Below are 57,671 nucleotides of genomic sequence, written 5' to 3' on the forward strand. Positions count from 1 at the left end.
CCAGCTTTAATAACCATGGTGCGATAGTTGAACTTTGTTTAGGTTTATTTAGCAGCACAGAGATTCGATTCACCACATCTAAAAAGCGATGATCAACACCCGCAAGAATGTAGTTATGGCCAACTTGCCCTTTAGTGACTGCAGCAATATGGGCTTTAGCCACTTCATCTACATGGCAGTAAGAACCCTCTCCCGACGGCACACCTGGCAATGCATCATCATTAATCATGGTAAATAGCTGTGACCAATTATGTTTATCAAACCGACCCATGATGGCACAAGGATTTAAAATAACAGCGGGTAGGTTTTGCTTTAACTCAGCTTGCTTCACAACTTGTTCGCCAAGGTATTTAGTTTTTAAGTAATTAACATTGGAAGTCATGGCTAAAGACTCAGAGCTTTCATTAATCACACCAGAATGAAAGCCATAAGCCGATATAGAAGAAGTATGAATAAAACGCTTAACGTTTCGTTTTAGTGCAGCATCTACAACATATTGAGTGGCTGTGACGTTCAATTCATGCTGTGTTTCATTATTTTTTGTCCACAAATTAGTGTCACCAGCAATATGAAAAACAACGTCAATATCATTGTCCATGCAAATTTCTATGTCATCTTTATTGGTCATTAACCCAGTTCGCCAATCTACTGGCACATCAGCCAACAAACTCGTATCTGAACCGGGTCGGCATATTGCGGTAACACTCCAACCTAAATCGTCTAATTGACGAATCAAATTAATACCTAAAAAACCCGTTCCACCAGTAACAAATGCCTTCACGTTTAATCCTTATTTAAGATATGAAAAAGCCGCTGATAAAAGCGGCTTTACTAAACTCAATGTAAGCTAATGAATCTGATATTAAATAATATCAAGGTAAGTACTTTTTAAATTATTCTTTAAAAGTTTACCTTAAAATAAATACATTAATATGCCCTGCAATAAAATGTTACTTTTAGCTATCAAAACCAATAGAGACAAATTCAATGAGCCTCCTAAGTAAAAAATATGGCAATGTCGCAATATTTGTAGATGTACAAAATATTTATTACACCACTAAACAAACCTTTAACCGTTCCTTTGACTACCGCTTGTTTTGGAAAGAGATGTCTGAACAGGGCAACATAGTTACCGCCATTGCTTATGCTATAGATAGTAATAACGATGGCCAACGAAAGTTTCAAGATGCGCTAAGACACATAGGCTTTGATGTAAAACTAAAACCTTATATTCAAAGGGCAGATGGCAGTGCTAAAGGAGATTGGGATGTGGGGATTACTATTGATGTGCTAGATAATGCACCAAACGTAGACACAGTCGTATTGATGTCGGGCGATGGTGATTTTGAGCTGCTATTAAGAACCATTAAAAAACGAAATAAATGTAAAACTCAAGTTGTTGGAGTTGAGAAATTAACAGCAAATTTACTCATTGATGCGGCTGATATTTATACACCAATAAATCCGACTTGGTTGAAATAAAGGTTTTGAGTGATGGTCATTTTTTCTAAATATTTAATTTAAAACATATCTGTAACAAGACGTTAACAATACTATGCATTAATCGCCACCAAATCAAACAACTTCAACTAAGATGAGCCAAAAAGAAGAAAAAAATACCCAAAACCCTGCTTACTATAAAACATTTTGCTCTACGGTTGTTTTCTAACCTACTTAATGAACCGGCTTATATAGCCTTTACAAGGTTTTCGAGGCTATCTTTTACAAGCTTATTGTGTTAATAATCGTATCGCTTATGTCTAGCTATCTTCATGAGCATATAATAAATTAAAAAATATAAATCTAGGGACATATAATGATGAACTTTAAAAATAGTTTAACTGCTTTTGCAGTTGCTGCAGCGCTGGGTCTTTCTAGCTCTGTAATGGCTGCCGAGACCGGCGGTCTAAAAATCAAAGTTACTGATAAAAACGGTAACCCAATTGCAGGTGCAACAGTATTAGTAAAAGCACCAGACAGCCTAGTTAGCAAAAATGCAGTGTCAGATGCCGATGGTTTTGTTTCTCTGCGCGGACTAGACGCTTCAAACCAATACACCGTAAGTATCAACGGTAACCAAATTCAAGCTTTTGAAGCAAACAATGTACGTGTTATCACGGGCAAAAGTTTGAACCTAAGCTATGCAGTTAGCAATGCGTCTAGCAACATGGAAACAATTGTTGTATCTGGACGTGCGGTATCTGCTATTGATACAACGTCTGCAACAACAGGTATGGACATTACATTGGATATGACTGAGTCATTACCAACGGGTCGTTCTTACCAAAGCTACCTACAACTTACTCCTGGTGTAAAACCAAGTAGTGGTGGTAACCCATCTTCAAAATCTGGTGTTAACTACTCAGATGCTGGTGGTGCCGTAGGTACTTCTTCAGACAATGTTTACTACATTGACGGCGTAAACGTAACGGATAACGTAACGGGTACATTTGGTGGCAACATCAACTCTGAAATCATTCAGGAACAACAAGTTATTACTGGTGCAATCCCAGCTAAATACGCAGGTGGTTCTGGCCTTGTTTCACGTGTTGTTACAAAGTCTGGTAGTAATGAATTCCACGGTTCAGTTAACTACTACTTCCAGAACGACAGCCTAGTTGGTGACTATGACAGCCCAACTAAATCGCAAAGTGGTTTCTCTACTTTTGATACAGCGGTAACACTTGGTGGTCCAATCATTCAAGACGAATTATGGTTTTTTGCTTCATACCAGCTTAAAAACCGTAAAGATGACGTAGCCGATCCAGAAACTGGTGCAATTGCTCGTTCTGTTGAAAACGAAAGCACATTAGGTTTTGGTAAATTAACTTGGCAGGCAACTAACGATGACCGTTTAGTATTTACTTACTTTAACGATCCTACTGACGTTTCTGGAAGCAGCGCGTTTGACACTTTATCAAACCGAGATCGTTCACGTAAGCAAGGCGGCGACAACTACAAGATTGACTACACGCACTCTTGGGACGACGTAGTTCTTAATGCTGGTTTCATGAGCCATGAGTCAGAACTTTCTGATATCGCTAAAGATAAAAGCACTCGTAACGACGTTGCTTACTTCGCTGACGCTTCAACTACTACACAGTCAGATACTGACCTTGGTGGTTTAGGTTCAGACACGCTACGTGAGCGTAATAAAGAAAGCTACTATGTTAATGCTGAATACTATTTAGATACTAACGACTTTGGTTATCACACTATTGAAGTTGGTTACTCAGCAGAAACGAATGAAAACATCACAAACTCTGTTTACACAGGTGACTCTGCACAATATACCTCTATTGGCGCGGCGGATGCTGGTACAACATATGACCAGTATGCAAATGCTGATGGTTGGATTGGTAACAGAGATTTATCTGACGATGATGCAGCTCGAATTGCAGCAGCAACTGGCATTGCCGAAGCTGATGTAGCAAATATTGTATTTAATAGCACTGCTGGTAACCCTACAGGAGATGTGAACGTTTACCGTATCATTCAAACACAACAAGCTGAGTCTAAACTTGAAACTAAAGGTCAATCTTTTTACATTCAAGATAGTATCAACATTGAAGACCTAACATTAAATGTAGGTTTACGTGCTGAAAAATGGTCTCACTATGCTTCAACAGGCGAAAAGATCTTCTCGTTTGATTGGGATATTGCACATCGTTTAAGTGCTGTTTATGACATTAATGGTGACGGTGATTCTAAAGTTTGGGCATTCCACGGCCGTTACTACGATCCGGTACGTACTGACATGACATCATTTGCTGGTAATCTAACTGGTTCAGTTCGTGAAGAGCAAGTGTTTGTAGATGGTTCATGGCAGACATTCCGTACGCGTGGTGGTGTAGCTACACAAGATGCATTCTTCTCGCCTACAACTAAAACGCCTTACACTGATGAATTTTTAGTAGGTTACTCAACTAACCTTACTGAAGATACAAACATCTCTGTAACGTATACAAACCGTAAAACTCGAGACATTCTTGAAGATTACGACTTAGGTGTTTATTCAGAAGGCGGCCAATTAGATGGTTCATCTTTAGCATTACCTCTGTCTTACTTTGGTTACACAGAAAACCCTGGTTCAAACTATGTTCTAGCTACGCTAGAAGGTGGTAAACGTGATTACCAAGGTGTTGAAATTACATTCAAGAAGCTTCGTACTGATAACTGGAATCTATTAGCGTCTTATACTTATAACGATGCGGAAGGTAACACTAACTCAGATGGTAACGCGGATTTACAAGGTGATTTCTACTACCTAGATCCACGTGCTCCTAACATGTACGGCAAACAGCCTGGTAACATTGATCACCAGTTCAAAATCTTAGGTACATATTATTTTGATAATGGTTTTGAAGTAGGTGCGGTTTATAACTGGAACTCTGGTACAGCATATAACCGAGCTTCAAACGTTTATGGTCGTTATTTACCACTACGTGAAGAAACTACATATGACTTTGGCGGTTACGACGGACGTTGGATTGCTCCTGGTAACCTTGCAAGCCAAGAAACTCCAGCATTTGGTACGCTAGATGTGCGATTCAAGTATGTTCATGACTTTGGTGATTATGAAACTGAGTTCTTCTTAGATGTATTTAACATCCTCGATGACCAAGCGGTTACTGAAGAAGAGCAACTTGTAGCTGGTAGTGGTTCATTTGAATTTGGTGAAGCAAAAGACTGGGTTGCACCTCGTCGCTTCTACCTAGGTGCTAAAGTTGAATTCTAAGCACATATAATGATTGATCGCGATAGTTCACTATCGCACCTTTAATCTGTTAGTAAAAGCCATCGAGAGATGGCTTTTTTACACCTGAAATTTACCAACAGATGCGTCCACGCCCCTCAAATAATGTGTAAAAACTCCAGTACTTGCTCTTACTCAAATAACGACAAATACCTTTAAGACCCCTAGCATGGTCTGTGTGCTATGTGCTAAATATTAGGCGCTAGGTGCTACCTAAAAACAATTGGTGTAAGTAATAGATCTGAGGTATGGGTAAAGCGATGTTAGGTTTTCGGTGTTAACTGCAGGTTCTGGGTAAAGTAGCAAATATAGACAGGCGTTATAGTGTTGGCTAACCAATAAAAAGCCCCTTGCTTTTCGCAAGGGGCTTTTAACGTTATAGCTTATATAGTTATTATATTAACGCTTTGTGCGTCTTCTAAGCATTGCTAATGGCAATAACAATAGAGACATCCAGCCGAAGCTACCACTGCTTGATTTCTTCTCTGGAGCAACAGGCTCTGGTACATCCTGAACCGTTACGTTGCTTGAACCCATTATTGAAGACTTACCATCTGAAACAGTTACTGCGAACTTCAGATCTGTATCAAACGCAACAGTAGGTGCAGTAAACGACATAGATGCAGCATCTGCTCCTGACATCGCTACTTCTGGTCCGCTAGTTTGAGTCCAAGTGTAAGTAAGAGTATCTGCAGTATCTCTATCAAAGCCTTCCGCTTCAAGAGCAACAGCATCACCTTCTTCTACAGTCATATCATCAGAAATAGAAACTAGGCGAGGTACTGAGTTATCACACGACTCAACAACACCACTAACCACTTCAGAGAACATTGGTGATTCAACGTTAGTAAATTGAACGTTATCTACGAACCAACCAAACACACTCGCTGCGCTATCGGTTGCAATTCTGAAACGGAACTTGACAGTGCTACCGTTTAAGGCTTCTCCAAAGTTAATCGTTTCTTGAGAGTTTGTCGGGAAGTCTACACTATCTCGCATGTCACCAGAGAATACCGGACGACCAGCTAATGGTTGGTCTGGAGTAACTGCAGGAAGCACTTCGCTATAACCAGCATTCATGAACTGACCACCAAAGTAAGTAACATCTTGCCATTCACTGCCGTTTAAGCTTAGCTCAACAACACCGCCATCATAACCAGTCTCTAACAAGTAAACGTGCCAGAATGAAACAGTGAAATCACCAGCATAGCCTACTTCGATTTCACCTGTTTCATAACCTACATCTGAAATTTCAGATATATCAGCCATAAATAACGTACTGCCACCTAAGTTAGCGCCTGTAATCCCTCCCCAATAGGCAGTATAAATATTGTTTAGTTCCGCTAAGCCAGACGCACTTTCGCCGCCATCCATTATATTTACTGACCAATCAACAAAGGTAGATATATCTTCCATGTCTTCAAGTGTCGTTAGATTTACTGGATCTACTTTTTCGAAGTCATAGTTGATAGTAACTGGTAACGTGATATCTTCAGCCTCAACAACTTCATCACCTTCAACCGCTTCAGGGAAGGTTACTACAAACGAAATATCATCCGCAGTAGAAGCGTCATTGATAACAACATCTAAAGATGAGCTCGTTGATTTAGAAAATGGTGATAATGAGTCAAAAGTAACTAGACCATCATTAGCAATAGTTACATCCGCGTCACCTTCAACACTGATTTGCGCTGTAACACCTTCAAGTACTTCGCTACCTGTATTAGTAATAGTTACCGATATTTGACCAGTTTCACCTTTATCTAAAACGCCATCCGCTGTACAGAAGCCAGACGTTGTTCCGTCATAGTCAGCCATTAGGTCAACAGAAACCGCATTGAACGCCGCTAACTCAGTCGCATTACTTTCTACAACACCTGAAAGATCTGTTGACGTTCTAGCAGGAGATACCGCTCCAAGGCCCATACCACGTTTTGCAAATGCTGCAATCGCCATGTCAAAGTCTTTTGAGTCACTAGCTATAGCTGCAGCTAAGATAGCATCTCTAGCTTCAGTGTAGGTTGGTGAAATAGGAGTTAATTTATAACCTTCAACTACATAACGAGACATTCTGTCTTTTGCATCAGCAAAACCATGTTCGTTAATCATAGCGACATAGAATTCCCATAATGCTACGGCCCAAATTTCACCGGCACCATGTGGAGACGCATTTGAAGTTGTAGGGAACCCATCTGGGCCCGCGCCTGTTGTAATGTGACCAAATGTATACGGATTAACGTCCATATCAGTTGTATACGGAGCACGACGAATACCAGTAAAGAAGTCAGTTACGTATGTACCAACACCGTATCCTAAACCGAACTCAGAGTTACCTTCAAGTTCAAGATCTGACTCTTTTGTTACGAAAAGCATGGCGTGAATATCAGCCCAACCTTCACCCATTGCTCTACCTTGGAAGTTATTCAAACCAGAACCATTGCCAATTAGGCGGTTTTGGATGTAGTGACCAAATTCGTGAGCGATTACCGCATTATCAAACGTTGAGTCTTTTAATGGGAATGTGCTTGTCATTTCCACTTCAACAGTGCCGTCTGCATCAATTATTTCATAAATAGATGCACCGTCCGCAAAGCTTAGACCTTGAGGGGCAATTGTAATTGTATCGTCGTCGCCACCCATTGAAGCAGGCGTGCCGTCGTCAACGTTATTAACAATTATTGCGCCTATCGCACCAGCATCTTGTGCATTACCTACTTTAATATCAAAGTCACACTCGCCACGGTCTATTATCGCGATATTACCTTCAAGCGCTGCGGCATTAACTGCTGGCTCACAACCATCAGTTAATGTGTCAGTACCGTCATCAATACGTACAACTGAACCTGTTACTGAGTATTGCTGAGGACCAAAAGACGCTAATTGGCTTGAACTTAAAATACCTAAGGTATCAGAGTTAGTAACTTCAATACCCCAATCTTCACCCACAACAGCATCTTTGTCAGTCCACAAGAATTGTTGCATTCTTGGGCTGCCACCGTCTGCAGGTGTCGACATGTTTGCGTTGTTTAAACCAGAGTTATCTTGAGCTTCTAGAAGTAGTGGATCGCCTTCTACACCGCCACGCTCATAGTTTGATAACTGTGCATTACCTGACGCTTCATCAAATCCATAATCGTAATAGTAATCATGTAAGAAGTTAGTCATGTAGAACAAGTTAACAATCGCCGCTTTTCTGTTGCCCATTGTATTAGCTCGTGCTTCTGGGTCTAGCGGATAATCAAAGGTTTGGGCACTTGTTGTTTCTGCCGTGAAATCACCTGGACTAAAGCCACCTGGTGCAATTACATCAGCATAAGCAAATGCATTATTACCTGAAGTAGTCGTTGCAGTTTCTTCTAACCACGCATCTTGAGTGCTTAAGAACGGCATAGTTGATACTGAAACTAACGGCGCTTCTAAAATAACATCTGTGTCATTACCAGGGTCTAACGAAGGTACAACGTCACCGTGAGGACCTTGCATTGGTGTCAGGTCATCTTTTGCATACGCACGATAATGGAATGTTGAGTCATCAACCGTTAGGCTGTTTTTAGATAAAACCTTGCCATTTGTAGCATCAACAACATAGCTGAATAATTCTGTGTTTACTGAATCAGCAGCTGAGACTTCAACTTCTAAATAATAAGAAGGAACCAAACCTTTGCTACCGTCAAAGTATACTTTTTTAGCACGCGTTTCAGCGCCAACAGATACTCCATTTGGCGTACTTTTAACTCTGAAATGAGAGTATTTACCTTTTTCTTCAGATGCTACTAATGAAACATCAACACGACCATTTGTCGCGTCTTTTACTGCGCTTAAGATTGCTGGTTCAGCTTCACCAAAATCAAACGATGGGGCGAATTGGCCAACCGGCAACTGATTTTTAGCTAAGTAGCCCGATGAGGCAACTAAGTTAAATTCAGAATCCATCATAATGTTAAATTCACGATTAAATACTTCTACACCCATGACTTCTTGAGTGTATTTAGCAATACGGGTGCCTCTGCCTTCGTCATGCATATTTGCTAATTTAACAACTTGTGTTAGACCACCTTTTGATGTTGATACACCTAATAATGCGTTTAAATAGTGGTCGCTGGCTGCTGCTGCTCTGTTTTCTGTAGCAACCCCAGATAAATTTGGTGCCTTAATTGAGCTAGGTGCCCATACAAAAGTCGCTTTACCAAGATTGTCGTCGTAATGGCTCTTAAGGCCAGATACTGTAGGCTTTGAAGCAAGAGCTTGTTGTGTAGCAGCATCGAAGCTGCCTTGTGCTTGTGCAAACTTGCTGTTTTTTACTGAATTTACTAACTGGTCACTTGGAGCTGCATTAGCACCAGCACTGGTTAGAACTAGAGCGACCGCTGCGGACACTCCAGTAATTTTAAAATCTATCATGTTTATTCCTTGTATTTCGATTATAAAACGAACGTGTTCCCTCTTCGTAACGAGAGGTCGCTGTAAAGATTATTGTTTTTATATTTATTTACAGTTGTGAATAAAGTAATCGTAAACCTGTCCTTATTGCAACCGTTTGATACAGAGTAAAATCACCACCATAACCAACCAAATTTAAACCATTGTTTTAAAAGCAATTATAAGAATCGTGTCAAAAATACAAACAATTTGTTACAAATTCAATAAACTTCAACTCTAAAAATACCAATTTAATCTGGTCTAATAATTCTAATAAATTAATTTAGGGGACAATAATGAAGAAAAGAAACGGACACTTGCTTATCGCACTTTCAGTGAGTATTGCACTTGCAGCATGTAATAATGATCAATCAAAAGAAAAACAAGACGCACCATCAGTGCCAAACGCAATGCAAGACAAAAATGTTGTTGCCGAGGACATGAAGTCAGTGTCATCACAAGTTCAAGAAATCAAGCAACCAATGGCGCTAGAACAAGCGCTGAGCAAAGGGTTTGTTAAAGTTAATAATACTATTTTGGAAGCGCCTTCTTTGCCTTTAATAGCTGGTAAAGAAGTGTTTGATAAGTCAGTTAATCAAAAAGCTAGAGTCACTGGTAATATTATTGTTGTAGTTGCAGATGGTGCAGGTACAAGCCAATGGTTGAGTGAGTTTGATATGGTAGAAATGGCGTCAAACACATACTCATTAACACCTAAAAACCCAACGGACTTGGTATTGGACTATAAAACGTTAAAAAGAAACAAGTCTGTGAAACAAGTTGAACTTCAACTCGATTACACACCTAAATCTGACAAAGAAACAATGTAAACTGCTATGCACAGTGGGCGATCTTAATCATACAAGTAACGAGTATTAGAGATCGCTCAATGTGTTAATTACAGGCAGCTACAACAGCCTTTATTTAACAAATTTACCCTTCCAAACTTTGCTAATGAACAACCACCTTATTCCCGTTATTGCCAGCATTAGCGTTAACAAAGCAAACACTTTTGAAAAGATATTGTTAAACCCGCCGGTATTAAAGTAGTCCATAAAATGGAGCTGAAACATAAGGTTCTTTAACCGTTTATGATCATCAACATGCGCTATTACTTTACGAGAAACGTCAGATATATAGATGGTTGTATTGTCGGTGTTATTTAAAGCCACAGCCCAAATTGCATTGCGCTCACTAGGAATGTCTTTTGTGCCCGTTGAAATCAAATTTATTTTAGCGTTTTCCATCAGCTTGGCTTTTTCTGTGTGTTTTAAAGACTGCTGTGCTACCTCAGTAACATAATTCTCATTAATAACCGAAAGCGCTCCCGTTTCCGCGTCAAACCACTTAACGCTTTGTTTTTGATAACCGTGAGCGGTTTCTTGAAAAAATGCCAAGTAATAAGGTTTATCTAATCGCCACACTAGCGATACTCTTTTTACGTCAGTAAGCTCAGAGCTCAACTTTTCTAGTGCTACTAAGGTTGGCGTCTGCAGACCTTCACTTTTATGCTCAACCTTTTGCCTAAACTGATTGCCGCTTGCTTTAGGGTCATCTGCTAGGCCAAAATAAAGGCCTGTACCAAGCCAAATTACCAATTGAATCGAGACAATAGTGGCGAGCCATTTATGCAGTACTGCGTGTGAAACAACTATTATAAGCATCACAAAAAACTCAAAAGACATGTTAAATTATGAATTAGATCGCCACAATCACTTTAATTTTTAAAAGCCCTAGAGTTATCTATATAATACATCAAGTGACTTAACACTGCGCTTCGAGTTCCGCAAGCGTTTGCTCTGACATGCAAGCAAGGGTTGCAGCTGTAAAAAACGTCGCTGTCAACATAGGGCTTTCAGTAGGCAATTCGCTAAAGAAGCGATAGACACTGAATCCAAGTGAATCCATCCAAAAGAACGACAATATTCCATCGAAGAACTCTCCTACCGCCACAAACCAAGACTGAACTAAGCAGGTTATGACAAAAAGCCAAATTAACCACAGATAGCCTATAATCATAAGTTACACCTCTTTATTTATTTGTTTATTGATTTATTTGTTTATTTGAATTGCGGAAGTTGATTTTACAATTTAGTTACGCGACTTGTAAAAAAGCCGAGGGCTCGTCCTTTAAAAGAGCAGTAATTTGGTGTTGACTCAGTGTTTTTTTCGCTATTAGTTGGTTAGCGAGTAACACTACTTGTGACCAGTTTTGCTTTAGAATGTTTGTCGCAGTCTGATCTCCAACTTCTAACCACTTAATGCACTCCTGCCTAAGACCATCGTTCACCTGTGTGAACTGTGATTGATCAACCAGGCCATTTAAATCCCCAAAGCCATATTGCTCTATCGCCTGCTTAGCTAGTGTTGTAGCTTTTCGTAAATCCCCTGAAGCACCCGTTGATAATAGCTCTCGGTCTTCATACCTAAGTAACTCCGCAGCGCGCCCGGCTAGGCAAACAGCAATGTTGTGCTTTATATTTCTAACAGTGATTTGAGAAATAGTATCGTTTGAACTTGAAATAACACACCCCAGAGACCCTTTGCGAGGTGTCACGTCAACGCAAGAAATACTCTCACTCCCAAATAGTTTCATAATCACCAAGGCATGACCGGCTTCATGATAGGCAGTTTGTTCTAACGCTTTCGGGCAGAAGCTTTTTTGCAAAGGCTTGCCAATGTGCTCATCGAGCAGCGCCGGATACATCTGCTCGGTAAATGAAACCTTTGATGATTTTGCAACTCTATTGGCATTATTTATTGCCCTATCAATACTTAATATTGATAAACCACTCGCTAACTTTGCCAGGGTACTTTTATGCGACGCGGGCAAATGGCGATTATATTTTTTAGCCATCAATGGAAGTAACTCCAGCCACTTAGTTGCTGTTGGGTGAGACATATTGATATGTGTTCCCAAACGCCCATTTCTCAGTAATGCTGGATCAATGCAGGCAATATTATTAGTTGAGCCAATCACTAAAAACTTTGCATGGTCTGTCCCAAACCCATCTAGACAGGTTAGAAACGAATTAGTCACTAGAGCAGTAGCATGACTCGATTCCGAGCGTATTGGCGCTATGCTATCTATTTCATCAAATGCGACAACACAAGGGCCATATTTTTGAGCGGTACTAAATACTCTCTTCAAGTTTTCAACAGGATTACCAACTAGAATCTCAGGTGAATTGACTAAGATGATTGGCATACCAGCCTCATTAGCAATCGCTTTCATCGTCATGGTTTTACCAGAACCAGGCTCGCCTGCTAAAGTAATTCCATTCTTCTGTACCTCTCCAAGTTTGAGTTTATGGCATGACTCTAGAATAACGTTTTTAACATTTTCATGACCCATTACTTCGTCTATGTTCACGTTCGTTTTTAAAAGTATCTTCATAAACGGAATTTGCGTATCTTCTTTGCTAACGCGGATCTCAGGACGCAACAATGTTACATTTATGAAAAGCACGCCGTCAGTCAACGTATTCGAATATTCATACTTTTGTGACCATTGCACCCCTTGATAAGTCTCCGAAAAAGCATGAGTAACATCGCTTGAAATATTGGCTAACGAATTATAAAAGTCTCTCGGTACTTCAAATCTAATTTTTACGTTATCTGCTATTTGCGCTTCATTAAACCGAATACCATCAATTTCGGTATCTAGCTTATTTGCTGCACTATTAATTTTTGATGGAGTTAAACCCTCAGATAGCATTGCAATCGCTAGTAAAGGTGAAACAGCCGTATGTGTCGTCGATGTACTTGCCGATTTTTTGATGGACTCATCATTATCAATAGGTAACTTGTTAGCCACCATATTTAGATGCTGTTGCATCTCAGCCGAAGTCAACTTATCTACAAATAAGTGCACACCGGCTTGCAAAAATTGCATTACCTCAGAGTCTAAACCGTCACCCAATAAACTCGGTAAATCTAAGTTTTCAACTTCTAAAGACGTCCCGTCTGTAATGCATTTATCAATAGAGCTACTAAAAATGATAATAGACTGTGATAGGTCAATTGGCTGCTCTGCAAATTTTTCCATTATTTTCTCGCCTTTTAGGGCAGGAATAATAACGCTTTGGGCACTAGTAGAAGCCTTTTCAAAATTCTTTAGAATAATGATCTGTTTTGAATATGGTATCGAAGGACCTGTCAGCAAACCTAAGTTCGCATCTCTATAAAACAGGTCCGTCCCTAAAAGGGCGCAATTACTGTACCTGTCGTTAAAAGTAGCCATATTGATAGTATTGACAAAGTAATTATTATTATTAGCCTTATTAATACTATTCACGAATGATGTGATAACCTCTTCTGATTCAACATCCGCATGCGACAAACAAGTTAACACCTGTGGCTTACTACCACGTGGAGATTTACCCATTTGGTTAAAAAGCTGCACCATCTGATTTTTAGTCGATTCGTGACCAGTAATACTACCGATGCCCTCGATAAATCTCTTTTTAGATTGTGCTCTTCGTTTGTCACTTGAACTATTTAACTCAATTAACAAAGTTAAAACCGGAAGTTGCACTACCTTATTTTCTGCATTTCTAACAACTCCTTCATCCCGAATAGAGGTTATGAGTTCTTTAAACATAGTTAAATCAAGCGAAACACTATTACCCTCTTGATGGATTACGCTTTTCATTAGAAATGTAGAATTTTGATTAATATTAAAGAAACTTCGAGTGCGAGTATGTTTATGTATAAAGGTTATGCCATGAGTTCTTGCACGGTCTTCATACTTAAATTTATCAGTCCTAGCCCAAACCTTCGCCTGAAAATCAACTATAGAAGTTGGTAGCAGCAAATCTGAGGTACAACCAAGCTCATCGGCAAAGGCATCTCGAATTTTTTCATTTCGAAGCAATCCTGCCAGAAGCGATATTTCATCGATGGAAGGTGAGTCGTCATCACTGTCTACCAAAGCCGACGCATAAAACCTAATAGCAGATGCAACCTCACTGAAGCTACCGTCAATGCAATTAATACAGTCTTGCGTATTAACATTCTGATTTATTGACTGCATATCTAGTTCTCCTGGGCGGCTTTCATTATCTTCTATATTTTCGTTGTCATCTGTAATATCTAAATCTTCGAAAAAACTCGCGAAGTCTGAAGAGCTAGATAAACCGATAGTGTCATCTTCTTCCAATGCAGGAAAACCGTGCTCTTCTATCAAATGTTTATCGATAGCATCTGACTCAGGATTTAGTACTTCCTTTGGATCAAAACAATGCTTATAAGTTATTTTGTTACTGGTCCCATTTTTAATAACAAATGACCAACCCTCTATATAAATAGGCTTTTTCGTATTCAAACGAGGTAACAACCCAAAGCACTTAAAAAGAAATTCAGTATTAGTAATTAAATCGCCATCGTTATAGTTGGCTTTAATATAGTCATTAGCTTGTTTCATCAGCAGAGTAATTGTCTCTGGTGAGTAACCATCTGTTGGGTCAAACCAGCTTGCAAAAAAGTTGAAAAAATCGTTACCGGCCTTAGCAAACTGTCGGTGCAATAATGGTTTTTGATGTTTGTGATCAAAGTCTGACACAACTTCTTCAACGCAAATACCAAGAGATGCACTATAGTCAGCACGAAGCCTGAAACTAATAAAGCCTACTTTCTCTTCATTATAGTTTGTGATGATATCCATCAATGACACGACCAACCACCCCTTAGGATCTGTAAATAGTGCCTGTAACGTAGTTTGTTGTGCATCGGCAAAAATTTTAGTTTGCTTTTGCTTTTGAGGAACATATGCAGATAAAACTTGCTGTATTGATTGGCTCATAACTTACCCCGTTGTGCTGAAGAAGAGAGGCAATAGTAAGGCTACAAATGGAAAGTTGCTTTCCATTCGATAAAAAAGTGACAAAAAAAACAAAATAGTATTGACAAAAAACAAAAAGAATGAAACAGCTTGACATTGGGCTCAGGTTAGTGTAGTATCGCCCCCGCTTCGAGCAATATAGGGAAAGCATAACAGGATGTTAAATTCTTCATTTAATCAAACACTTTTATACTTATTAAAAGACATCGAACCTGAAAATTAAAACTTATGATTGCCAACTAGGCATCAACACACGAAACATTTAATTAATTTTTAAAGAAACCAAATCTGATCTATATCGTTTTTAATTCATTAATTTGTTTAAGGGGTTTGTATGTCAAAATTACAGAAAGTGAGCATCAAAGAAGTTGCTCTAAAATTGCCTCGTTCGGCTAGAGACGCAATGTCTGCAAAAGAAATGGTAACTTCATTTCCAAGCCTAACGAATTCAGAAACCAGCTTCGACTCTCGCCTGAGAACAATGAAGAATCGGTTAATGCAGTGTGTTGAGCATGGCTCAGCAATGGTCGTTAATGGCAGGCCAATGCGCTTTTATTGTGCAACCGATGTGCAAAAGAAGTTAAAAAAAATAAGCGCTATTGACGCTGATATAACGCGCAAAGAAGGTGGTAGTCGTTCAATCAATAGCGAGCTCTCCTATGGCGAACTCAAAGCAAGAGTGATTGGATTCAGCAAATCAACGCCTTTTACTAACATCATTCAACCTAAGTTTGATTTGTTGCGTTCGGCCATTAAATATAAGCGAAAAGTAACGCTTGAGTATGCTGAAAGCCTTCAACTAGGCAGCAGTACAAAACGCAAAGGTCAGTTAATAACCATTGAACCAGTTGGTTTAGTCAAAAACAGACGAGTTGCTTATTTGATTGCACTATCATCGTGTGGTTCACAAGTTGCGTTACAGCTAAGTAAAATCACTGACTGTGAGTTAGTCCACAACACACCGCTTTTTAATAAGCTTACTCAAGACGAAGCTATTGCGATTTTAAATAGCGGTATTGAAGAAGGCTTTTTGGAAAGTGAAGTTGAGTCAATAACGATGGAAGTCTCGAATGAGGCCTTGGACTTATTCTTAAATGAACATCCTCATGGGTCGTCAGAGTGGGATTTTCATTTTATTTGTGAGCACCAAACTAAGGCGATGATTTCATTTAAAAAACGTATCACACAAGCATTTGTTGATGAGCTGATACAACTTGGCGATGATATTAATGTTATAGAGTCAGCTTCTCTACTAAAGTATTTAACAAACGGTCAATCAGCGCCTGCTGAAATTGGTATACACAAGTGCGACAACCTAAATAATTTGCAAAGTGTGAACATTATTGATTTCAATTTAAATACCCCGCTTTATACAAATGACTATTTAACTAGCCTGTCTTGGGCTAGTTAACATAGCCTCAATAATCTCTTTCGTTTCTAATTTATCCAATAGCTCCTCAGGTATTTTTGATTCTTGGTTCGATACGCTAAATAAACTACTGGCTAAGCTACAAGTTGAGTCTGAGTCTCCATCATGGATAGCACTCATGTTTAAAAGCTCTTCGTAACTGTTAGCGTTTAAGGCGCAATATACCGCTATAGAAAATGTTTCTGATGCAACCCACCCCTCTCCAAATCGTTTACTAAACTTATGTGGGCTATGAGGTTCATTACAGCCATTAAGTTTTGCGTACGCATCAATATTAAGCAGACCTAACAACTCATCTATTTCTTTATTTGTTATGTCATAAGCTAGTGCTTTAATCTGTTCACGAGATTCCGCTACTAATAACTCAGTAAGCATTAGGGAGTTAGCTAGACTATTTTTGCCTGATAGATCGCTAACTTGAGCCACTGATGATAAACCCAAAAACTGAATCGTTGCGATTGCACCTGCCACCAGCTTAGCCATCGGATGGCCGTGAGTTAGTTGCGCTACCTTAAAACCTAATTCAAATGCTGCAAAACGTAAGTAAGAATTGTCAGTATTTTTAGCTTCAGCGTTTGCCTGCATCATTTGATATAACATTGCTATGGGTAAGTTTTTTGTTGTACAGCCAGAGCCCTGGCTATAGTTAAACGCTACTTGGCCGCTGTACTCCATATCTTTTAAGGCAGAAATAAGTGTCATTCCTGGATTTACTGATTCATTCAGCTCTGGGATCATTACTAGGCCTGAGTTGTCCCCTGCACATTCCTGAAATATGCTACTTTCATCCTGCGTCATCAGCCAGCGTTGATAAGCTTTCGCAACAGACTTAGTCACTTTATTATTCATCGATGAAGCTGCTTCAAAACTATCTATTTTAAAGTTTGATTGTTCTGACAAAAAATCATTAATACCTTCTAAGGTAAATAGTGTTAACTGAGTGTCGTCTGTTATCTTGCCTTTGTAATCACACAACAGCGCCCCCGTTTGATATATAGGAAGTTGGTTGCCTGTTTTGAACTCTATTGGCTCACCATAAGCATCACCCACCGCGACACTCAATAACGCTTGATAATTTCGGCTATTCTTATCAACAAGTAACCTGTTATCCAATTGTGTATGAGGTAGAAAGCCTCGTGAATTGATTGAGTCTATATTTATTTGCATATTTGTTTGCATATCTACCCCTTAAGGCGGTGTTGTTCTGAGGGCTTCAATAATAAGAACTACTTTAGAATCTGTCTTTCCAGTTAACTCGTTTTTAATGGAAAGACAGTTTCCATTCCAAGCATTAAAGTACTCCGCATCAGTCGAATGAGGAGTGTTTATGACAAAACAAATAACTATATTATTACTATCGGTTTTACTTTTTGTTAGTGTTAAAAGTAGCGCTGATAGCTACCCCGTTAGAGAAAGTAAGCTTCCATCTGCTAAGGTATCCACGCAAAGTCATACCGGTAGTTTGAATGCAGGCTTTACATATCCTGAAATCACGCACACTGAAGGAGACATCATCTATCATGAAGTTGTTTTTTATTATACTGATGACATGCTGGACTATTTTAATAATGATGTTGAGCTTCTATTACAATTCATTGAAAACAGTATTGAGTTAAATAATACCGCCTTTGAACGACAAGACATTCCGCTTCGCCGAGAGATTGCAGGGGTTATTCGTATACCAGATGATCTCGATTATGACGATACTTACACAGGCATACAAAGATTAAACGCACTTAAAAAGCTTCACAACGAAGATAAATACAATTTTAACCTATTTTATAATGTGGCATATGTTGTGGCGCTAAATAGATACCATACGGAAGTTACATCTAATACGGGCTCTGCATGGCTAGGCGACAAATACTCTTGGGTATCACCATATAGAAACCAAATGGTGACTCGTACTCTGGCACATGAACTAGGACATAATGATGGTCTAACTCACGATGGGGAAGCCGCTGATGAAACTCATGGACAAGGTACAATTAGAGATACACTAATACGATATTTTGCTATCGGAGCATTTTGTGATGGTTATTCCAGTATTATGAAGAATGGCCAAGGAGACCGAAGTGAAGCATTCTTTTCATCACCTCTAGTTACCGCCGCTAATGGTGAGGAATGTGGTACTGAAGGCGAAATGGACAGCGCCAGAGCATATAAAGAAGCCATTGTATTCGAAATCCCAAACCGTACTGCGACGTTTAGAAACAATCGCCCAAGCAAAGCAAAAACAGGCCATGTTTCTATAACAACAAATACCCTAAATATAAAGGAAGGTGACACCTTTCGAATCAACATAAATTGGCAAGACGCTGAACTAGGTGACTCTGTTCAGTTAATAACGAGAAAATCTTCAGCTGACTTCAACGATATCACCCCAAAATTGCGTCGTGTTTACTTTAATGGCAAAGACGAGGTTAACTCAATACTTATCAACACTCTTGATGATGACGATTATGAATTAGATGAAGAATTCTCCGTTGAACTCTTATACGGCCATGGTATCAACATTGATGACACTATGGATAAAGTATCTATTACGGTCATATCAGATGACATAGGTAACCCTGGCCAAGTTTCATTTGGCGCAACCGAAGTCAACCTTAGTGAAGGAGAAACCAAATCGATTAAATTGCAACGAGATAATGGCGTTGACGGCATTCTTCGAATAAGGGTGTCTTTAAATACAGTCAATGGTCTTAGTGACGATCTAGAGTTATCAAATACAGATATCACTTTTGATAATGGCCAGACAGAAGCTTCTATTACAATTTCGGCAACTGATGACCAATCCGTTGAAAACAGCGAAACTGTTCAACTTGTTTTAAATGCTGAAGAGGATGCTTACCTGGGACAAAGTTCGTTAAATATCACCATAGAGGATAATGACGAGCCACCGCAGCTAAAAAGCGATAGTGCCGGTGGATCTATGTCTTTTTTGTGGCTTATGTTTGGGATCGTTATATTAAAGTTGAAAAACCATAGTTTTATCCTGAGTAAACAACTTTAAATTTTGGTAACCTAATCATGCTACGAAAGAATCATAACACCCTCTAATTAGGTGGCCAAAATCACTATGCCGCTGCAATAAGACTAGATAACCAAAGGAATAAAAATGAAAAAAGTTAATGGAAAACTCATATTTAGTCCAAGTGATCTGACTGAGTACTTAGACTCTCCTTTTGCTTCATGGATGAATCGATTTAAGTTGGAGTTTCCCAAGCAAGCTCCAGAAAAAGACAAAGACGACGCATTGACAAAATCAATGCAGCAGCGTGGATATACTCATGAAAATAACCTAATCAAAGGGTTTGAAGATCAGGGCAAAAAAGTTGTTACATTAGAGTTCAAATCTACAGATATTTGGTATGAAGAAACAGTTAAGACCATGCAGCAAGGGCCTGATGTTATCGTTCAAGCCCTGCTTAAAAAAGACGATTTTTATGGCTTTGCTGATTTTCTAATTAAAGTGCCAGGCAATAGTGACTTAGGAAACTATCACTATGAAGTTTGGGATACGAAACTATCTAGCAAATCTAAGCCTTCACACGTAATTCAACTTTGCTGTTATGCCGAAATGATAGCTGAAATTCAAGGGTGCCGGCCTAAAAACATCACCATTGCCCTAGGCAATGGTGATGTTGTTGAGTTATTGCTATTGGACTACTACGCTTATTATCAAAACCTCAAAGAACGATTTCTCAACGAACAATCTACTTTTGAACTAAAACTACAGCCAAGTCCTTCGGAGTCTAAATCATGGGGACGCTGGTCAAAATATGCTGAGCAATTGTTGTTAGAACAAGATCATTTATTTCAAGTGGCCACTATTACCAAGGGGCAAATAAAGAAGTTGAATACAGCTGACATATTCACCATGACTGGTCTTGCCGAATCACACATTGATAAAGTTGCTGGTATGAATCCCATTGTATTTTCTAAGCTTAAAAAACAGGCCCGAATACAGTGTTTATCAAAAGGTTCTGAAATACCAAAATTTGAAGTGATTAAACCAAGCCCGCAAAGTAAACAAGGTTTGGCGCTATTACCACCAGCGTCACCATTGGACGTGTTTTTTGATATTGAGGGTTATCCATTAGATGAAGGCGGTTTGGAATACCTATGGGGCAATACTTATTTTGATGAAAATGGCGACAAACAGTTTATTGATTTTTGGGCACATAATGCAGAACAAGAAAAGCAGTGTTTCGTTGATTTTATAACTTGGGTATTTGGCCGGTGGCAGCAAGATTCTAGTATGCACATTTACCACTATGCGAACTATGAAATTGCAGCATGTCGCAAGTTAATGAGTCGTTATGGTGTTTGCGAGTATGAAGTAGATCAGTTGCTAAGAAATGAGGTGTTTGTAGACCTATATAAAGTTGTAAAAAGCGGCTTTTATATTGGTGAGCCTCGATATTCAATTAAAAATGTAGAACATTTATATAGAGGTAATCGTGAAACGGAAGTCGGCAATGGCGGCGACTCTATCGTTGTATACGAACAATGGCGTGAACTTAATCAGCAGGGGCTTGAAGGAGACACCTGGCAAACATCAAAAATATTAAATGATATTCGTGATTATAATATTGATGATTGTGATTCGACACAGGAACTGGTGGATTGGCTTAGAATTCAACAAGAAGAGCATCAAATTAAATTTATTGGTAAAACTGAAGTTGAAGAACCTGAAGTAAAAGAGGAAGTGTCTGAACGCACAAAGTTAAGAGACAAGTTGTTAATTCAAGCTGAACAGGAGAAAGAAACGGACCCTGCAAAATCAAAGTTAACTGAAAATTTAGCTTGGATGTTGGAGTTTCATCGACGCGAAGCCAAGCCTATTTTTTGGAAACTCTTTGATAGATTAGGCCAAGACCCAGAAGCGTTATTAGACGACTTAGACTGCTTGGCCTTTTGCGTTAGAACAGAAAGGGAGCCATTTAAACCCACTACTCGTTCAAGAAGTCTGGCATATGAATACCATTTTGATACGAGCCAAGAGTTTAAAGCTACACAACGAAGCTTTTATATATTGGGAGAAGAGACACCTGAAGGCAAATCGAAAAAAGTGACTTTTGCTCCAAATCTATCAGACCTTAGCAGCGGATTAATCGTTGTTACTTCAGGAAACGAACCTTCTTCATTAATCAACCTTGTTCCAGATGAGTATGTAAACCCAAAACCTATTCCAGATGCGTTAACTGAATTTATTAAACAATATTCAAAAGGAATATTCGACACAACACCAAATGCTGTAATTGACTTTCTGTTGCGCGCTAAGCCGAGAATAAAAACGCATCTCCCTAACGATTCAATAGTCTCAGCGACGAGTTCGGAGGAAAAGTTAGAGCAAATCACCCATGTAGTTTTAAACCTTAAAAATAGCTACCTTCCAATTCAAGGTCCGCCAGGCGCTGGCAAATCATTTACAGGCAAACATGTTATAACAGAACTTTTGAGACAAGGTAAAAGTGTCGGCATAGCAAGCAATAGTCACAAGGCAATAAATAACTTATTACTTAGTACTGCGAAGCACTGTAAACAACTGGGTGTGACAGCCAGCTTTGCTTGTACTAAAGAAACAGAGCCTGATTTATTAGAAAACAATGTAGATGTTATAAAAAACAAAGACTTATCTTCCCGGACTATTGGAGCTTCTCTGGTGGGAACAACCGCATGGGGTTATGCTCGAGATGATATGGAAAACCAATTAGATTACTTGTTTATAGACGAAGCGGGCCAAGTAAGTGTTGCTAATTTAATCGCAATGGGAATGAGTACTAAGAATATTGTATTAATGGGAGACCAAATGCAATTAGGACAACCTTCACAAGGTACTCACCCTATGGAAAGTGGTTTATCTATTTTGGACTACTTGTTACATGAACAAGCGACAATACCAGATAATATGGGCGTATTCCTTGATACAACCTATCGGATGCATTCAAAAGTTAATCAATTTGTTAGTGACTATGTTTATGAAAGTAAGTTAGCTTCCCATATCAGCAATGACAAAAGGTACATTACCATTCCGGATAATTATGTTGGCAAGTTGACAAAAAAAGCTGGCTTACAATTTGTACCTGTTGAGCACTTTAGCAACAGCCAAGCCTCCGAAGAGGAAGTTGATGAAATTCAAAGCCTAGTTAAACAGCTAATTGGCAGAACTTTTCACACCGGCGAAAAAGACCAGCCTACTCGTTTGATTACATTGAATGATATTCTTTTCGTATCGCCTTATAACCATCAGGTTACTAAGTTAAAAGAAGCGCTGGGTCCAAATGCTAGCGTCGGTAGTGTAGATAAATTCCAAGGACAAGAGGCGCCAATTGTCATATTAAGTATGTGTGCAAGCGATGCAAATGAGTCTCCTAGAGGTTTAGACTTCCTGTTTAATAAAAATCGATTAAATGTCGCGATTTCAAGAGCACAATGCCTAGCAATTGTCGTTGGGAACCCTGAGTTGGCTAATACCTCCGTAAGTAAAGTGAATCAGATCCCTTTGGTGAATTTGTTAGCTGGATTGGTAAATATAAACAGTGATCTGCTCTAATTGGATGGCAAAAATCACTTTGCTACTCGACTCAAAGGTTGAATCTAATTGCGTAGTAATCTACTAAACCGCATGGTAAATTAGTTTAATAAGTATTCATTTTAATATTTAAGTTGTCATTATAATGATCCTTAGTTAATAGCTACAATCAAGTGTATGTCGGCGAGCCTTTTGGGCGAATTAAAAGTAATAGAATAACAGTAAAGCACAACTTTTTTGACTGTAATATATAATTGCTTTTAAACTCACTGAATAGCTAGTTTACCGACATACTTTTAATAAATTATAAGAACTTTTTGCATTAAGGTAGGGGATATTTGAAAGACTATAAAATAGAAAGTGGAGGATTTAACCACCTCGAAAAGGGTAGCTACTTTTCTTTCAAAATCAAGCGTTGAAAATTTATGCCTACCACCAAGAGCTACAAAAGCACTTAACCTATTAAATATTAATAATGCATTGGATGCAGTTCGAATCGTTAATAGTGACTTTTGTGCCTACAACAATGTAGGTGTAAAAACAGTAAATGAGTCTTGGATTACAATTAGAAGGTTATTATTAAGACTTGAGAAAATGAAAGGAAAGGAGCTAGAGGAAGCTTTTGAAAGAAGAGAAGATATATTTCCAAAATTTCAAGGTGATTTTGTAAAAGAAATAGTTGACTTAATAGAGCAATACTTCAAGTACAAAAAGGGAAGGTTTAGATTAAGGGATCGAAACATATTTTTTTATAGACTAGGTATCTATGGTAAAGATATCTACACTCTTAGCCGACTGTCTAAAAAGTTTCAATTATCTAGAGAAAGGATTAGGGTTATTGTCAATAATGACACTAACCAATTACTTGAATTGCTGACTGGCAAAAGTAAAAACAAACGAATAAGGCTTAACCAAGCTGTAATCAATGCATTTGCGAAACTAGTTAAACAATATACAGCTAATGAAAACAGTAACAACACCAAAAGCAGTGCCCAAATAAAGCCAATTTCTTATGGGCGACTACCAAACCATGAACTTCAAATAACTCTTTTTTTTATCGAAACATTAACTAGCTAAACTGCTGCATTTACTCTATAGATTGGTGACACATAACAGCCCTAAACTTATAGATTCATTTATTATTTGAAATTTAAACACCTTAAAACATTAGCCGACACTGTAATAATGTATCAAGGCTCGTAATTTGTAATAAGTACCTCTATTGAGCCTGACCTATTAGTATTATAACTACTATTTTTATAATTATAATTTAAGAAAGTGATGTTATATTTTTCGGCCCATTCGATAAGAGCATGGTTTTTTATACCCTTATGCTCAAATACATTTGATAAGGCAAACTTAATACCTTTATCATTCAACATATCAAGAATACCGTACAAAGCTTTTTCTTCCAGCGCAGTCCAATCTTTAAAGCCCCTGTTTCCATCATTATAACTTCCTGTAGTTATCAAGTACGGGGGATCACAATAGACCATATCACCATCATTTAAATCTAAACTTTTAATAAAATCCTGAAAACAAAGACTACTTAGGTTAATGTTTCTATTAGCAATTCTTTCATTAAATTTAATCAATTTCTTTTTGAGTGTTTCTGAAAATTGGCTTCTGTCTTTTCCAAAAGGGTTGTTATATTTTAAGCTGTTATTAAAACGAAATTGATAATTAAATGAATAACAAACTAAAACGTACAATAAAATAGGGCTAGGTTTATTATTGTAATCTTCTCTTAACTTTAAAAATCCATCTTTGTTTTGATTTGATAAGTTGTATCTATTAATAATTAAATAAATATTGGATAACAATTCATCTATCGGTGTATCTTTAATTAATTGTAAGACACCAATCATTCGATCATTCAAATCATTTGCATAAACATTTTTTGCATTGGTATTAGCGGCTACATTTAAGCCACCACAAAACATATCAACAAAGTTATTTATTTCTTTGGGAAATAAAGGAAGTATCTGAGGTAATAATTTAAATTTCCCTCCGATATAATTCAAAGGGCTTGATACTAAATTACATTCAAAATCAATAGATTGCTTAGGTTTTGATATCTTTTTTAATGTAGAGGTCACTTTTTATCTCTTATTATAAAAGGAAATTATATTTTTTTAAAAATCATAATATATTGATGAATTTGATTAGATACATAGGCATGAGGATAACCATAAGGATATAAATTCACAGTATGATCTGCCCATATTTTTGTACCAACATAATTCAAACCATCTATGCTATTTAAATCTCTAATTACATCCGCATGGAGTAAATTTAATTGCCCATCTTTAGGTTGCAAGTCTTTAATAAAAACCACTAAATGTCCCTTAGTTTTTAAATGTATAAGAGCATTTTTAACACTTTGATTAAAAGTGATTAAGAACTTGTCCCATTGCATATTTCCTAAATCTTGATCTAAGTCTGTAAATGGAGTTGCTGAAGCATCTTTATTTTTTTTCAAAGCTTCGCCAGTCTTAGGTCTTGAGAGCATATCACCATAAGGTGGATCAATTAATATAAGTGATAGCTTTTCGTCTCCAATTTCATCAGAAAGGTTACAAGTGTTTTGTAAAAATTCGACTGAATCTGCTTGAATTGTTTTTTGATGCTTTAAATTTAAGAAGTTGCTAGCCTCTTTATAAGCATTTATATAAGTATCACATAGGTCAATCCCTATAGCTCTTCTGTTACTCTGCGAAGCTGCTAATAATGAACCACCAACCCCCATAAAGTAATCAAAAACTAAATCACCTTCTTTAGTGAAAAATTCTATTATTTCCTTCATTAATTGCGGGGGCTTAGGGGAAGGGTGTATTTTTCTTATGTGATGGGCAAATCCTTCTTCTCCATTAGTCGTGTATCTCGTATTAATTACTGAATTTAAAAAAAACGTCCACTCCCCCCCCGATAAATCATTTAGAGTATTACTTGCATGATATTTTTTACCATTACTAACTTGAATAACCTTATTCGATTTGCCTATAACTTGTGCATTATCGATATCTTCTCTAACCCAACTCGGAAATCTTGAAATCTGATTATCATCAAAGATATCAGTTGCTGCAAAATGCTCTTTGGCATTGTCATTTGCTATAACTCTATTTTTATTTTTAATTATTCTAATTTTATCATCAATGGCTTTTTGTAATATGTTTTCTATTTCTAGCGTTAAACTATCTTCATATTCTTCAAGTTTTTTTTTCTTTAACAACTTTGATAAAGCACCTTGATTTAAATAACTCATAATTAACTCTATTAACTGTTTATTTATACAGTACATGTTGTTTGGTAAAAATGTCAATTGTATCGTTACATTTCACACCAAAGAAATTATAAGAAACTCTTTCTTATATAAAAAATAAGTTCATGTAAATCATGCTTAATGTCACCTGCTTGGTGTTTATATCTTCTATAAGGTATTTTTTTCAATTTATAGCTATCATTTTCGGCATGTGACTTTAATATTTTTTCTATTTCAGATAGCTCAAGAATTCCTTCAGTACTATAACTAACTATTATATGTTCGAATTTTGCATTAGAAATTAAATGTTCAAATGAACTTAGAACTTTACCTTTTAAACAATAATCAGATTTAATATCCTTATATGGCCTCATACCTGTTTTGCCATAGATCTCAGGATTGTCATATCTCGATATTGTTTCTAGTAGGTGGTAATTTGGTGCATATTGCCTATTGTTGTATGGAGGGTCAATGTACAAAATATCACCGCTAACTTTAGTTATTAATTGATTTGCATCTAAATTAAAGCATTGATTATCTTTATTGTTTGTAGCTGGTCGTAATTTGATTAATTTCAGCCTATTTTGAGATCTTTTGTCCCAATGCTTTAAATATGCTCCATATGTTCCTGCAATATTCGATACAAATGGCACAGCTTCTATAAGCCCAGCTAGTAAATAATAATATTCATTTTCATCAATAAATTTATCGCTATACCACTCCTCAATCTTTTGTCGGATAAAATCGATAAACTTACCGTTATCATTGCTTAGATACATTCGTTCACAATGTGCATTAGGTGTATAGTTATTATGAATAAACATTGCTGAAGTGACTTTAATATCATTCAAGTCAATTGAATCAAAATAATCAAAGGGGTCAGAATTTAGGTGACTAGTTAATTTTTCAAACTTTGGATATCCTTCATTTTTAATGGAAGCTTGTTGTAATACATATGAAAAATGCAGTAAATCATTTGATATGATTTCATATTTTTCTTTAAAATGTCTCGCTACGGTAGCTGTACCTGAAAAAAGGTCGCAGAACGATTTTGCGTCTTTAATATTTTCTGTAATTACTTCATCTATTTCACTAAGAAGTAATGTTTTTGAACCAATAAACCTCATACATACCACTATTTATTTTAATTTTTCCTAACAAGGCCATAGATTGATAGGATTTATCGAAAGAATGCTTAATTTTATCATTGTAATTTCTACTCATGTTAGATTTAATCTAAATTATTATTTTTGTCAAAAATTACAATAAGCTATGGAAAATCGAAAAATAAAAATCCCAAAACATTTAATTTCAGAAGCCTGGGATTATGCAGTGCTATCAAAAAAATTTACATCTAATCGGCACGACTTTCATGAAGGAGGTTTAGATAATAAAGCTCAAAAGATGTTTGAGGGTAAGCTTGGTGAAAAAATATTCAAAATACTTTTAGAAGAAAACTGTATTCCTTATAAAGAGGATTCTTCAAGCTATAAAGAAGCAGATACCTTTGATTTTTTATTACCAGATAATTGTACAGTTGATGTTAAAACACGAACTAAGCATTATCATACTAGAACATTAGAGATGGTTGAGCAGATAAATAGGTCACCAAAAACTCTATATATATCAATCCGACTCTTTGTTGAAAAACGTGAAGGGGTTGTGGTCGGTTGGTGTGTAAGGGAAGATTTTTTAAAAAAAAATAGAATTGAAAACCAAAATTATTTAGATAATTTTGTATTATATGATAATGAGTTAAGACCAATTGAACGATTGTTTGAAATATTTAAAGAGAAAGGGTATGGAAGTAAATTGGTTCAGTAAACTTTTGAATGGAATTAGTTAAAGACTAAACTAAAAAGGGAATGTATGAAGATGAAAGCATCAAATTTATGGATATTGACAGAAGAGCGACCTAAAGATTCGGTTATTGGGGAAATTTTACAAAAATTTGCTCAAGATCATAAAGTCGCCTGCTTTATTGATAATATAAAGATATTACCTATTTTAAATAAAGATAAAAGCTTTTCTTTTACATATGTTGTAAAGGGGTTTGATTCACAGATTGTAAAAAATATATATATAAAAACTGTTTCAGGTTATTCAAGTTTTGTTGATTTCTTGATTTTTTATCAAGATGATATCCCTGATCAAAAAGATACGCCAATATATGCAATAGAAGAAACTAAAACTGACGATGCAGAGAGTCGAAATACAGGGGTGTATCAAAGAGCTTCAAAGTTTCCCTATATAGAGTATTACTACCCCTCTATTACTAAAATAATGTTATACAGTTTGCAAATAGAGCAAAAACAAGAGCAGACTGACACTAATGTATTTGGTACTAAATGCCTTCATACTATTGGCGTTTCTATCTTAGGAAAGCGTTTGGATGAGGGTGTTAATACGCCTTGGGACTCAATCGATGAAATGGTTGCATTTAAGAATGGAATGAAGCAGCCGCCAAAGGGGAATGTGCCAGTTAGATTCAAAGTATTTGATGATAAAATTCAAATATCAGGAAGATTGATAAAATCAGGTTCCTTATCTTATGATCCTAATATAGGGCAATTAAGCTTGATGTCCTCTGCTTTAAGGTCACTTGGTTGGTCAAAAAAAATAGAAATTACAATGCATGGGTTAGAACAACGCCATATTGAAAATAGTAGTAAGTTTTTACAGATTGCAGACAGGTTTGATATTGATTTTGAAGGATTAATTCGTCCAGAAGTTAAGTCAAAAAATGCTTATTGGCGATATGATCTTAAAGGTGAAAAGTTAGGGACTATTTTTATTCATTTAGTCGTAGAAAATTTCACTTCTGGCTTTTCTATTTATGAAAATCATGCTGGTTGTGAGCGCGGCTACTTTATGACAGAGCAAGGTGAGCCTATCGTTGTAGGTAAATATTTAGACCAAAAGGCATATAAAAGTGGTGATAAAAAACAAATAATTCACATACCTGATCTTGTACTTGCTGATATTGACAGAAAATTAGTAATTAATGTCGAAGGTAAGAAATACTCGACTATGCAACAAGGAATCGATGAGTTAAGCAATTTTGACGGTTTTGAATTACACTATATTAAAAAACACTTTCCAGAGTACAAAGAAATAATAAGAACTGTTGTGCTATTCGGCAGTAAAAATACAGAAATTGAAAAAGTTGAAGTGAGCTTTTTATTAAATGATAATGGAAAAATGATATTAAACGTTAATGCTCCTAAATTATTTCAAATTGCTATTCGAAATTTAATAAACTATTGGCGTCTATAATTTAATCTAATTTTTGATGTACTAGCTCAAACTTGATCTGACAGTTACCCATTTTTCAATTGGTGTCTGTCAGTTTAGATTTGAGCTAAATTCTTTTCAGTCCAAATCGATTTCCCATCAATTAATGTTTCAAATGGCGTTCGACCACAGCACATTTTTCCTTGATGAGTTCGGTCATTATTTTAATAAATCATACATTCGTCCAGATCCTTTTGTAACTCTTCGAGTGAGCCGCATAGCTTCTTACGGAATGTGATCTGATAAAACTCTTGCAATATCGTCTTATGAAATCGCTCGCAGATCCCATTTGTTTGAGATGACATTGCCTTAGTTTTTGTATGATCGATATCATTGATGGCCAGATATAGCTGGTAATCATGATGTTCAACTTTGCCACAATACTCCGTTCCTCTATCTGTCAGAATACGCAACATTGGTAGCTCATGTTGCTCAAAGTATGGTAAGACTTTATCGTTGAGTATGTCTGCGGCCGTAATTGGCGTTTTGGTCGTGTAAAGTTTAGCGAAAGCTACCTTGCTATAGGTATCAACGAATGTCTGCTGATAGATTCGAACAACACCTTTTAGATTGCCAACGTAGAATTACGCGCTTAACGCTACTAAACATTCAACACTTCTTAGCTAATTTTAAGTCGAATGATCGATAATTACAGCAATTAAAATAACCCACATTATGAGATAGATTATTGTCGATAAAACTTTCTTTATTAGCTTTATAACTGGTTTAATTAACTCATCTACCATGATGTGAAACTCCCTTTGGTAGGAGATTCAAATTGGTATGCGACCAAGTCACCGCCACCAGCCACTGAATAATCAACACATATTACGTTGTCAGATAACTTTTTAGGCTCACCTCGTAACCAATAGTGGCCGATGAAGCACGTTGGAGAAGGCTCAGGATAAAATGGGATATTTGCTTTTAAATCGATGTCTATATGAGAAACATCTAAATCAGGCTGCCTACTTAGTTCTTGTAGTGATTTCGCTTTGGTATCCCACCAATTAACTCTTAATTCGCTTCTGGTATTGCCGTATGAGTCATTGAAAGTTAAGCCATTTGGCAATTCAATCTCTACGCCCTTTAATAATGTTTCTATCGCTAAGTATTCTGGTGTGTCTTTTGTACTGGCTTGGATCATAAAGTCGCTAGTGACTCTATTGTCAGGTAATACCTTCTTAATAAATTCAACTTGTTTGTCATCCCAGCAAGCGTGAACAACACGAAAATCATTTAGCTCAATAAACAAAGGCAGTGACTTAAAGAATGCGATTACTTCTTGTGCTTCTTGCGAGCCGACAGGGAACTCATTAAGAAAAGCTTCATGCTGCTCAACATTTTTAGATGAATGCTTTCTAAGTGGCTTCCCATCAACTTCAGTATGAAATGCGATGGCGTTAAATTCATGATTGCCCATAACGGCCAATGCGTTTCCGTTCGCAACCATCGCCATGACAATATCCAACACTTTTTTGTGTTCTTTTAATTCTACGCCTTTATCTACAAAGTCACCGACAAAAATAGCCGTATGCTCTGGATGAGAATAGCCTTTGCTTGTTAGCTTATAGCCCATTTTGATTAACAGATTTTCTAACTTGGTTCCATGGCCATGAATATCGCCAATAATGTCGTATTTCACTTTATATCCTTATCTTTTCTACTGCTGACGGAGACAAATCTTGAGCTTCACTGGCGTCTTCCTTTAAAAAAATTAGTCGCTCGATAAACTCATATACTTGTTCCAGTGTCATCCCTTCCAACAGTTTTTCACTGTATTCCAGACTACTTTTATCTGCTGCCATGCCAGACTCTGTTAATGGGCTGACGCCAAACAGGGCTCGCTTCGAATCCACTTTCGCTTGGTATTCTTTTGACATTGGGTTTATGCCCACTCGCCTGCCTTTAGCCTCAGAGGTTGAATCACTGATAAAGTCTGTTTCTTCCGGAAAAAGTAATGCTTTTACTCTTTTAATGGCGGCTTCAGTTGGCGTATCTTCGAAGTATGCCTTTCGCGCTTGTTTCACATATTTCTTGGGTACGTTCGCTATTGCTTCTTCTAATGGTAACGATTTATCAATTTCAAAATTCATGTCTACTCCTTAAAATGCCATGGACTTGATTCTTTCAATATCGGCAATGGTGATTTGTTGCTGAACAGGATCAGCTTTTAAATTGTGCTCATCAATATTGAGATCGTTTATTAAATATTTGATATGAGCTCTGCGCAGTTTGATGTCTAATTTGCCTGCTCTCATATTAAAATCTTGCTGAACTATCAGCTGCTGCTCATTTGATAGTCTTTTGTCAGGTCGTATTGTGACAGTCTCGTATTCCAGCCAGTCCACATCTTTAAAGTCTAAACCCTTCTTTTCTTCTTCTACGATTTCAGGAAGCCCGACTATTCTGGATAATACAAAGTCTTTATATGGTTTTTCCTGTTGAGTAGACGCTAAACATAAAGCGCGCACATGCCATCTGTGATTCGCAAAAACGATGGTATGAGGCTTGATCATTCTTCCTTGTTTGTCAGGCTTTGATAAAGAACGATAATCAACTTCAAGGATTAGGCCCTTTTTACAAGCTATTTGTACTCGTTTAAAAATGTCTGGGTCAATTTGATTTCTATGGTTATGAAGAACTTCAATCGGAGACATTTGACTAGCAAATGTCGCTAACTCAAAATTTACAGGCTGAACAAAAGACAGGTACTCATTTATCTGGCCACTTGTGATGGTTAACTCAAATGAATCGTTAGTTAAAAACTGTTTTAAACTTGGGTTATAAGTCAATTTGTTCGAAGAGAAACTTTCATATTCTCTTAAATCTTCTTTTGCGGTCTTGGCACTTACATCAAAATAATCAACTATCTTTGAACTGTTGATTTCGCCTTCCCAGTACAGCATACACTCGATAAAAACGAGTCGCTGCCTTTGGCCAAATTTGTAAGATAAAACGTTTCTTTGCTGCTTCATTACCTATCATCCTTAATTATTTGCAACAATACTGCAATAACATCATATATAACCAGTAACCTTATTTCACCTACGAATCATATTAAATTCAATCTATTGCACAGATAGGTTAATATATTTGGTCGCACTGATATGGATATTAACGCAAAGGATTTTTGCAAAACCAAAGGATAATTTTAATGTTTGATAATTTCGAATTAATTAGTCGCCTGCATGACAAAGTTTCTGAATTTGAAACGCAGTACGTTCAAAACATTGCCTCATACTTTACTAGTGGATTAGCCGGCTATAACAACCTTCAATATTTTGTTGCTCAGTCCCAAAATAAAACTCTCGAACTGCCAGGGCCAAGTAACCTGGAGTATTTTTCATCTGAAGTGAAACAAAAGTTGCCCGACTTACTAAATGAATTTCAGCCTTATTTAACGACTTATAATCAATTTTATGAAGAGTTACTTACCTTATTAACCAAGCATGACCCTTATTATCGAACGACCTTGGATATGAGCCGAGATGAACTTAAATCGGAATACGGAAATTGTGTCTTGGAATTTTCGGCATGGCCGCAAAATGCTATTATCTATTTCCAATATCACGAACCAATTACGTTTGAGCCTGAGTACAAAGTTGAGGAATTAAAAGCATTAGATGCTGAACTGCAGCAGCTATATAAGTCTGTGATTGAAACTATTGCGGAGAGGCATTCTGAATTAATTCAAAGTTATTCTAATGGCGATTTCCAAGAAGCAAAGGCCTAAACTGAACGTTTAATTAACAGTACATTTCACTCAAGGAAATAAATTTGAAAGCTCTGAGTTGCCAACTTTGCCAAAAAATAATTCCTGAAAAGGACTTGTTTCATCACTTAGTGAAAGTTCATAAGTGGAAAGTACATATAGAGCGAAAAGACCAGAGTGAGCCCAAAGACACCGTTAGTAAAGCCAACAAAACCTTGAAGAAAAAAAAAGGACTTTGGCAAAAGTCTCCAGAACTTTTAACCTGCCCCCATTGCGAGAAGCGTTTCAAACTTAAGCAGGTACTAATTGATCATATTCAAAAATGTTCTGCTAAGAAAACAGAATCAAATACTAAAGGAGTTACAAACAAAGTAATTGGCAATGGGTTTTCATATGAATGGGCTAGTAAACAAAAATTAGATAAAAAGTTCGAAGGTGTGATGTCTAAATTAGCTTTGGAAAAGGATATCGAATACCTATCAAAAGAAATCAACTCTTTAGTTGCTCGACTAAATACTGATCCTAATGACTCTAAAGCTCAAAATAGACTTATATTAGTTGCCAAAGCCAAAAAGAGTATTCTAAAAAAGCAAAAGAAGACAAAATCTAACAACAAGAAGAAAGGTAAACAAAATTCTAATCTAAAAACAGACGCAATGGATTATAGGGTACCTGGCAGCTGGGGAGCTGGTAAAAATCGATAGAATTGCTTACTCGATAAAAATTTGGTCACACATTGGTCACAGAGCCAATTTTCAGCGAATTTTGGCCACAAGGTTTGCGGACATTGTTACGGTTGGAAATTTTAAGCATGGCGCTCCCGACAGGAATCGAACCTGTAACTTATCTTCCGGAGAGACACGTGAGATCCATTTCACCACGGGAGCGTTTACTAACTTTTTTGCGTTTTCGACCTTGCGTCGAGGTGTTTCAAATTTGCTGCATTTTCGCCAAAATGACGTAACCCTCAATTTGGGTTTGGCCAAATGGCGTAACCTCCTCAGAGATACGTCATGTTGGTTTCACTAGGAAAGCATCAAATGACTTATTGCTAGTTATGGCCGCGCTTAAGGCGCTGCTAATTAGCGTCGTGAATCATACGCATTTTACAAGAATGAGTCTAGCGCGTTGGTTTTTAGACGGTTAATTTTTAATCTTGGTTAAAATATGGTAAAAAAAAGGTCATGAACTAGTATGGTTTACTAAATATCAGCTATAGTTTTATTAAATTTTATACAATTACTTTCAGGAGATAGCCAATGTCATTAATGACGGTGGATGAAGTTGCAGAATTTTTAGGTGTTAAAGACGTACGAGTAATCCGATTAGAGCGTGAGCATTTATTGCGCGCTGCAGATAAAGATGACGATGGTAACCCGTTATTTGATCAAACTGATGTAGAGAAGTACAAAGAGATTGCACAACGACTTGGTGGAATCTAAGTCGTTATTAAAACTGCTGGATTATCGATTTCATATCTTGAGTAAGATTTCGATAATCTAACGTTTTAAATTCATTCTGTACTGACCAATCCATAGTCACAAGCCAATAATAAACTAGCCAATATTCAGCTTCGCTTAAGAATAAGTGGCAGTTGTAATTGGCTACTTGGCAATATTGTTCCAGCAACTCGCTAAATTCCGTTCTTGATAATGCGTGCTCAACGGCAAGCGCCGCTAAGTCCCAACGAACATCGCCAATTGCAGCAAATTCCCAGTCTATTAAACCCACTTTTTTATCATTTGTTAGGTAAATATTACCTTGTGATAAATCGCCATGTAAAACGCCCTGAAACGCACTGTCCGTTATACTTAATTCAATTTGCTGTAGCTTTTCATAAACCTGAGATGGACTATTTGGTAGGTATGCGTCAACTAACGGTGTTACGGCTGGCAGTGTTAGCTCCACAAGTTGTGGCCACTGCGGCATTGTATGGACTTGCCTTAAAGCCCGTACGACTAACTCGTTGTTGTTGCTCGTGCTATTACTATTACTATTACTATTACTATTACTATTACTATTACTATTACTATTACTANAGTAATGCAAAATTTTGGTTGTCGTATTCAAATATTAAAACTTTTGGTACTGAGGCTTGAGGGATTAATCTTGAGTCAATATTAGCAACAGATGTTTCATGAAAATGCGGTGAGTGTGGTAATTGCTTTAAAAACCAAACGGAATCATCTTGAAGGTGTATTTTAAACACGCTGTTACGCGCTTCTTTTTTCGGTTCAAATGAAATCACCAAGCTACCAAGCAGCTCAGTGATTTTTTCTAATACGCCTGTTTTATCCAAGCGTTGTTGCCTGCTTTTTATCGCCAATGGGCTTGTCTTGTAATTCGTCTCGCCACTCCACATAACCTTTTAACGCTAAGAAAGTATAAAGTACGAATAAAGCCGCAGTTGGCAAGTATCCAGTTTGGTAATAAAGGTAAATAGACGCTACATCTATAAATAACCAGTACAGCCAGTTCTCCAATACTTTTTGCGTCACCATATAAGTTGTATATACAGCAAAGCAAGTAGTGAAAGAGTCTAAATAGGCCATTTTTTGAGTGGTGTACTCATCGGCTAAAAAGCCAACCACTAAACTTATAATAGTTAATACAACCACTATTTTTGTGTGTTTGTTCAATGACCAAGACACGACAGGCTTAGTATTAGATTCCTCTAAACCACCGTTCCATTGCCACCAGCCATAAATAGCCATTAATAAATAATAAAAGTTCAGCGCACTTTCAAGCAACAAAGCACCCTGCCAAAATAGATTCATATAAATTAGCGTGCTTACAAAAGCAGCTGGCCAACACCAGCTACTTTGCTTGATCGCTAGCAACAAATACATCAATCCTGTTGCAACGCCAATGTATTCCCACACGGACATTGCATTAAAACCTGTTAACAGTTGTTCCATCATAACGGTCTACCTAGTTTGATTATTTATTGCCGTATTTGGCCTGTAAATCTCCAGGAATAAATTTGCATACAAAGATACTCGTGCCGTGTTTCTCAAAGCTTGTTTTAAGCTCTTTGTTTAAAGCATTTGTCACTGTATCAAAATCACCAAATAGTTGGGTGCTCATGTAATTTGTGATCACACTGATGTCTTCGTACGCATTAATACGGTCAATAAAATCTTGAATCGCCGCAACGTAATCGCCTTCAGTTAGTGGATACTTACTTATTTCTACACTTAGTTTCATAATAGTCTCTCCTAAAATAACACGTCTAACTTAAGGCCAAATACACTTGGCTCACCTAGCTGCTCATATGACTTTGCAACCCAACCATCTCGTGGATCGTTACCAAAGTAAAATCCGCGAACTCCATAGTCTTTATCACCAAGGTTACGACCCCATAGTGTTACGTCAAAATTGTCACCTTGATAAGTTACTGACATGTTTACTAGGTTAATGGCTTGTGACTTTTCATCGTGACTAAAAGAGTAATAGTACTCATCACGACCATTAACTGACGTATTCCACGTAATTCTATCCGCAACCTGCCAATTGAAGCCAAGCTGATATTGATAGCTTGGTGCGTGTGCCTGTTCACGTCCGTTGATATTTACGCGCACGTCTTCCCATGTTTCAGGATCAGTCTCTAAGCGGTACATGTCATCAATTTCAGTACTTAACAACGAAACGCCTGCAAATACCGACACGTTTTGATTTAGTTGATATTGAATATTTGTTTCAACACCATAGTTAGCACCATTTGGCGTATTAGAAACATAACCTACAAACTCTGGTTGCTCACCTAATTCACGAACTTCCGCTTCATTGGTAAACCACTGCTTGATTTGCATGTCGTGTCGGCTAGAGTAAAACACTACGGCACTGGCTTTTACACCACGGTCTGTATTGTTGTAACGCATACCTAATTCAACGTTGTTTAATACTTCTGGATCAAAGCTACCATTCTCTCGAAGTAAATTGTAGTAACGCTCTAGGCCTGGTTCGTTTAATTTACTTAAAGCTTCGCCGTTAGCACCACCAGACTTAAATCCACGACTTAAACGTGTATAAACCATAGTGTTTTCGTCATACTGTTTGGTCGCCGTTAAATGGCCGCCAATCATAGTGTCCGAGGTACTTTCGTTGACTAAGTTAGAGTCTGAATAGTCGCCATCGTGGTTTTCGATTCGTAAACCTGCAGAAATATTAATGTCGTTTGTTAGCGCATAACGTTTTTCACCATAAATAGCGGCGTTTGTTTGCTCATAGTTACTAACAAAGTTATTTGATAACCAAGTGTATTCACGTGTTAAATCAACGTCTTTAGATTGAAAATAAACACCGGCAACCCAGCTTTTATCTTTGCTTACAAACCTGATATCTGCTTGATTTGCTACACGGTCACGCACATAGTTGTCGATGGACGAATAACCATCTTCGTGAATGCCAACAAATGTCCAATCTTCGTCATAACCGTAGGCTAAGTCTGAATCGCTATGACTTAACATCACGGTAAGGTCGGTGTTTTCAAATCCGGTATACGTTGTATTAACACCTAATGCTAAAGTCTCTTGTTTATCTTCGCCAGGCTCGTCCGACAATGTTGTACGGTCTTGGTCTAGTGAAAATGCGTCATAACCGTTATCAATGTCAAAGTAATGCAAAACAAACTGTGAAGTCACTTCGTTGTTAAACTCTACATCTAACAAGCCTCTAAACGACAATTCATTAATGTCATTTGTATCGTCTTTGTTCAGTGTTTTGTTTTCAACAAAGCCGTCACTTGTTAGCTGGTTTAACGAAAAACGCCCTTGTACATCAGAATTGAATTCCGTGCCTGCGGCAATACCTACATTAAACAAGCCGTAATTACCGGCTTCTACACGAAAGCGGTTAGCGGCGTTTTCTTGAGGTTGCGTGCTATACATATTAATGAAGCCGGCCATTGCGTTTGCTCCAACGCTACTACCTTGTGGCCCTTTGTAAACTTCTACTTGGCCAATATCAAACAAGCCAGCGGCGGTACCAATACCCGAGTAATCAATACCGTCTATCGCCATACCAACAGATGGGTTTATTGGATCAACAAACTGGCTACGTTCGCCAATGCCTCTAATTTGGATAAAACGAGCACGAGAAGCACCTGCGGCAAAGTTCACATTACCAAGTTGCTGTAATGCGTCTTGTAAATGGCTAGCGCCTGATTGCTCTAAGCTTTCTTGCGTTAAAACTTGCAACGAATTTGCGGCTTTGCTTTCTGGAGTGGGTAAAAGTTCACCCTTTACTTCAATGGTTTCAATAGCGTTGTTTTTGCTTGTTGGCTCTGCGGCCAAACTGAAAAACGGAAGTGCGGTTAATACTGCAATTGCAGTTTTATTAAGTGTCATATTTGGATCTCTTGTAGATAAAATTAACAAAAGACCCGGTCGTAAGCGCGAGTAGTCCTGGATTTACCATCCCTACGCCGGTACAAGCCGGATCAGGTTCTAAGGGTCCGATTAACGTCTCAGTATGTCGCTTTTACACGCATACACCCCTTGGTGTTTCGGGCGCCATTCTATTGATTTAAATAAAAAATGCTAGCCCTGTTTAATTTAAAATCATTCCAATGTGTGGAATATCATCTTCTAAATACATTTCTGTCACGGTTTCAAAACCCACAGATTCATAAAAATTTTCTAAATGTTGTTGTGCCGAAATTTTGCATTTTGTCGTTGGCCACAAACGCTGAACCTCCGCTATTGCTGCTTCCATCATTGGCGCTGCTAACTTCTTTCCTCGGTATGAATCGGTAATTAATACTCGGCCAATGGCACAGTACTCATCATACGCAATCCCTTTTGCAATAAGCCTACAAGTTCCAACCAATTGGTCACCGTCATAAGCAAAAAGTTGATAACAATCAGGTAGTTTATCAACGCCATCCATATCTGAATAGATACAGGTCTGCTCTACTACAAATACGTCTGAACGTGCCTGCAAAATGTCATACAGCTCGGTCACTGTGAGTTCGGCAAACGCTTTTATCTGCCATTGGATATTACGATCGGTCATACATTTAAGTTCTTTTTATTCACTAGTCGATAATGTAACCACGTTTATCGCAAAAATAACAGATAGACTTGGTTTTTTAGCCACCTGTAAGGTATTCTGCGGCCTCATATTTAATCAATTAGGTTAACGCACTATGACATCACATTTAATTCGCTCTGGTTTTCTTCTCGCATTTTCACTTTTTTTAATGCCTGCCTTCGCTAATGATGACGTGAAGGAATTAGAGTGGTCTGATTTAGAACCTAAAGATTATGTGAAAGCAATTCCTACCATTGAAGAAATTGGTCATGCTATGGCCGGTCCTCAATCTATCAATGCCCCCGTTGTAAAAGAACTAGATGGTAAAACCGTTAAAATTCCTGGATTTGTTGTACCGCTTGAAGGTGAAAATGAATTGGTAACGGAGTTTTTATTGGTTCCGTATTTTGGTGCTTGCGTACACGTTCCACCACCGCCGTCGAATCAAATTATTCATGTCACGTTTAAAGAAGGTGCGCCAGCCTCGTCAATGTACGACCCAATTTGGGTGACGGGTAAAATAGCGACGGAAACGTGGAGTGGAGAGCTAGCTCAAGTGGGCTATACGATGAAAGGCATATCCATTGCCCCTTACGATGACTTTTAATTAGTCTCGTTTTCGAATAATTTCGTTTTCCAAGTCGGTAAACTGCTCAGTTACTTTTGCACAGACAACTCGAACATTGTAAGCCGACATTTTTGGGTTAAATTCACCGTTTTGACAGTAAGTACCATAAAAGGTCATTAAGTCTCTGGAGCTTTTGGTAATTTCTTTAACGTATTCCTCTTCGCGAGGCTTAAATGAATCAAATTGCATACTGATTTCATTATAAATACGTTGTGAAACTTTACCTCTTGAGTATTCGCCTTCAGCAGTTTGGCCAATAAGATTTACGAGGTAGCTTCTAACTTTATTTACTTCAGGGTGATCAACCGTTAATACAGTAATCACTAATATAATAAAAATTAAGAACTTCATGGGTACTCCAATTTGAACAACAGCCAATAATTGGCATCAAATTTTAACAAAATGATGATCTATAGAATTAGATCAACGTTTTATAATTTAGTTTCATTATTATTTCAGTTTCTGACTTATAATTTGTTTTGACATACAGTAGCAGGTAAAACAATGAACGATCGCATTGACGTAAAGAACATCCCAGCTGACGTAAAGGTATACAAGCCTAAAGTAGATGAAAATGCAACCTATAACCTACGAAGTCGCATTTATGTGCGAGCAGTTAAAGGTTTGCATCAGGCTATACGTCGTAAAATGGGTATATTCTTTTTAGGCTTATTTGCCTTATTGCCTTGGCTAAACTGGAATGGTCAACAAGCAATTTTATTGGATATTGTGAATCAACAATTCAATATTTTTGGGCTAACGCTTTGGCCTCAAGATTTAACTATTTTCTCGTCATTGTTAATTATTTCTGCTTTCCTCCTGTTTGTTGTCACTACCTTCTATGGTCGAGTCTGGTGCGGATATATGTGTCCGCAAACCGTTTGGACCTTCATGTTTATTTGGTTTGAAGAAAAAATTGAAGGCTCAGCTAACAAACGTAAAAAGTTTGATTCCATGCCGCTTAGCTTTTCAAAGGTTTGGAAAAAAGGCTTAAAACATACTGCTTGGTGGGTTATTTCATTATTAACCTCACTTACCTTCATTGGTTATTTTGTGCCGGTTGATCAGTTATTCATCGACTTTTTCACCTTTGACTCTTCTGCCATGGTCGTAGGTTGGACCCTCTTTTTTGCAGGTTGTACTTATGCAAACGCTGGCTGGATGCGTGAAATCATGTGTTTGCATATCTGCCCTTACGCTCGTTTTCAATCATCAATGTTTGATAAAGATACCTACACAGTTACCTATGACGCTGCACGTGGTGAGAAACGTGGTCCTCGCCCTAAAAAGGCAGATCCTAAAGAGATTGGTATGGGCGACTGTGTTGACTGTAACTTGTGTGTACAAGTTTGCCCAACCGGCATTGATATCCGAAATGGCTTACAGTACGAGTGCATAAACTGTGGTGCCTGTATTGATGCTTGTGATGAGACCATGGACAAAATGAACTATCCAAAAGGTCTTATTTCTTATACTACTGAGCACAGCTTGGAAGGCAAACCAACCAAAAAGCTTCGTACTAAATTAATTGGCTATGGATTAGTTACCGTAATAATGTCTGCTGCATTTGTATGGCAGGTAGTGTCACGTATCCCATTGGAACTAAACATTGAACGTGATAGAAATGCGCTTTATAGAGTTAATAACGATGGTTTAGTTGAAAACACATTTACTCTGCAAGTATTGAACAAGAGCCAGACAAATGCGACTTATTCAATTTCTGTTGACGGTTTATCCGACTATGAGTTTTATGGCGAGCGTGAATTTGCGGTTGCGGCGGGCGAAGTGTACAACCAACCAATAAGTATTGCAGTTGACCCGGTTGAGTTAAAGCGCCCGGTAACTGGCATAACTATTATTATACGTAGCTCCAATGGTGAGTTAGAAGTTTCGGAAGAGACTCGATTTTTTAAGGGACGTTAATGTCACAATTTGATTTTTCAGAGCTAGGACCAGATTTAATTCTTGATGCAATTGAGTCAACGGGTATTTATCCGGAGTCTGGTCTTCTTGCATTAAATAGCTATGAAAACCGGGTTTATCAGTTTGTAGCGGAAGAAAAGAAGCGCTACGTGGTGAAGTTTTATCGCCCTGAGCGCTGGAGCAACGAACAAATAATTGAAGAGCACAAGTTTAGTTTGGAATTGGCCGAACACGATATTGAAGCGGTTGCGCCTATTGAGTTTGACGGCAAAACCTTGCTTGAGTATGGCGGTCACCGCTTTAGCTTATTTCCAAGCGTAGGTGGCCGAATGTTTGAACTGGATGATTTAGATCATTTAGAGCGCTTAGGTCAACTGTTAGGAAGAATCCATAATATTAGTGACGCAAAACCGTTTGAACATCGTTTAACAATCAATATTAAACAAGACTTAATAGAAGCCGCCGAGTATCTAAGAAAAAGTGAACTTGTTCCAAGATATTTACAAGACGCCTTTTTCCAAGACCTTGATAAAGTCATAACGTTAAGCTGCCAACATTTGCCAAACAACCTGAAAAACATTCGCCTCCATGGTGATTGCCATACGGGTAATATTTTGTGGCAACTGGGTTCAGAATCAGATGACGCGGTACTTGTAGATTTTGATGACTGTATTACAGGCCCTGCCATTCAAGATATTTGGATGATGTTAAGTGGTGATAGGCAACAACAAACGTTGCAGCTTGATACCATTATTGAGGGCTATGAAATGTTTAGGCCTTTTAATCACGAAGAATTTGCGATTATAGAGCCACTTCGTGCAAGGCGTATGCTTATGTATATGACTTGGTTAGCAAAAAGATGGTCTGATCCAGCTTTTCCAAGGAACTTTTCTTGGTTTAATACAGACAAATTCTGGGAACAACAAGTTTTAGCGCTTAAAGAGCAGCTCTCTGCGATAGAACAACCATTACTTAAGTTAGGATATTAGTCTCCACTTTTAAGTTGTAATCTTGTATCGTTGTCGCAATAATTATTAAAAATTTTTAAGGGTAGTATTGAATGAAGAAGTTATTGAGCCTATTGGCTGTATGCCTATTAAGCCTTTCTGTTTCTGCGGAAACATTAAAAGAAGGCGTTCATTATGAAGTTATTGGTGAAAAAGCAACGTCAACACCAGAAATTAAAGAGTTCTTTTCGTATTACTGTCCGCATTGTTTCACTTATGAACCTTTAGCAAAACGTCTGTCAGCAAAAGCAGATAACGGTAATTTCAAGTTTGAAAAAAGCCACGTCGATTTTTTAAGAGCAGCGGGTCCAGACATCCAGTTTATGCTAACTAAAGCATTGGTGGCGGGAGACAGATTAAACAAGCCAGAAATAAGCGATGCGATATTCCAATACATTCATAAAAACCGCTCTGTATTCACAAGTGAAAAAGACGTGCGCCAAATATTCATCGCGAACGGTGTTAGTGGCGAAGAGTTCGAAAAAACGTTTAATAGCTTTGGTGTTAAGGCACAAGCTAAAAACATGAAAAAGCTACAAGATGAATATGCAAGTAAACGCATTTTAACGGGCGTTCCAACGTTTGTTGTTAATGGCAAATACAAAATCCTTAGCAAAGGCTTTAATGCACGTACTTATGGTGAGCTATTTGATCAAATAGAAAGTGCCGCACTTGAGCTAGTTAAGAAAAAGTAATTATTTTCATTGATTAGTGAATTACTAGCACCATGGCGAACAGCTAAACATACTGTAAAGCCTGGTGCTTTTTTTATCTCTTTAACTAGCTTTGAGGCGCCCTTGCCTTATACAGTTAAAGTGCATCAACGACGTAAACGTTTAGCAATTGAAATTCACCAGGGCGAAGTAGTCGTAAAAGCCCCTCTTCTATGCACTCACAATTTGGTAGAAACCTTCCTAAACCAACAACAGCGTTGGCTAAAAGCTCGATTAACCATTGCAGCAACAAAACCATCTTTCATACGTGAGTACAAAAACGGCGAGCCTATTTGGTTTATGGGAAAACCTCTAGAACTAAAAGTCGTGAAAACACACCAAACTTCCTGGCACTATCTCCCTGACCAAAACACATTAATGATCAGTCTTTCTGGTCGCGTGAAAAATCGAGACATTCAAGTTAGGCAACAGCTTCATCAGTTTTATCTTCACAAGGCACAACAATATCTGCCGACACTATTAAAGCAGTGTGAAGATAAAACGCGCCTCTCTAGCACTGCTCTTGAGTTTAAGTTTTATCAATGGCGATGGGGATGTTGTTATAACAACGGTAAAATAATTCTTAATCCGCTGCTGATGGCTGCCCCTGAGTCGGCTATTGAATGCGTGATAATTCATGAGTTGTGTCACCGTAAACATATGAATCATAGTAAACAGTTTTGGCAGTTGAATGCAGAGTTCTGTGATGAGTGTGGCCAAACAAAAAACTGGTTAAAAGCACACCATGATGAAGTGTATTTACCAACGCCTAAGTAACATGCTCTAATACTTATGCTACTGCAGTGAACTGACTAGATGGGTCCGTGTCTTCTACGTAACTTGTATTATATCGTTGTGCTATGACGCTTGAGGCTTTTTGAAGTTGAGCGCTCTCAACGTTTGACGAATAGCTTTGTGAGCTGTTTGATGAATTGTTTTCTGTACCGCTTTGCGAACCGGTTGGTGAAGTTACGCCATCATCTACCGCTTGATCAAATGAACTTTTTACTGACGCTGCTGCGTCTTGCCTCTTCTGCTCAGACTCCCTTACGAGCTCCACACGTGCTTCTGCGATGTTTTGACTTGCTTCCGCCGCTACCTTTCTATCTTGCGAAGAAGGTTCCGCTGGAGCTAACGCTGCGGCTTTAACCGTTTGCATTTTTTCTATTGTTTCTTGTGGCGTTGCGCCTTTAGACACATCAATTGAAACTTCACCACCTACAGCATACTTTTTACCGTCTGGCCCAGTTTGATATTCATAACTTGGAGCACCAGCATAACTACCACCAACAGCGGCGTGCGCTAGTTCATGATTTCGCACTTCCATGTCTCGAGCTGATAATTGCTGAATTTCGCTTAGTTCTTGCTGACGTTGTTGTTCATCAGCCTTTTTTGACTCATCACTTTGTGCCGATTCATCGCCGCTTTCACCTTTAACAGCATTTGTAATGTCTGAAGGATCATCACTAGCTGCGTTGTCCGTTTGTTCTTGATCTGACGGTGCGCTATTAGACTCTTGGTTTTGATTTTGATTTGAGCTTTGTTCTTGGTTTTGACTGTTCTCTTGGTTTTGACTGCCCTGTTCGCCACCTTGTGGATCGTCAGGAATAACCTTGTTACTTTGAGGTGAAATTCGCTCATAAGTTACATCTTCGGTAATTGGTGAACGAGCTTCTTGATCTCTCGATTTTTGTGGGACGTTTGCCTCTACCTTTACCGGAGCTGGAACCACTTCTTTAATGGCATTACTACGCACTAACGCTTCAGTAGAAGGTACTGATGCATTCACAACTACTTGTGGAATATGCGGAGGAATATTTAATGACATTAACTAATGTTACCTTTTCAAAGTTACAATTAATAAAAAACTAAAATGTGTCAAAGTTAAACCTGAACGAAGGTTTCGTACGATACCTTAGACCTATACCTCAGAATCTATACCTTGGTATCGATAAGTGTGCCAACAACTTCATCTGCTGTTTGAATCACTTTAATATTTGCTTTCGCTAAATGCTCATTTACCACTAAATTAACAGCTTCAGTAGTTAAACTGACCTGCGGGGCTTGTTGTACAGCCTCTGTCGCGCCTTCGGCCGCGGAATTAGCATCAAGATTTAGTTTGCTAATATTGTCTGCAGCTTGCGCTAAACCTCGTTCGGCGGTTTGATAACCATTTAAGCCCGACTGTATCGCACTTGGAATAGATTTTAGTTCCATGAACACCTCTGAATTAAACTTCTACTCGAAGTACAATTATTAACCACTTTAGGCATTTTTTAAAGTGATTATTTGCTATATAAAATCTGCTTTATAGACCTATTTCATTACAGAGTTTGTAACCACTTAATAAATTGTTCTTTTTTCGAAATAAATGGGGCATGTGATACGCCAGGCATTACCGTTATTTTTGCACCTGGTAACAAGTCTATAAGTTTTTGCTCAACACTATTTGGCACCAAAGAGTCTAGGCGACCTAAAAGAGCATTCACAGGCATAGTTAATGAGGAAAACTCTTCTCTCAAGTCAACATTTTGAAGCATTGTTAAACCAGCATCTAAAGCTTCAATTTTTGGGTCAGGCACAGAAAACACCCAATCCTGAATTAGTTTTAAATCTGCTCGCATCGACTCGCTACCTAACGCCTGTATCTTTAAAAAGCGCTTTACCGTGTCTTTATGATCAACCAGCAGTTGCTTTGAAAACATCGCCAATACATTCGGCTTTATACCAGGCCAGTCGCCTTCTTCCATAAACTTAGGTGTACTTGCAACTAAACCAACGCCTACCGTTAAATCTGGGTATTGCTGAGCAAATTTGATTGCCAACAAACCTCCTAAAGACCAACCAACAATATGACTTGGCTTTTTAACTACAGATTTTAACCAACCCGCAAGTTCGTCGATATCATAACGTTCAAGTGTTTCTGTGTTGTTGCCATAGCCGGGCATATCCACGACGGTCACTCTGCTTAATAGCTCAGGGCTAAGTGAATCTAATACACCGTTCCAAATTTGTTTATTCATTCCCCATCCATGGATCAGGATTATTGGCGCATCATTCATAAGTCACTTATACCTAAATTCTATTTAAAATTATCGGCCCAAAGGCGAACCGTTATTGATCAATTATTGACGAAGTTTACTTGGATTATTCCCTTCATTCAAAGTGTGGCCCCCTGTTGTTTATGTAATGAAAAAATAAAACAAACCCGAAGGTATCAGGTGCCAACTCTGTGCAGGGTTTGTTTTAATGATTTACGCTTTTTACCCAACGGATTGGACTTAACTCAAACTGAAATAATGGCTCAACTTGTTTGTGATAATGTTGATGGCATTGCCACCATTGGAGACTATAGCTGGCCTTTATCAATGTGGCTTAGCCAGCTTAAATTTTCGCAGGAGCTGCAAGCTAGTCGGTTAATTGGATACCTTTTAGCGCGCCAAGTTGAACAACAAAACTGGCCTGAAATCGATCTTGTATGTGCCCTTCCACTTCATCCGTTAAGGTGGGTTTCTCGCGGGTATAATCAGTCTGTGCTTATCATGTCTGCCTTTTTAAAGGAGATTGAAATTCCTGTATATACAGGTTTAGTTCGACATAAATATACTAGAGCACAGTCGGCTAGTAATAGAGAAAAACGCTTAACCAATATTGCCAATGCGTTTATTGCCATAGAGCCAATTTTAGATAAAAAAGTATTATTGATAGACGATGTTCTGACAACGGGCGCAAGCATAAAAGCCGCTACCCTTGCCTTAAAGAACGCAGGCGCCACAGACGTTTATATTGCCTGTGGCGCAACACGTTTGTTTATTTAATAACGAACCGCAGGGGCCATAAATAAACTATTCACAAATAAACGGTTTGAACCGTACATTATTGCTCTAAAGTTAGGGTTATCCGTCATTCCGATTACCACTCCTCGGCCCATTCTTTGCGCTACTAGTCCAGTCGCTCCGGCAATTTTTTCTACGTTGGTATTGTCGGCATAACCAGCCATTAAAGGCTTGTCGGTATAAGTTGCTACTGCGCTAAAAGGTACTTTTGGTGTTAACAATAAGTCTGTGCGGTTTTTAAATAGCGCAATAGTATTGTTTGTTAAACCAAAGGTCAGCGGGTGCGACAAATCAAGCTTTGCTTCAAAGAAAGCACCAGCTACACGTTGCTTACCGCCTAGCGCTTCTTTATCGCCAAACTTTAAATCGTCCGTATTAAAACGCTTATACATTTCGCTTTGAGCAATAGTGTCTACTTTTAAAAGCCCTTCTTTGGCCAACCATAGCGCAGCACGTTTTTGTCCCCAAACTGTACCGCCTTGCCTAGCAAACTCTTTTAAATCATCAGCTAACGATTCATCTTTTTTAGAGTAGCTGCCGTCTGTTAATACAACGTGCGTGTAATCCGATAGGTTTACATAACCTAAACTGCTTTTATTTATGATGGTCGGAGAAAAGCCAACATGACTATCTAGCATGTACCAAGCTTCGCCCACTTCATATAGGTTTGCACCCATGCCGCCCACCATTAGCACTTTTGGCAAGGTAACAGGCATCATTAGTCGGCTACCTAAATCAATGCCCGTAGATGTTAAGCCACTTTTGATTGTAGATACGCTAACAGGATATTTGGCCAACGCTTTGTTGACCTTGTTTTGCCAACCTTCTTGTTGCAAACCTGCATTAATTAACATTGTGCCTGCCGCAAATGCCTTCGCCTTTTGACCACTTGTTGTATTTGATTTGATGCTAGCAATGGTGTTTGCATTAAATGGTTTAAGCGCAGCTCTTACTTTAATTCCGTTATTTAATAGCTCATAAACAAGTGCTGGAGCGTTAAAGTCATGCCAATCGATAGCAATGCTATATGCTGAGTTCATATCAAGTTTGGCGGCTGTATTTTGCGGTAACTGCCAAGGTGTGTTTGACAGCTTTAACTTTCTTGCAGACTCTACTTTTTCAAATTGAATATTAAACGCGTACGCTAAATTCCAGCTCGATACATCGTAAAATGTATTGTCGTTAAACGATGTTTGAGTTGAGAATATTGATTGAATTAGTCTGACTTGTGGTTGATTTAAAGGCAGGTAAACAGAATTTGATGCAATTACCTTTTTACCGTTCACTTTAGTATCAGAGTTTAACGCGTAAGATTTAATATTATGTTTAGATAAAAGCGCTAACAGTTTATTAAGTCTTGTTTTGTCGTTTTTCTCAGTTAATAAATAACCATCAAAATCGGCTTTTTTTACTAAGCTTTTAACGCTCGATTTAAATTCGTCTTGAAAGCTTTTTAAGTCATCACTACTTTCCAGGCTGCCTTCTAACGTTGAAAACGAAGACATTACTTGATGTTTAATAGTAGTAGGGAAATCTAAATCACCGTTAATCGATTCTTGAATGTGACCGCGGCTAGAGGCTTGCTCAAACAAAATACCAATACTGCCGTGCAAATCAGGATACGTTGAACCTTTACCTGCATAAAAGTCGTCAAAAGCTTCTTCAGTAAAATAAAGTTTGTTTGCTTCATCAAAGGCTTTTGCATGATACGTGGCTAACTGTTTAGTCAGCGCTACGTTTTTATCTGGCGTTAATGGATTTTTTCGCGAAGGAATACCTGGCTGGAAAAAGAACGAGCTGTTTGTGCCCATTTCATGGTGATCCGTTAATACATGCGGACGCCATTGTTGATATTCAGCAATTCGCGCTTGCGACTCTGGATGTTGTAGCAATAACCAATCACGGTTTAAGTCAAACCAATACTGATTTACGCGACCACGAATCCAACCTTGATTATGTTCACGGTTATTTGGGTCTTTGTTAATGTTTTTACCTTTGTGCTGATTGGCCCAAAGCGCAAAACGACTCAAACCATCAGGATTTAGGCTTGGGTCAATAATAATCACCATTTCATCTAAGTACTGATTAACCATCGCGCTGTTTGAGGCCGCTAAATAATACGCCACCAACATTGAGGCATTGCTACCCGATGATTCATCACCGTGCACGCTGTAATTTAGGTTCACAATAAGCGGTGCTGACTTGCCATTTGAGTTGTTTTTCTTATTTTCATTAAAATACTCAGAGCGCTGCTTTTTAAGGTTTTCTAACGAACTAAAACGATTTGGATTAGTAATAGTGACATGCAACAACTCTCGTTGCTGATGTGAATAACCAATGGTTTTCACTTCTACTCGGTCACTGGCCGCGGCTAACGCTTTATAATAAGCCACCAGCTGGTCATGCCTTACGTGCCATTCACCCACTTGGTAACCCAATACAGATTCTGGGGTTGGGACTGCTTGATTGTAGTTTTCAGCAGGCAAATAAAACGATAATTCATTATGTAGCGGTGTTTTTGCAGCCGCTGTAAATGACAATGCTAAAAGCAGTAAAAAGGCTGTTTTTACTGTTGAGATAAGTTTATTCATGGTTATCAGTAGCCATCTTTTATTATTAATTAAGCTAAAGATAACAAGTAACTATATAAAACAACAAGTCTGACTAAAAGTTAGTCGTTGAATAACTGTAAACAGGGGTTTATTTGTTAAAAATTGCCCAAACATATAGATAACTAAAAGGCGTCAAGGTTGCAGTAAATAAGCGATAGACGTATCATTGCAAATAACCGAGTAAATTAGTCAGATATTATTATGATCAATATTTCAGAATCAGCGCAACAGCACTTTGTAAAGCTGTTGGACACGCAAGCACCAAACACTAGAATTAGAGTTTTTGTAGTAAACGCCGGTACTAGCAGTGCTGAATGTGGCGTATCTTACTGCCCAGAAGATTCACTAGAGCCAGAAGACAAAATCCTTTCTTATGAAGGTTTTGAAGCAGCTGTAGATGAAGAAAGTCAGCCGTATTTAGAAGACGCTGAGATTGATTTTGTTACCGATCAAATGGGTTCACAATTAACGCTTAAAGCGCCGAATGCAAAAGCACGTAAAGTATCATCAGATGCTCCGCTTAAAGCTAGAATTCAATACTTCATTGAGTCTGAAGTTAATCCAGGATTAGCGAGCCACGGTGGTCACGTAAACTTAGTTGAATTGACGGAAGACGGTATCGTTGTTCTTCAATTTGGCGGCGGTTGTAACGGCTGCTCTATGGTAGATGTGACACTAAAAGATGGTATTGAAACTCAAATGCTACAACAGTTTGAAGGCGAAGTGACTGGCGTTAAAGACGTCACTGAACACCAAGCTGGTGAGCACTCTTACTACTAAGTTTGATTGTTGAGCATGGCAAAGCCAGATAAATTACAGCGGACATTAGTGCGATGGGGCGAAAACCCAAAGCGCAGTGTTCGCTTTTTTATTCTTGGACTTTGTCTTTTTGTATTGGGTGTTGTAGGTCTTTACTTAGGTGCAAACGTTTGGATTTGGTGGCAAATCCCCGCTGTTGCGATAATGTTTGCTGGTGTTCTGGTCACACTTAAAGGCTACCTAGGTATTGTTGCCAATCGATTGGCGTTCTTTCGTCATCAGGCACAATTAAACAAAGAAAAATTTAAGCATTTAGAATAACCCTGATCCTTTAAGAACTTCTTAATCATGTTTTAATCAATTGCTTATCGCTCCTTAACTAACTCTAACGTTCTCGTCCTACGGCTAACTCAATTTTATCTCAGACTTAAATTTCAATCGTAAGATAAACCACTGCGACAAGCCCCTTGCCAACATGAATATTGTAAATGCAGCCCATAAAATATGATTATTGAAGGTGCAGTTGAAGGTGTAGTTGAAGGCATTGCTTAACGAATCAGTTAACGCGTTTGACAGTAAAATAATAGAAAAGAAACACAAAGCGGCGACAATCATACTGTTCCTCATGCTTTTATCCCAACCTAAGCCAACAAATATCCCATCAAATATAAAGCTTAAAAAACAACTTAATGGCAGTAGATAAATCCAAATATAGTAATCAGTAATTCCGCTCTTCAGTGACTCAATATCCGTTAAAAGCCAAACAATGGCATCAACTGTTAATACATAAAATGCAGCATAACAGAGTGCGAAGGCTAGCCCCATTTTGATCCCTTGAGTAATATACAATCGAAGTCTACGTTGCTTTTTTTGACCTACACAATTGCCCACTAATGACTCTAACGCAAAGGCAACGCCATCCAATGAAAAAGAGATAAACAAGAAAAACTGCATAATTAAAGAATTAATAGCCACCGTTTGACTGCCAAACTGCGTCGCGTAAATAGTCATGAAAGACAAACAAAGTTGCAGTACAGCGCTTCGTATAAACAAATTGCCGTTCATTCTTAGTAACGCTATCCAGCCTGTCAATACTGACTGTAAAGACACCGCTACCTTCTTTAACTCTGGTCGAATTAAGTAAATCATCATGCCAAACTGAACAATTTCAGCAAGCACTGAGGCAAACGCAACGCCAGCAACTCCAAAAGACAAAACAGGCACAAACAAAATATCAGCAAATAAATTCACTACATTGCAAACGATTAAGGCTCTAAGCACCCATTTGGTTTTACCCGAGCCAATCAAAAAGCCAGACAAGGCCATATTCGCCAATACAAAAGGGGCGGCCCAAATACGGATATCAAAATAGGTTTTTGCCGATGCATAGGTAGCCTGCATGGCAAGGTCATCGCTAGATACAAAAGTTAAAAGAGAGAAGAGTGGTGACTGAAATAGCAGAATAAAGCTCGCTAAGATTACGCTTAAAAGCAACCCTTGATACAAGTGCAATATTGCTGAAGCTGCCGATTTTTCACCTCTAGCTTTAGCCACTAGACCTGTTGTAGACATTCTTAGGAAGCCTAACAACCAAAATATAACCGAAATAAACAAACCAGCTAACGCTGTACCAGCAAGAAATTGGCTATCGGGCAAATGCCCAATAACGGCAGTATCAACAAATCCCAACATAGGAATGCTAATATTTGCTAGAATCATAGGCCAGGCTAAATGCCAAATTTTTAAATTGATGCGGGTACCTGACCACGCAGAGGACTGAAATAGAGATAACATATGATTAGATTATTACTTAAGCCTATTAGTGTTTTATTGATGTTAACGACGATGACTACCTTGTTATGGCATCAATCTGTTTCCGCCGCAACGGTTGTACTTTACCACCATGTTAGTGAAACTACCCCAAAATCTACTAGTGTCTCTCCACAACAATTTGCTGAGCACTTAGCCATGATTGAAGAACTAGGCCTAGAAGTTGTGCCATTAACTCAAATTGTGGATGCCATAAAGGCCAATAAGCCGGTTAACCCAAATTGGATTGCAATTACCTTTGATGATGGCTTTAGAAATGTTTATGACATGGCCTTCCCTATGCTCAAAGAAAAAAACTGGCCTTTTACTGTGTTTGTAAATCCGCTAATGGTCAAGCCAAGCAAACTATATATGGATTGGTCACAGCTTAAAACCTTAACGGAACATGGTGGTGACATAATGAATCACACCTTGGAGCATGAAAACTTAGTGCAAGGTGGACTTACCAACAAACAAATTGAAACCAATATATTAGTCGCAGAAGAAATGATTAAAGAGCAGTTAGGACAAAATCACAAAATGGTCGCTTATCCGTTTGGTGAATATTCTGACAATATTAAAGCCACCCTGGGCAAAAATGGGTTTGTGGGTTTTGCCCAACACTCGGGTGCTATTAATGAAACTAGCGACCTTTTAGCTTTGACTCGTTTTCCTGCTAATGGCATTTATGCCAATCCAAAAACACTAAAAAACAAAATTAAAAGCTTAGCGTTTGATTTTGAGAACCAGTCTCCAACAGAAACTTTAGTCCGCAACATTGAAAAAATAGATTCTGAGAAGGGACCTCTATGGAGAGTTAAGCTTAAAGGTAAAGATTTCTACCAAAGTCAGTTAGCCTGTTTTATCACAGGTCAATCAGGTCCTGTAAAACCAACTTGGATTTCCGATTTCGAATTTGAAATTGCAGCGCCTAAATCTCTTCAAACAGGACGTGTCAAATACAACTGTACGGCCCCATCTATTAAAAATAGTGGCCGCTTTTATTGGACCAGTAAGCTTTGGATTACATTGCCTGATGACTTATCAAGTGAGTTAAATGAGGAAAGTGAATAATCTCTAAACATATGACATTCACTTAAAACTATATTTGTTTAAAGCTATATCGAACGGGTCGCTAACTCCATTAGGCGTTTAGCGATCTTATCCAATGGTAACTCCTCATTCCCTGCACCTAACTCTTTTGCCGCTCTAGGCATGCCGTAAACCACACTGGAGTTCTCATCTTGAGTAATGGTATATGCACCTGACTCTTTGAGCCTTAACAAACCCTTAGCGCCGTCAGCGCCCATTCCCGTTAAAATCACTCCCGAGCTATATTTGCCCATGTACTTTGCGATGGAATCAAATAACACATCGACTGCAGGTTTGTGTCTATTTACAGGCTCAGAGTCATCAAGCTGACATAACAACTTGCTGCCCCTTTTTAATACCGTTAAATGCTTGTCACCTGGCGCAATATAGATATGTCCAGGTTCAATGACCTGACCATGACTTGCTTCATGCACCGTCATTTTACAAACTTTATTTAATCGCTCTGCGTACGTTTTACTAAACACGGGAGGGATATGTTGGGTCACAACAATTGGACAGAAATTCGCTGGTAAGTTAATAACCACTTCTTTTATTGCTTCTGTTCCACCTGTAGACGCACCAATGGCAATTAAGTGGTTCTTTTTAAAATCACCAGTCGCTGTTGGGACTGCATCACTTTGTTGCGCTCTCTTTCTTGAGCGAATGATTTGACTTAGTCGAGCGCCGGCTGCCGCTCTAATTTTGTCGACTAGTACGTCGGCATACTTACCAAGACTTTCTTTAACATCAACTTTGGGCTTTTCTAAAAAATCCACAGCACCTATCGACAATGCTTCTAACGTTATTGGTGCACCTTCTGCTGTAAGTGTTGACAACATTACAACGGGCATTGGTCTTAATCGCATTAAGTTTTTAAGAAAAGTGATGCCATCCATTTTTGGCATTTCTATATCAAGCGTTAAAACGTCTGGGTTTAAAGACTTGATGAGATCTCTAGCTTCTAGCGGATCTTCAGCTTCACCTACCACCTGCATATCTGGTGCGGCGCTTATTATTTCATTTAGAATCATCCTAATCAGCTTGGAGTCATCTACTATTAAAACCTTAATCATTGATTTACCTTTTAGAACAATTCTATATCCGACGTCTCATGCTCTGGTTTTTCTATTTTCGAGCGGTATTTAACTTCACGAAGTTTAATCGTATCGTTATGCATACTTTGTAAACGTTTAACCAATCCCTTTCCTTCTTGAGGATAAAAAAGCACCTTTCGTGGCCAAGGTCCACCCATATCGGAAGCAACTAACGGCAACTCTTCTTTTAGAATAAACTCCTTAGCAAAGGCAATATTCTGTTCCCCTATCGGCGTTTGCATCTCTTTAATAATATTGCCACCACCGAACAGTTTCACTTTCATTCTATTGCGATGACCACCATGTTTTATAATTTCATTTATCAAACATTCCATCGCCCAGATCCCATACCGACAACTGTAGCTATCGTGAAACTCCCACATTTCTTGACCATGATTATTCCCCTTTAATGGCAGCATAAAGTGGTTCATTCCGCCTAGGCCTGCGTATTCGTCCCAAATACAGGCTGAAATGCATGATCCTAATACCGTTGCGATGGCTTCTTTTTCTTTTGTTACGTAAAACTCGCCCGGTAAAATTTTTGCGACTACGATATTCCGACCATTGTCCACATAACGTTTTATGTGTTCAAAACCCGGCAGTGTCGCTTTGAACTGCGTTGCACTCATTGCGCTATCTTCTGATAAACGTTTTGCCCTAACCCTTTAAACTGAAGATTTTCCCTTCCCATTGACTCAGAATGTCCCAAAATTAAGTACCCGCCCGGAGCCAGTAAGTTTGCATAACGGTTAAACAGCTTTACCTTGGTTTCATGATCAAAATAAATAATCACGTTTCGACAAAATATAACGTCAAATGGCCCTTTTATTGGCCACTCTTTTAATAGATTAAGTTGTTTAAAACTGATGTTTTGTTTGAGATAAGGCTTGGCCTTATAACGCTTTGCACTGCCATCTTTAAGGAAGTATTTTTTTAGTTGAGCATCACTCAATCCTGATACTTGACCACCTTCATATATAGCTTCTCTGCCAGACTCTAAAACATTGGTATCAAGGTCTGTTGCCAAAATTTTGAAGTCCCAGTTTGAAGGGATAAGCTTGTCTAAGCATATTGCAATTGAGTAAGGCTCCATTCCAAGTGAACAGCCTGCCGACCATATTCGCACGCGATGATCACTTTTATGCCGACTGAGTATCTCAGGTACCGCTGTTTTCTTCAAAAAATCGAAGTGATGTGTTTCTCTAAAAAACGACGTTAAGTTTGTGGTAATTGCATTTATAAACTCACCAAATTCTACTGACTCGTTATTGTTTAAATACGAGATATACTCAGAGAACGAAGATAATCCAAGCTTCCTCAGTCGTCTTGAAATGCGCGCGTATACCATGTCTTTTTTTTGCTCAGATAAAACAATGCCACAGGCTTCATAAACTCTTTCACTTATGAAGCTGTAGTCCTTGTTTGTCATTAGAAACTCTTTGTTATCCAATCACCTACTCCTTGCTGTTACCCGTATTCCAAGCAAATTTGGTTAAACTAAAACTCCTGCCATTCTTCATCGTCACTAGGCTGCGACGAAACCGGAGACTTAATTTCCGCTCGTGTTGGCTGCGCAATCGCCTTACGGCTATTACTTTGGGACAATCGAGGCGCGGCGTTTAATTGTGACTCAGACATTTTGAAGAAGGTTAAGAGCTCTCTCATAGAACGAGCTTGCTCCGACATTGACTCTCCAGCTGCTGATGCCTGCTCAACGAGTGCCGCATTTTGTTGCGTCATCTCATCCATTTGGGAAACGGCTTTATTAACTTGCTCTATGCCAGATGTTTGCTCGATAGATGCAACGCTAATATCACCAATAGTGTCGTTCACCTTTCTAACGGCTTTAACAATTTCTTGAAGCATCTCACCCGATTGATTTACCAATGAGGTACCATCTTCAACTTTTGAAACAGAATCTCTAATTAAATCTTTTATCTCTTTTGCTGCAGCTGCAGAACGTTGAGCGAGGTTTCTTACTTCACCGGCAACAACCGCAAAACCTCGGCCTTGTTCGCCAGCTCGCGCGGCTTCAACAGCAGCATTTAACGCTAATAAGTTTGTCTGGAACGCAATTTCATCAATGACGCCAATGATGTCAGCAATCTTCTTACTAGCCTCATTAATTTCCGCCATACTTTCTACAGCTCGACCTACAACAGAACCGCCAGATTCAGCTTTGCTCGCCGCTTCTTCAGCTAAGTCATTGGCCATTTGTGCATTATCAGCGTTTTGCCTAACTGTTGCCGTCATCTCTTCCATACTAGATGCCGTTTCCTCAAGCGAAGATGCTTGCTCTTCAGTTCTTTGGCTTAAATCGGCATTACCCTGTGCAATTTCTTCAGCTCCAGAGCTCACTGTTGTGGCGGAACGATCAATTTGCCCAATAACTTCTGTTAACTTATCAACAGTAGCGTTGGCATCGCGTTTTAGCTTATCGAACATGCCTTGATATTCTGTATCGATACGACGAGTTAAATTACCATGAGCCAAGGCATCAAAAATATTCACGGTATCTTGAATCACACCTTCGGCTATACCAACTACTTGGTTTAAGCCCATCGACAGCTCTTTGAAAAAGCCTTCTTTGTCATCTTCTGCAATTCTTATCGTTAGATCACCGTTAGTGGCAGCATCTATAACTTTTGCAATTTCGTTTTGAATAGTCATTTCATTGGTTTTATCAACCCACTCTACAATCGTTCCAAGTCGATTGCCGTTTGAGTCGACCCAAGGGGAAGCAAATAATTCAAACGTTAATTTCCCAACTCTTATATTTGTTTGATAGGGTTCTGAAAGTTTTTTTAGCATATTGCGTTGATGAGAAGCATCTTTATGGAAGTCATCAACACAGGTGCCAATAAGCTTATCGGCATTAAAGTTTGGTAGCGTTTTTGTGATTTCTCTTTC

General features: G+C 38.3%; 48 protein-coding genes, 1 tRNA gene, 1 pseudogene and 1 riboswitch (2 of these 51 cut by a window edge). Of the genes and pseudogenes, 21 read left to right on the forward strand and 29 right to left on the reverse strand.

All coding sequences use genetic code 11. The annotated features are described in order from the left end of the window. Window positions 1-781 carry the 5' portion of an NAD-dependent epimerase/dehydratase family protein gene (locus tag ABD009_RS13320; RefSeq protein ID WP_343826203.1) on the reverse strand. It extends 200 nt beyond the left edge of the window, so 781 of the gene's 981 nt are visible here — the first part of the coding sequence; it begins with the start codon at window positions 779-781; its stop codon lies off the left edge, out of view. Between the two features lie 206 nt (window positions 782-987). On the opposite strand from ABD009_RS13320, the gene ABD009_RS13325 reads away from it, so the two are divergent. Both ABD009_RS13325 and ABD009_RS13330 read left to right on the forward strand, forming a co-directional pair. Continuing rightward, complete coding sequence (locus tag ABD009_RS13325; RefSeq protein WP_343826205.1) at window positions 988-1,482, forward strand: LabA-like NYN domain-containing protein; 495 nt, start codon at window positions 988-990, stop codon at window positions 1,480-1,482. A 334-nt stretch (window positions 1,483-1,816) separates the two neighbouring features. After that, window positions 1,817-4,738 carry a TonB-dependent receptor gene (locus tag ABD009_RS13330; protein ID WP_343826207.1) on the forward strand — a complete coding sequence of 974 codons (2,922 nt, stop codon included), beginning with the start codon at window positions 1,817-1,819 and terminating at the stop codon, window positions 4,736-4,738. A gap of 417 nt (window positions 4,739-5,155) precedes the next feature. Here the strand turns inward: ABD009_RS13330 and ABD009_RS13335 are convergent, their stop codons facing one another. Beyond that, window positions 5,156-9,157, reverse strand: coding sequence for a rhombosortase-dependent M36 family metallopeptidase (locus ABD009_RS13335; protein ID WP_343826209.1), 4,002 nt, complete (start codon window positions 9,155-9,157; stop codon window positions 5,156-5,158). Between the two features lie 314 nt (window positions 9,158-9,471). Between ABD009_RS13335 and ABD009_RS13340 the strand changes: the two genes are divergently transcribed. After that, window positions 9,472-10,005 carry a hypothetical protein gene (locus ABD009_RS13340; protein ID WP_343826211.1) on the forward strand — a complete coding sequence of 178 codons (534 nt, stop codon included), beginning with the start codon at window positions 9,472-9,474 and terminating at the stop codon, window positions 10,003-10,005. A 90-nt stretch (window positions 10,006-10,095) separates the two neighbouring features. Here the strand turns inward: ABD009_RS13340 and ABD009_RS13345 are convergent, their stop codons facing one another. The 3 genes from ABD009_RS13345 to ABD009_RS13355 all read right to left on the reverse strand — a co-directional run bounded on the left by ABD009_RS13345 (window position 10,096) and on the right by ABD009_RS13355 (window position 14,978). Further along, window positions 10,096-10,839 (reverse strand): PepSY domain-containing protein, encoded by a 744-nt coding sequence (locus ABD009_RS13345; protein ID WP_343826476.1) that lies wholly within the window; start codon window positions 10,837-10,839, stop codon window positions 10,096-10,098. 100 nt (window positions 10,840-10,939) lie between these two features. Next, window positions 10,940-11,194, reverse strand: a complete 255-nt coding sequence (locus ABD009_RS13350; protein WP_343826214.1) for a hypothetical protein — start codon at window positions 11,192-11,194, stop codon at window positions 10,940-10,942. A 76-nt stretch (window positions 11,195-11,270) separates the two neighbouring features. Next, window positions 11,271-14,978, reverse strand: coding sequence for an AAA family ATPase (locus ABD009_RS13355; RefSeq protein WP_343826216.1), 3,708 nt, complete (start codon window positions 14,976-14,978; stop codon window positions 11,271-11,273). Window positions 14,979-15,351: 373 nt separating this feature from the next. Here ABD009_RS13355 and ABD009_RS13360 point away from each other — a divergent pair, with 373 nt between their 5' ends. Continuing rightward, a complete protein-coding gene (locus ABD009_RS13360; protein WP_343826218.1) occupies window positions 15,352-16,428 on the forward strand; it encodes a WYL domain-containing protein in 1,077 nt (358 codons plus the stop codon). On the opposite strand, the gene ABD009_RS13365 is transcribed toward ABD009_RS13360, so the two are convergent. Then, a complete protein-coding gene (locus tag ABD009_RS13365; RefSeq protein WP_343826220.1) occupies window positions 16,402-17,625 on the reverse strand; it encodes an ADP-ribosylglycohydrolase family protein in 1,224 nt (407 codons plus the stop codon). The genes ABD009_RS13360 and ABD009_RS13365 overlap by 27 nt on opposite strands. Before the next feature lie 148 nt (window positions 17,626-17,773). Between ABD009_RS13365 and ABD009_RS13370 the strand changes: the two genes are divergently transcribed. From ABD009_RS13370 to ABD009_RS13380, 3 genes are all read left to right on the forward strand, one after another. Then, window positions 17,774-19,462 carry a Calx-beta domain-containing protein gene (locus tag ABD009_RS13370; protein WP_343826225.1) on the forward strand — a complete coding sequence of 563 codons (1,689 nt, stop codon included), beginning with the start codon at window positions 17,774-17,776 and terminating at the stop codon, window positions 19,460-19,462. Window positions 19,463-19,567: 105 nt separating this feature from the next. Further along, entirely contained in the window at window positions 19,568-23,008 is a 3,441-nt protein-coding gene (locus ABD009_RS13375; RefSeq protein WP_343826227.1) for a TM0106 family RecB-like putative nuclease, read from the forward strand. 339 nt (window positions 23,009-23,347) lie between these two features. After that, complete coding sequence (locus ABD009_RS13380; protein ID WP_343826229.1) at window positions 23,348-24,064, forward strand: hypothetical protein; 717 nt, start codon at window positions 23,348-23,350, stop codon at window positions 24,062-24,064. Window positions 24,065-24,177: 113 nt separating this feature from the next. Here ABD009_RS13380 and ABD009_RS13385 read toward each other — a convergent pair whose 3' ends face one another. The 3 genes from ABD009_RS13385 to ABD009_RS13395 form a co-directional block, all read right to left on the reverse strand. Further along, window positions 24,178-25,086, reverse strand: coding sequence for a Dam family site-specific DNA-(adenine-N6)-methyltransferase (locus ABD009_RS13385; RefSeq protein ID WP_343826232.1), 909 nt, complete (start codon window positions 25,084-25,086; stop codon window positions 24,178-24,180). A gap of 26 nt (window positions 25,087-25,112) precedes the next feature. Then, window positions 25,113-26,252 carry a DNA methyltransferase gene (locus ABD009_RS13390; RefSeq protein WP_343826234.1) on the reverse strand — a complete coding sequence of 380 codons (1,140 nt, stop codon included), beginning with the start codon at window positions 26,250-26,252 and terminating at the stop codon, window positions 25,113-25,115. 86 nt (window positions 26,253-26,338) lie between these two features. Then, window positions 26,339-27,376 (reverse strand): DNA adenine methylase, encoded by a 1,038-nt coding sequence (locus tag ABD009_RS13395; protein WP_343826236.1) that lies wholly within the window; start codon window positions 27,374-27,376, stop codon window positions 26,339-26,341. Window positions 27,377-27,521: 145 nt separating this feature from the next. Here ABD009_RS13395 and ABD009_RS13400 point away from each other — a divergent pair, with 145 nt between their 5' ends. Both ABD009_RS13400 and ABD009_RS13405 read left to right on the forward strand, forming a co-directional pair. Continuing rightward, window positions 27,522-28,073, forward strand: coding sequence for a hypothetical protein (locus ABD009_RS13400; RefSeq protein WP_343826238.1), 552 nt, complete (start codon window positions 27,522-27,524; stop codon window positions 28,071-28,073). 51 nt (window positions 28,074-28,124) lie between these two features. Next, the gene (locus ABD009_RS13405; protein ID WP_343826240.1) at window positions 28,125-29,525 is read left to right on the forward strand and encodes a hypothetical protein; all 1,401 of its coding nucleotides are present in this window, start codon (window positions 28,125-28,127) and stop codon (window positions 29,523-29,525) included. A gap of 74 nt (window positions 29,526-29,599) precedes the next feature. On the opposite strand, the pseudogene ABD009_RS13410 reads toward ABD009_RS13405, so the two are convergent. The 4 genes and pseudogenes from ABD009_RS13410 to ABD009_RS13425 form a co-directional block, all read right to left on the reverse strand. After that, window positions 29,600-30,127, reverse strand: a pseudogene (locus ABD009_RS13410) (integrase core domain-containing protein); the annotation flags it as partial. A 155-nt stretch (window positions 30,128-30,282) separates the two neighbouring features. Then, the gene (locus tag ABD009_RS13415; protein WP_343826242.1) at window positions 30,283-31,185 is read right to left on the reverse strand and encodes a metallophosphoesterase; all 903 of its coding nucleotides are present in this window, start codon (window positions 31,183-31,185) and stop codon (window positions 30,283-30,285) included. A 1-nt stretch (window position 31,186) separates the two neighbouring features. Then, window positions 31,187-31,636, reverse strand: coding sequence for a hypothetical protein (locus tag ABD009_RS13420; RefSeq protein ID WP_343826244.1), 450 nt, complete (start codon window positions 31,634-31,636; stop codon window positions 31,187-31,189). 9 nt (window positions 31,637-31,645) lie between these two features. Then, entirely contained in the window at window positions 31,646-32,518 is an 873-nt protein-coding gene (locus ABD009_RS13425; RefSeq protein ID WP_343826246.1) for a BrxR family helix-turn-helix transcriptional regulator, read from the reverse strand. Window positions 32,519-32,697: 179 nt separating this feature from the next. Between ABD009_RS13425 and ABD009_RS13430 the strand changes: the two genes are divergently transcribed. Then, complete coding sequence (locus ABD009_RS13430) at window positions 32,698-33,276, forward strand: hypothetical protein (protein ID WP_343826248.1); 579 nt, start codon at window positions 32,698-32,700, stop codon at window positions 33,274-33,276. A 194-nt stretch (window positions 33,277-33,470) separates the two neighbouring features. Beyond that, entirely contained in the window at window positions 33,471-33,959 is a 489-nt protein-coding gene (locus ABD009_RS13435; RefSeq protein ID WP_343826250.1) for a hypothetical protein, read from the forward strand. Window positions 33,960-34,067: 108 nt separating this feature from the next. On the opposite strand, the gene ABD009_RS13440 is transcribed toward ABD009_RS13435, so the two are convergent. Then, window positions 34,068-34,142: transfer RNA gene (locus ABD009_RS13440), tRNA-Arg, on the reverse strand. 372 nt (window positions 34,143-34,514) lie between these two features. Here ABD009_RS13440 and ABD009_RS13445 point away from each other — a divergent pair. Further along, window positions 34,515-34,697, forward strand: a complete 183-nt coding sequence (locus ABD009_RS13445; protein ID WP_155696728.1) for a helix-turn-helix domain-containing protein — start codon at window positions 34,515-34,517, stop codon at window positions 34,695-34,697. Window positions 34,698-34,704: 7 nt separating this feature from the next. Here ABD009_RS13445 and ABD009_RS13450 read toward each other — a convergent pair whose 3' ends face one another. From ABD009_RS13450 to ABD009_RS13470, 5 genes are all read right to left on the reverse strand, one after another. Further along, a complete protein-coding gene (locus tag ABD009_RS13450; protein ID WP_343826254.1) occupies window positions 34,705-35,184 on the reverse strand; it encodes a phosphotransferase family protein in 480 nt (159 codons plus the stop codon). Window positions 35,185-35,546: 362 nt separating this feature from the next. Further along, window positions 35,547-36,176: a nicotinamide riboside transporter PnuC gene (pnuC, locus tag ABD009_RS13455; RefSeq protein ID WP_155696731.1), complete on the reverse strand. Its 630-nt coding sequence runs from the start codon at window positions 36,174-36,176 to the stop codon at window positions 35,547-35,549. 19 nt (window positions 36,177-36,195) lie between these two features. Beyond that, the gene (locus ABD009_RS13460) at window positions 36,196-36,462 is read right to left on the reverse strand and encodes a YkoF family thiamine/hydroxymethylpyrimidine-binding protein (protein WP_155696733.1); all 267 of its coding nucleotides are present in this window, start codon (window positions 36,460-36,462) and stop codon (window positions 36,196-36,198) included. Window positions 36,463-36,473: 11 nt separating this feature from the next. Next, complete coding sequence (locus tag ABD009_RS13465; RefSeq protein WP_343826258.1) at window positions 36,474-38,603, reverse strand: TonB-dependent receptor; 2,130 nt, start codon at window positions 38,601-38,603, stop codon at window positions 36,474-36,476. Between the two features lie 52 nt (window positions 38,604-38,655). Beyond that, a riboswitch (TPP riboswitch) is annotated at window positions 38,656-38,764 on the reverse strand. Window positions 38,765-38,805: 41 nt separating this feature from the next. After that, window positions 38,806-39,270, reverse strand: a complete 465-nt coding sequence (locus ABD009_RS13470) for a GNAT family N-acetyltransferase (protein WP_155696737.1) — start codon at window positions 39,268-39,270, stop codon at window positions 38,806-38,808. Between the two features lie 133 nt (window positions 39,271-39,403). Here ABD009_RS13470 and ABD009_RS13475 point away from each other — a divergent pair, with 133 nt between their 5' ends. Further along, window positions 39,404-39,895, forward strand: a complete 492-nt coding sequence (locus ABD009_RS13475; protein ID WP_155696739.1) for a DUF3299 domain-containing protein — start codon at window positions 39,404-39,406, stop codon at window positions 39,893-39,895. On the opposite strand, the gene ABD009_RS13480 is transcribed toward ABD009_RS13475, so the two are convergent. Continuing rightward, window positions 39,896-40,267, reverse strand: coding sequence for a hypothetical protein (locus ABD009_RS13480; protein WP_343826261.1), 372 nt, complete (start codon window positions 40,265-40,267; stop codon window positions 39,896-39,898). A gap of 153 nt (window positions 40,268-40,420) precedes the next feature. On the opposite strand from ABD009_RS13480, the gene ccoG reads away from it, so the two are divergent. The 4 genes from ccoG to ABD009_RS13500 all read left to right on the forward strand — a co-directional run bounded on the left by ccoG (window position 40,421) and on the right by ABD009_RS13500 (window position 44,336). Then, window positions 40,421-41,839 carry a cytochrome c oxidase accessory protein CcoG gene (ccoG, locus tag ABD009_RS13485; RefSeq protein ID WP_343826263.1) on the forward strand — a complete coding sequence of 473 codons (1,419 nt, stop codon included), beginning with the start codon at window positions 40,421-40,423 and terminating at the stop codon, window positions 41,837-41,839. Continuing rightward, window positions 41,839-42,828 carry a serine/threonine protein kinase gene (locus ABD009_RS13490; RefSeq protein WP_343826265.1) on the forward strand — a complete coding sequence of 330 codons (990 nt, stop codon included), beginning with the start codon at window positions 41,839-41,841 and terminating at the stop codon, window positions 42,826-42,828. The genes ccoG and ABD009_RS13490 overlap by 1 nt, the downstream gene beginning before the upstream one ends. Window positions 42,829-42,899: 71 nt before the next feature. Then, a complete protein-coding gene (locus ABD009_RS13495; RefSeq protein ID WP_343826267.1) occupies window positions 42,900-43,541 on the forward strand; it encodes a thiol:disulfide interchange protein DsbA/DsbL in 642 nt (213 codons plus the stop codon). 9 nt (window positions 43,542-43,550) lie between these two features. Further along, entirely contained in the window at window positions 43,551-44,336 is a 786-nt protein-coding gene (locus ABD009_RS13500; protein WP_343826270.1) for a M48 family metallopeptidase, read from the forward strand. Between the two features lie 13 nt (window positions 44,337-44,349). Here ABD009_RS13500 and ABD009_RS13505 read toward each other — a convergent pair whose 3' ends face one another. The 3 genes from ABD009_RS13505 to bioH form a co-directional block, all read right to left on the reverse strand. Beyond that, the gene (locus ABD009_RS13505) at window positions 44,350-45,387 is read right to left on the reverse strand and encodes a putative metalloprotease CJM1_0395 family protein (protein ID WP_343826272.1); all 1,038 of its coding nucleotides are present in this window, start codon (window positions 45,385-45,387) and stop codon (window positions 44,350-44,352) included. 107 nt (window positions 45,388-45,494) lie between these two features. Continuing rightward, complete coding sequence (locus tag ABD009_RS13510) at window positions 45,495-45,776, reverse strand: hypothetical protein (RefSeq protein ID WP_343826273.1); 282 nt, start codon at window positions 45,774-45,776, stop codon at window positions 45,495-45,497. 107 nt (window positions 45,777-45,883) lie between these two features. Next, window positions 45,884-46,621, reverse strand: coding sequence for a pimeloyl-ACP methyl ester esterase BioH (gene bioH / locus ABD009_RS13515; protein ID WP_343826274.1), 738 nt, complete (start codon window positions 46,619-46,621; stop codon window positions 45,884-45,886). A 237-nt stretch (window positions 46,622-46,858) separates the two neighbouring features. On the opposite strand from bioH, the gene ABD009_RS13520 reads away from it, so the two are divergent. After that, entirely contained in the window at window positions 46,859-47,377 is a 519-nt protein-coding gene (locus ABD009_RS13520; protein ID WP_196492531.1) for a ComF family protein, read from the forward strand. On the opposite strand, the gene ABD009_RS13525 is transcribed toward ABD009_RS13520, so the two are convergent. Beyond that, a complete protein-coding gene (locus ABD009_RS13525; protein WP_343826277.1) occupies window positions 47,374-49,986 on the reverse strand; it encodes a M14 metallopeptidase family protein in 2,613 nt (870 codons plus the stop codon). The genes ABD009_RS13520 and ABD009_RS13525 overlap by 4 nt on opposite strands. Window positions 49,987-50,208: 222 nt before the next feature. On the opposite strand from ABD009_RS13525, the gene nfuA reads away from it, so the two are divergent. Next, window positions 50,209-50,787, forward strand: coding sequence for a Fe-S biogenesis protein NfuA (gene nfuA, locus ABD009_RS13530; RefSeq protein ID WP_343826279.1), 579 nt, complete (start codon window positions 50,209-50,211; stop codon window positions 50,785-50,787). A gap of 15 nt (window positions 50,788-50,802) precedes the next feature. Further along, window positions 50,803-51,087, forward strand: a complete 285-nt coding sequence (locus tag ABD009_RS13535) for a hypothetical protein (protein ID WP_343826281.1) — start codon at window positions 50,803-50,805, stop codon at window positions 51,085-51,087. 84 nt (window positions 51,088-51,171) lie between these two features. Here ABD009_RS13535 and ABD009_RS13540 read toward each other — a convergent pair whose 3' ends face one another. Further along, window positions 51,172-52,560: an MATE family efflux transporter gene (locus tag ABD009_RS13540; RefSeq protein WP_343826284.1), complete on the reverse strand. Its 1,389-nt coding sequence runs from the start codon at window positions 52,558-52,560 to the stop codon at window positions 51,172-51,174. On the opposite strand from ABD009_RS13540, the gene ABD009_RS13545 reads away from it, so the two are divergent. Beyond that, complete coding sequence (locus ABD009_RS13545) at window positions 52,561-53,649, forward strand: polysaccharide deacetylase family protein (RefSeq protein WP_343826286.1); 1,089 nt, start codon at window positions 52,561-52,563, stop codon at window positions 53,647-53,649. A gap of 44 nt (window positions 53,650-53,693) precedes the next feature. On the opposite strand, the gene ABD009_RS13550 is transcribed toward ABD009_RS13545, so the two are convergent. The 4 genes from ABD009_RS13550 to ABD009_RS13565 form a co-directional block, all read right to left on the reverse strand. Further along, complete coding sequence (locus ABD009_RS13550) at window positions 53,694-54,740, reverse strand: protein-glutamate methylesterase/protein-glutamine glutaminase (protein WP_343826288.1); 1,047 nt, start codon at window positions 54,738-54,740, stop codon at window positions 53,694-53,696. An 11-nt stretch (window positions 54,741-54,751) separates the two neighbouring features. After that, on the reverse strand, window positions 54,752-55,390 hold the full coding sequence (cheD, locus tag ABD009_RS13555) for a chemoreceptor glutamine deamidase CheD (protein WP_343826290.1): 639 nt from the start codon (window positions 55,388-55,390) through the stop codon (window positions 54,752-54,754). Next, window positions 55,387-56,190 (reverse strand): CheR family methyltransferase, encoded by an 804-nt coding sequence (locus tag ABD009_RS13560; protein WP_343826292.1) that lies wholly within the window; start codon window positions 56,188-56,190, stop codon window positions 55,387-55,389. Before ABD009_RS13560 ends, cheD begins: the two co-directional genes overlap by 4 nt. A gap of 68 nt (window positions 56,191-56,258) precedes the next feature. Next, a protein-coding gene (locus ABD009_RS13565) for a methyl-accepting chemotaxis protein (RefSeq protein ID WP_343826294.1) crosses the window boundary here: on the reverse strand, window positions 56,259-57,671 show its 3' portion. 897 nt of this gene lie beyond the right edge of the window; only the last 1,413 of its 2,310 coding nucleotides appear in the window; its start codon lies beyond the right edge, outside the window; it ends in the stop codon at window positions 56,259-56,261.

It is taken from the genome of Psychrosphaera haliotis (genome assembly GCF_039523615.1).
In the GTDB taxonomy this organism is placed as follows: Bacteria; Pseudomonadota; Gammaproteobacteria; order Enterobacterales; family Alteromonadaceae; genus Psychrosphaera; species Psychrosphaera haliotis.

What these genes read in the sequence shown, in the direction of transcription:
- ABD009_RS13355 (WP_343826216.1), bottom strand. Translation starts at nt 14,978, where the DNA reads ATGAGCCAATCAATACAGCAAGTTTTATCTGCATATGTTCCTCAAAAG.
- ABD009_RS13420 (WP_343826244.1), bottom strand. Translation starts at nt 31,636, where the DNA reads ATGAATTTTGAAATTGATAAATCGTTACCATTAGAAGAAGCAATAGCG.
- ABD009_RS13545 (WP_343826286.1), top strand. Translation starts at nt 52,561, where the DNA reads ATGATTAGATTATTACTTAAGCCTATTAGTGTTTTATTGATGTTAACG.
- ABD009_RS13340 (WP_343826211.1), top strand. Translation starts at nt 9,472, where the DNA reads ATGAAGAAAAGAAACGGACACTTGCTTATCGCACTTTCAGTGAGTATT.
- cheD (WP_343826290.1), bottom strand. Translation starts at nt 55,390, where the DNA reads ATGAGTGCAACGCAGTTCAAAGCGACACTGCCGGGTTTTGAACACATA.
- ABD009_RS13490 (WP_343826265.1), top strand. Translation starts at nt 41,839, where the DNA reads ATGTCACAATTTGATTTTTCAGAGCTAGGACCAGATTTAATTCTTGAT.
- ccoG (WP_343826263.1), top strand. Translation starts at nt 40,421, where the DNA reads ATGAACGATCGCATTGACGTAAAGAACATCCCAGCTGACGTAAAGGTA.
- ABD009_RS13540 (WP_343826284.1), bottom strand. Translation starts at nt 52,560, where the DNA reads ATGTTATCTCTATTTCAGTCCTCTGCGTGGTCAGGTACCCGCATCAAT.
- ABD009_RS13460 (WP_155696733.1), bottom strand. Translation starts at nt 36,462, where the DNA reads ATGAAACTAAGTGTAGAAATAAGTAAGTATCCACTAACTGAAGGCGAT.
- ABD009_RS13325 (WP_343826205.1), top strand. Translation starts at nt 988, where the DNA reads ATGAGCCTCCTAAGTAAAAAATATGGCAATGTCGCAATATTTGTAGAT.
- ABD009_RS13345 (WP_343826476.1), bottom strand. Translation starts at nt 10,839, where the DNA reads ATGCTTATAATAGTTGTTTCACACGCAGTACTGCATAAATGGCTCGCC.
- ABD009_RS13445 (WP_155696728.1), top strand. Translation starts at nt 34,515, where the DNA reads ATGTCATTAATGACGGTGGATGAAGTTGCAGAATTTTTAGGTGTTAAA.
- ABD009_RS13330 (WP_343826207.1), top strand. Translation starts at nt 1,817, where the DNA reads ATGATGAACTTTAAAAATAGTTTAACTGCTTTTGCAGTTGCTGCAGCG.
- ABD009_RS13365 (WP_343826220.1), bottom strand. Translation starts at nt 17,625, where the DNA reads ATGCAAACAAATATGCAAATAAATATAGACTCAATCAATTCACGAGGC.
- ABD009_RS13535 (WP_343826281.1), top strand. Translation starts at nt 50,803, where the DNA reads ATGGCAAAGCCAGATAAATTACAGCGGACATTAGTGCGATGGGGCGAA.
- ABD009_RS13360 (WP_343826218.1), top strand. Translation starts at nt 15,352, where the DNA reads ATGTCAAAATTACAGAAAGTGAGCATCAAAGAAGTTGCTCTAAAATTG.
- ABD009_RS13405 (WP_343826240.1), top strand. Translation starts at nt 28,125, where the DNA reads ATGAAAGCATCAAATTTATGGATATTGACAGAAGAGCGACCTAAAGAT.
- ABD009_RS13520 (WP_196492531.1), top strand. Translation starts at nt 46,859, where the DNA reads ATGGCTCAACTTGTTTGTGATAATGTTGATGGCATTGCCACCATTGGA.
- nfuA (WP_343826279.1), top strand. Translation starts at nt 50,209, where the DNA reads ATGATCAATATTTCAGAATCAGCGCAACAGCACTTTGTAAAGCTGTTG.
- ABD009_RS13470 (WP_155696737.1), bottom strand. Translation starts at nt 39,270, where the DNA reads ATGACCGATCGTAATATCCAATGGCAGATAAAAGCGTTTGCCGAACTC.
- bioH (WP_343826274.1), bottom strand. Translation starts at nt 46,621, where the DNA reads ATGAATGATGCGCCAATAATCCTGATCCATGGATGGGGAATGAATAAA.
- pnuC (WP_155696731.1), bottom strand. Translation starts at nt 36,176, where the DNA reads ATGATGGAACAACTGTTAACAGGTTTTAATGCAATGTCCGTGTGGGAA.
- ABD009_RS13430 (WP_343826248.1), top strand. Translation starts at nt 32,698, where the DNA reads ATGTTTGATAATTTCGAATTAATTAGTCGCCTGCATGACAAAGTTTCT.
- ABD009_RS13525 (WP_343826277.1), bottom strand. Translation starts at nt 49,986, where the DNA reads ATGAATAAACTTATCTCAACAGTAAAAACAGCCTTTTTACTGCTTTTA.
- ABD009_RS13350 (WP_343826214.1), bottom strand. Translation starts at nt 11,194, where the DNA reads ATGATTATAGGCTATCTGTGGTTAATTTGGCTTTTTGTCATAACCTGC.
- ABD009_RS13495 (WP_343826267.1), top strand. Translation starts at nt 42,900, where the DNA reads ATGAAGAAGTTATTGAGCCTATTGGCTGTATGCCTATTAAGCCTTTCT.
- ABD009_RS13450 (WP_343826254.1), bottom strand. Translation starts at nt 35,184, where the DNA reads ATGCCGCAGTGGCCACAACTTGTGGAGCTAACACTGCCAGCCGTAACA.
- ABD009_RS13465 (WP_343826258.1), bottom strand. Translation starts at nt 38,603, where the DNA reads ATGACACTTAATAAAACTGCAATTGCAGTATTAACCGCACTTCCGTTT.
- ABD009_RS13475 (WP_155696739.1), top strand. Translation starts at nt 39,404, where the DNA reads ATGACATCACATTTAATTCGCTCTGGTTTTCTTCTCGCATTTTCACTT.
- ABD009_RS13425 (WP_343826246.1), bottom strand. Translation starts at nt 32,518, where the DNA reads ATGAAGCAGCAAAGAAACGTTTTATCTTACAAATTTGGCCAAAGGCAG.
- ABD009_RS13375 (WP_343826227.1), top strand. Translation starts at nt 19,568, where the DNA reads ATGAAAAAAGTTAATGGAAAACTCATATTTAGTCCAAGTGATCTGACT.
- ABD009_RS13510 (WP_343826273.1), bottom strand. Translation starts at nt 45,776, where the DNA reads ATGGAACTAAAATCTATTCCAAGTGCGATACAGTCGGGCTTAAATGGT.
- ABD009_RS13335 (WP_343826209.1), bottom strand. Translation starts at nt 9,157, where the DNA reads ATGATAGATTTTAAAATTACTGGAGTGTCCGCAGCGGTCGCTCTAGTT.
- ABD009_RS13395 (WP_343826236.1), bottom strand. Translation starts at nt 27,376, where the DNA reads ATGAGGTTTATTGGTTCAAAAACATTACTTCTTAGTGAAATAGATGAA.
- ABD009_RS13400 (WP_343826238.1), top strand. Translation starts at nt 27,522, where the DNA reads ATGGAAAATCGAAAAATAAAAATCCCAAAACATTTAATTTCAGAAGCC.
- ABD009_RS13505 (WP_343826272.1), bottom strand. Translation starts at nt 45,387, where the DNA reads ATGTCATTAAATATTCCTCCGCATATTCCACAAGTAGTTGTGAATGCA.
- ABD009_RS13560 (WP_343826292.1), bottom strand. Translation starts at nt 56,190, where the DNA reads ATGACAAACAAGGACTACAGCTTCATAAGTGAAAGAGTTTATGAAGCC.
- ABD009_RS13390 (WP_343826234.1), bottom strand. Translation starts at nt 26,252, where the DNA reads ATGAGTTATTTAAATCAAGGTGCTTTATCAAAGTTGTTAAAGAAAAAA.
- ABD009_RS13480 (WP_343826261.1), bottom strand. Translation starts at nt 40,267, where the DNA reads ATGAAGTTCTTAATTTTTATTATATTAGTGATTACTGTATTAACGGTT.
- ABD009_RS13550 (WP_343826288.1), bottom strand. Translation starts at nt 54,740, where the DNA reads ATGATTAAGGTTTTAATAGTAGATGACTCCAAGCTGATTAGGATGATT.
- ABD009_RS13370 (WP_343826225.1), top strand. Translation starts at nt 17,774, where the DNA reads ATGACAAAACAAATAACTATATTATTACTATCGGTTTTACTTTTTGTT.